Source organism: Metabacillus indicus LMG 22858, assembly GCF_000708755.2.
Taxonomy (GTDB): domain Bacteria; phylum Bacillota; class Bacilli; order Bacillales; family Bacillaceae; genus Bacillus_P; species Bacillus_P indicus.
On the sequence record NZ_JGVU02000002.1, the window covers coordinates 1 to 57,671 of the forward strand.

General features: G+C 42.7%; 59 protein-coding genes (1 of these 59 running past the window's edge). 45 read left to right on the forward strand and 14 right to left on the reverse strand.

Features of this window, described 5'->3' with window-relative positions; all coding sequences use genetic code 11:
• Positions 1-158 precede the first annotated feature (158 nt).
• From AZ46_RS03185 to AZ46_RS03205, 5 genes are all read left to right on the forward strand, one after another.
• On the forward strand, positions 159-2,054 hold the full coding sequence (locus AZ46_RS03185) for a PrkA family serine protein kinase (protein WP_029285448.1): 1,896 nt from the start codon (positions 159-161) through the stop codon (positions 2,052-2,054).
• A 120-nt stretch (positions 2,055-2,174) separates the two neighbouring features.
• On the forward strand, positions 2,175-2,336 hold the full coding sequence (locus tag AZ46_RS21845) for a hypothetical protein (protein ID WP_158001677.1): 162 nt from the start codon (positions 2,175-2,177) through the stop codon (positions 2,334-2,336).
• A 344-nt stretch (positions 2,337-2,680) separates the two neighbouring features.
• Positions 2,681-3,853, forward strand: a complete 1,173-nt coding sequence (yhbH, locus tag AZ46_RS03195; protein ID WP_029285444.1) for a sporulation protein YhbH — start codon at positions 2,681-2,683, stop codon at positions 3,851-3,853.
• 130 nt (positions 3,854-3,983) lie between these two features.
• Positions 3,984-4,481, forward strand: coding sequence for a fasciclin domain-containing protein (locus tag AZ46_RS03200; protein ID WP_081870181.1), 498 nt, complete (start codon positions 3,984-3,986; stop codon positions 4,479-4,481).
• Positions 4,482-4,618: 137 nt separating this feature from the next.
• Positions 4,619-6,007, forward strand: a complete 1,389-nt coding sequence (locus tag AZ46_RS03205; RefSeq protein WP_029285440.1) for a M48 family metallopeptidase — start codon at positions 4,619-4,621, stop codon at positions 6,005-6,007.
• Positions 6,008-6,487: 480 nt separating this feature from the next.
• On the opposite strand, the gene AZ46_RS03210 is transcribed toward AZ46_RS03205, so the two are convergent.
• From AZ46_RS03210 to AZ46_RS21850, 4 genes are all read right to left on the reverse strand, one after another.
• Entirely contained in the window at positions 6,488-7,051 is a 564-nt protein-coding gene (locus AZ46_RS03210; protein ID WP_029285438.1) for a DUF4256 domain-containing protein, read from the reverse strand.
• A gap of 120 nt (positions 7,052-7,171) precedes the next feature.
• Positions 7,172-8,932, reverse strand: coding sequence for a sensor histidine kinase (locus AZ46_RS03215; protein WP_029285436.1), 1,761 nt, complete (start codon positions 8,930-8,932; stop codon positions 7,172-7,174).
• On the reverse strand, positions 8,929-9,645 hold the full coding sequence (locus AZ46_RS03220) for a response regulator transcription factor (RefSeq protein ID WP_029285434.1): 717 nt from the start codon (positions 9,643-9,645) through the stop codon (positions 8,929-8,931). The genes AZ46_RS03215 and AZ46_RS03220 overlap by 4 nt, the downstream gene beginning before the upstream one ends.
• Before the next feature lie 62 nt (positions 9,646-9,707).
• The gene (locus AZ46_RS21850; RefSeq protein ID WP_158001679.1) at positions 9,708-9,884 is read right to left on the reverse strand and encodes a hypothetical protein; all 177 of its coding nucleotides are present in this window, start codon (positions 9,882-9,884) and stop codon (positions 9,708-9,710) included.
• Between the two features lie 157 nt (positions 9,885-10,041).
• Between AZ46_RS21850 and AZ46_RS03230 the strand changes: the two genes are divergently transcribed.
• The 5 genes from AZ46_RS03230 to AZ46_RS03250 all read left to right on the forward strand — a co-directional run bounded on the left by AZ46_RS03230 (position 10,042) and on the right by AZ46_RS03250 (position 14,456).
• Entirely contained in the window at positions 10,042-11,448 is a 1,407-nt protein-coding gene (locus AZ46_RS03230; RefSeq protein WP_051827408.1) for a spore germination protein, read from the forward strand.
• Complete coding sequence (locus AZ46_RS03235) at positions 11,445-12,626, forward strand: Ger(x)C family spore germination protein (RefSeq protein ID WP_029285427.1); 1,182 nt, start codon at positions 11,445-11,447, stop codon at positions 12,624-12,626. The genes AZ46_RS03230 and AZ46_RS03235 overlap by 4 nt, the downstream gene beginning before the upstream one ends.
• A gap of 12 nt (positions 12,627-12,638) precedes the next feature.
• Positions 12,639-13,760 (forward strand): GerAB/ArcD/ProY family transporter, encoded by a 1,122-nt coding sequence (locus tag AZ46_RS03240; RefSeq protein WP_051865190.1) that lies wholly within the window; start codon positions 12,639-12,641, stop codon positions 13,758-13,760.
• The gene (locus AZ46_RS03245; protein ID WP_029285423.1) at positions 13,753-13,965 is read left to right on the forward strand and encodes a hypothetical protein; all 213 of its coding nucleotides are present in this window, start codon (positions 13,753-13,755) and stop codon (positions 13,963-13,965) included. Before AZ46_RS03240 ends, AZ46_RS03245 begins: the two co-directional genes overlap by 8 nt.
• A 65-nt stretch (positions 13,966-14,030) precedes the next feature.
• Positions 14,031-14,456: a ferritin-like domain-containing protein gene (locus AZ46_RS03250; RefSeq protein WP_029285421.1), complete on the forward strand. Its 426-nt coding sequence runs from the start codon at positions 14,031-14,033 to the stop codon at positions 14,454-14,456.
• A 113-nt stretch (positions 14,457-14,569) separates the two neighbouring features.
• Here the strand turns inward: AZ46_RS03250 and AZ46_RS03255 are convergent, their stop codons facing one another.
• Positions 14,570-15,337, reverse strand: coding sequence for a carotenoid biosynthesis protein (locus AZ46_RS03255; protein WP_235728198.1), 768 nt, complete (start codon positions 15,335-15,337; stop codon positions 14,570-14,572).
• 226 nt (positions 15,338-15,563) lie between these two features.
• Here AZ46_RS03255 and AZ46_RS03260 point away from each other — a divergent pair, with 226 nt between their 5' ends.
• From AZ46_RS03260 to speE, 4 genes are read left to right on the forward strand one after another with little or no spacing between them, the layout of a single operon-like run.
• Positions 15,564-16,127, forward strand: a complete 564-nt coding sequence (locus AZ46_RS03260; protein ID WP_029285416.1) for a TetR/AcrR family transcriptional regulator — start codon at positions 15,564-15,566, stop codon at positions 16,125-16,127.
• A gap of 18 nt (positions 16,128-16,145) precedes the next feature.
• Complete coding sequence (locus AZ46_RS03265) at positions 16,146-16,490, forward strand: DMT family transporter (protein ID WP_029285414.1); 345 nt, start codon at positions 16,146-16,148, stop codon at positions 16,488-16,490.
• Positions 16,490-16,804 carry a DMT family transporter gene (locus AZ46_RS03270; protein WP_029285412.1) on the forward strand — a complete coding sequence of 105 codons (315 nt, stop codon included), beginning with the start codon at positions 16,490-16,492 and terminating at the stop codon, positions 16,802-16,804. Before AZ46_RS03265 ends, AZ46_RS03270 begins: the two co-directional genes overlap by 1 nt.
• Before the next feature lie 16 nt (positions 16,805-16,820).
• Positions 16,821-17,654 carry a polyamine aminopropyltransferase gene (gene speE / locus AZ46_RS03275; RefSeq protein WP_029285410.1) on the forward strand — a complete coding sequence of 278 codons (834 nt, stop codon included), beginning with the start codon at positions 16,821-16,823 and terminating at the stop codon, positions 17,652-17,654.
• Positions 17,655-18,144: 490 nt separating this feature from the next.
• Here speE and AZ46_RS03280 read toward each other — a convergent pair whose 3' ends face one another.
• Positions 18,145-18,594: a hypothetical protein gene (locus AZ46_RS03280; protein ID WP_029285408.1), complete on the reverse strand. Its 450-nt coding sequence runs from the start codon at positions 18,592-18,594 to the stop codon at positions 18,145-18,147.
• 159 nt (positions 18,595-18,753) lie between these two features.
• On the opposite strand from AZ46_RS03280, the gene AZ46_RS03285 reads away from it, so the two are divergent.
• From AZ46_RS03285 to AZ46_RS03380, 19 genes are all read left to right on the forward strand, one after another.
• Complete coding sequence (locus AZ46_RS03285; protein ID WP_029285406.1) at positions 18,754-19,581, forward strand: alpha/beta fold hydrolase; 828 nt, start codon at positions 18,754-18,756, stop codon at positions 19,579-19,581.
• A gap of 124 nt (positions 19,582-19,705) precedes the next feature.
• Positions 19,706-20,716 (forward strand): LacI family DNA-binding transcriptional regulator, encoded by a 1,011-nt coding sequence (locus tag AZ46_RS03290; RefSeq protein WP_029285404.1) that lies wholly within the window; start codon positions 19,706-19,708, stop codon positions 20,714-20,716.
• A 102-nt stretch (positions 20,717-20,818) separates the two neighbouring features.
• Positions 20,819-22,051: an ABC transporter substrate-binding protein gene (locus AZ46_RS03295; RefSeq protein ID WP_029285402.1), complete on the forward strand. Its 1,233-nt coding sequence runs from the start codon at positions 20,819-20,821 to the stop codon at positions 22,049-22,051.
• A gap of 42 nt (positions 22,052-22,093) precedes the next feature.
• A complete protein-coding gene (locus tag AZ46_RS03300; RefSeq protein ID WP_029285400.1) occupies positions 22,094-22,960 on the forward strand; it encodes a carbohydrate ABC transporter permease in 867 nt (288 codons plus the stop codon).
• A complete protein-coding gene (locus AZ46_RS03305) occupies positions 22,957-23,778 on the forward strand; it encodes a carbohydrate ABC transporter permease (protein ID WP_029285398.1) in 822 nt (273 codons plus the stop codon). The genes AZ46_RS03300 and AZ46_RS03305 overlap by 4 nt, the downstream gene beginning before the upstream one ends.
• A gap of 82 nt (positions 23,779-23,860) precedes the next feature.
• Positions 23,861-24,583 (forward strand): ThuA domain-containing protein, encoded by a 723-nt coding sequence (locus AZ46_RS03310; RefSeq protein WP_029285396.1) that lies wholly within the window; start codon positions 23,861-23,863, stop codon positions 24,581-24,583.
• A gap of 489 nt (positions 24,584-25,072) precedes the next feature.
• Complete coding sequence (locus AZ46_RS03315) at positions 25,073-25,588, forward strand: AAA family ATPase (RefSeq protein WP_029285394.1); 516 nt, start codon at positions 25,073-25,075, stop codon at positions 25,586-25,588.
• Between the two features lie 180 nt (positions 25,589-25,768).
• Positions 25,769-26,215: a hypothetical protein gene (locus AZ46_RS20930; RefSeq protein ID WP_051865192.1), complete on the forward strand. Its 447-nt coding sequence runs from the start codon at positions 25,769-25,771 to the stop codon at positions 26,213-26,215.
• A gap of 89 nt (positions 26,216-26,304) precedes the next feature.
• Positions 26,305-26,595, forward strand: coding sequence for a hypothetical protein (locus AZ46_RS03325; RefSeq protein ID WP_029285390.1), 291 nt, complete (start codon positions 26,305-26,307; stop codon positions 26,593-26,595).
• Between the two features lie 439 nt (positions 26,596-27,034).
• Positions 27,035-27,451 (forward strand): YxiG family protein, encoded by a 417-nt coding sequence (locus tag AZ46_RS03330; RefSeq protein ID WP_051865195.1) that lies wholly within the window; start codon positions 27,035-27,037, stop codon positions 27,449-27,451.
• A gap of 429 nt (positions 27,452-27,880) precedes the next feature.
• Positions 27,881-28,285, forward strand: a complete 405-nt coding sequence (locus AZ46_RS03335) for a DUF4279 domain-containing protein (protein ID WP_029285386.1) — start codon at positions 27,881-27,883, stop codon at positions 28,283-28,285.
• 168 nt (positions 28,286-28,453) lie between these two features.
• The gene (locus AZ46_RS03340) at positions 28,454-29,038 is read left to right on the forward strand and encodes an AAA family ATPase (protein WP_152554714.1); all 585 of its coding nucleotides are present in this window, start codon (positions 28,454-28,456) and stop codon (positions 29,036-29,038) included.
• 85 nt (positions 29,039-29,123) lie between these two features.
• Entirely contained in the window at positions 29,124-29,612 is a 489-nt protein-coding gene (locus AZ46_RS03345) for an NUDIX hydrolase (RefSeq protein ID WP_029285382.1), read from the forward strand.
• Positions 29,613-29,714: 102 nt separating this feature from the next.
• On the forward strand, positions 29,715-29,912 hold the full coding sequence (locus tag AZ46_RS03350) for a hypothetical protein (RefSeq protein ID WP_029285380.1): 198 nt from the start codon (positions 29,715-29,717) through the stop codon (positions 29,910-29,912).
• A gap of 513 nt (positions 29,913-30,425) precedes the next feature.
• The gene (locus AZ46_RS03360; RefSeq protein WP_029285376.1) at positions 30,426-30,869 is read left to right on the forward strand and encodes an SRPBCC family protein; all 444 of its coding nucleotides are present in this window, start codon (positions 30,426-30,428) and stop codon (positions 30,867-30,869) included.
• Positions 30,870-31,134: 265 nt separating this feature from the next.
• Entirely contained in the window at positions 31,135-31,500 is a 366-nt protein-coding gene (locus AZ46_RS03365) for a membrane lipoprotein lipid attachment site-containing protein (RefSeq protein ID WP_029285374.1), read from the forward strand.
• 183 nt (positions 31,501-31,683) lie between these two features.
• On the forward strand, positions 31,684-32,196 hold the full coding sequence (locus AZ46_RS03370) for a DUF6843 domain-containing protein (protein ID WP_029285372.1): 513 nt from the start codon (positions 31,684-31,686) through the stop codon (positions 32,194-32,196).
• Between the two features lie 191 nt (positions 32,197-32,387).
• Positions 32,388-32,732, forward strand: a complete 345-nt coding sequence (locus AZ46_RS03375) for a MerR family DNA-binding transcriptional regulator (protein WP_029285370.1) — start codon at positions 32,388-32,390, stop codon at positions 32,730-32,732.
• The gene (locus tag AZ46_RS03380; RefSeq protein WP_029285368.1) at positions 32,729-33,187 is read left to right on the forward strand and encodes an SRPBCC family protein; all 459 of its coding nucleotides are present in this window, start codon (positions 32,729-32,731) and stop codon (positions 33,185-33,187) included. The genes AZ46_RS03375 and AZ46_RS03380 overlap by 4 nt, the downstream gene beginning before the upstream one ends.
• Before the next feature lie 101 nt (positions 33,188-33,288).
• Here the strand turns inward: AZ46_RS03380 and AZ46_RS03385 are convergent, their stop codons facing one another.
• A complete protein-coding gene (locus AZ46_RS03385; RefSeq protein WP_268870706.1) occupies positions 33,289-33,975 on the reverse strand; it encodes a response regulator in 687 nt (228 codons plus the stop codon).
• Positions 33,976-35,553 (reverse strand): ATP-binding protein, encoded by a 1,578-nt coding sequence (locus tag AZ46_RS03390; RefSeq protein ID WP_029285364.1) that lies wholly within the window; start codon positions 35,551-35,553, stop codon positions 33,976-33,978.
• A 102-nt stretch (positions 35,554-35,655) separates the two neighbouring features.
• On the opposite strand from AZ46_RS03390, the gene AZ46_RS03395 reads away from it, so the two are divergent.
• From AZ46_RS03395 to AZ46_RS03410, 4 genes are all read left to right on the forward strand, one after another.
• Positions 35,656-36,687 (forward strand): DctP family TRAP transporter solute-binding subunit, encoded by a 1,032-nt coding sequence (locus AZ46_RS03395; RefSeq protein ID WP_035319225.1) that lies wholly within the window; start codon positions 35,656-35,658, stop codon positions 36,685-36,687.
• An 859-nt stretch (positions 36,688-37,546) separates the two neighbouring features.
• Complete coding sequence (locus AZ46_RS03400; protein ID WP_029285360.1) at positions 37,547-38,809, forward strand: dicarboxylate/amino acid:cation symporter; 1,263 nt, start codon at positions 37,547-37,549, stop codon at positions 38,807-38,809.
• Between the two features lie 203 nt (positions 38,810-39,012).
• A complete protein-coding gene (locus AZ46_RS03405) occupies positions 39,013-39,633 on the forward strand; it encodes a DUF47 domain-containing protein (protein WP_029285358.1) in 621 nt (206 codons plus the stop codon).
• 11 nt (positions 39,634-39,644) lie between these two features.
• A complete protein-coding gene (locus AZ46_RS03410) occupies positions 39,645-40,643 on the forward strand; it encodes an inorganic phosphate transporter (RefSeq protein WP_029285356.1) in 999 nt (332 codons plus the stop codon).
• A 74-nt stretch (positions 40,644-40,717) separates the two neighbouring features.
• On the opposite strand, the gene AZ46_RS03415 is transcribed toward AZ46_RS03410, so the two are convergent.
• Together AZ46_RS03415 and AZ46_RS03420 are read right to left on the reverse strand one after the other, a co-directional pair.
• The gene (locus AZ46_RS03415; protein WP_029285354.1) at positions 40,718-41,497 is read right to left on the reverse strand and encodes an alpha/beta hydrolase; all 780 of its coding nucleotides are present in this window, start codon (positions 41,495-41,497) and stop codon (positions 40,718-40,720) included.
• Positions 41,497-42,735: a M14 family metallopeptidase gene (locus tag AZ46_RS03420; protein WP_029285352.1), complete on the reverse strand. Its 1,239-nt coding sequence runs from the start codon at positions 42,733-42,735 to the stop codon at positions 41,497-41,499. The genes AZ46_RS03415 and AZ46_RS03420 overlap by 1 nt, the downstream gene beginning before the upstream one ends.
• 121 nt (positions 42,736-42,856) lie before the next feature.
• On the opposite strand from AZ46_RS03420, the gene AZ46_RS22490 reads away from it, so the two are divergent.
• From AZ46_RS22490 to AZ46_RS03435, 3 genes are all read left to right on the forward strand, one after another.
• Positions 42,857-44,365, forward strand: coding sequence for a methyl-accepting chemotaxis protein (locus AZ46_RS22490; protein WP_029285350.1), 1,509 nt, complete (start codon positions 42,857-42,859; stop codon positions 44,363-44,365).
• 59 nt (positions 44,366-44,424) lie between these two features.
• The gene (locus AZ46_RS03430; protein WP_029285348.1) at positions 44,425-45,015 is read left to right on the forward strand and encodes an NAD(P)H-dependent oxidoreductase; all 591 of its coding nucleotides are present in this window, start codon (positions 44,425-44,427) and stop codon (positions 45,013-45,015) included.
• A 367-nt stretch (positions 45,016-45,382) separates the two neighbouring features.
• Positions 45,383-47,287 carry a S8 family serine peptidase gene (locus AZ46_RS03435; RefSeq protein ID WP_152554715.1) on the forward strand — a complete coding sequence of 635 codons (1,905 nt, stop codon included), beginning with the start codon at positions 45,383-45,385 and terminating at the stop codon, positions 47,285-47,287.
• Positions 47,288-47,938: 651 nt separating this feature from the next.
• On the opposite strand, the gene AZ46_RS03440 is transcribed toward AZ46_RS03435, so the two are convergent.
• Entirely contained in the window at positions 47,939-49,705 is a 1,767-nt protein-coding gene (locus AZ46_RS03440; protein WP_029285344.1) for a glycoside hydrolase family 66 protein, read from the reverse strand.
• Positions 49,706-49,765: 60 nt separating this feature from the next.
• Positions 49,766-52,300: a glycoside hydrolase family 31 protein gene (locus tag AZ46_RS03445; RefSeq protein WP_029285342.1), complete on the reverse strand. Its 2,535-nt coding sequence runs from the start codon at positions 52,298-52,300 to the stop codon at positions 49,766-49,768.
• 472 nt (positions 52,301-52,772) lie between these two features.
• Between AZ46_RS03445 and AZ46_RS03450 the strand changes: the two genes are divergently transcribed.
• Entirely contained in the window at positions 52,773-53,171 is a 399-nt protein-coding gene (locus AZ46_RS03450; RefSeq protein ID WP_029285340.1) for a DoxX family protein, read from the forward strand.
• A 20-nt stretch (positions 53,172-53,191) separates the two neighbouring features.
• On the opposite strand, the gene AZ46_RS03455 is transcribed toward AZ46_RS03450, so the two are convergent.
• Positions 53,192-54,031: an EcsC family protein gene (locus tag AZ46_RS03455; RefSeq protein WP_029285338.1), complete on the reverse strand. Its 840-nt coding sequence runs from the start codon at positions 54,029-54,031 to the stop codon at positions 53,192-53,194.
• A gap of 143 nt (positions 54,032-54,174) precedes the next feature.
• Here AZ46_RS03455 and AZ46_RS03460 point away from each other — a divergent pair, with 143 nt between their 5' ends.
• The 3 genes from AZ46_RS03460 (at position 54,175) to AZ46_RS03470 (ending at position 56,177) form a co-directional block, all read left to right on the forward strand.
• Positions 54,175-55,005 carry an aldo/keto reductase gene (locus AZ46_RS03460; protein WP_029285336.1) on the forward strand — a complete coding sequence of 277 codons (831 nt, stop codon included), beginning with the start codon at positions 54,175-54,177 and terminating at the stop codon, positions 55,003-55,005.
• Positions 55,006-55,149: 144 nt separating this feature from the next.
• A complete protein-coding gene (locus AZ46_RS03465; RefSeq protein WP_029285333.1) occupies positions 55,150-55,737 on the forward strand; it encodes a class D sortase in 588 nt (195 codons plus the stop codon).
• A 20-nt stretch (positions 55,738-55,757) separates the two neighbouring features.
• Positions 55,758-56,177 (forward strand): GNAT family N-acetyltransferase, encoded by a 420-nt coding sequence (locus AZ46_RS03470; protein WP_235728199.1) that lies wholly within the window; start codon positions 55,758-55,760, stop codon positions 56,175-56,177.
• Positions 56,178-56,219: 42 nt separating this feature from the next.
• Here the strand turns inward: AZ46_RS03470 and AZ46_RS03475 are convergent, their stop codons facing one another.
• Positions 56,220-57,131, reverse strand: coding sequence for an RluA family pseudouridine synthase (locus tag AZ46_RS03475; protein ID WP_029285328.1), 912 nt, complete (start codon positions 57,129-57,131; stop codon positions 56,220-56,222).
• Positions 57,132-57,296: 165 nt separating this feature from the next.
• Here AZ46_RS03475 and AZ46_RS03480 point away from each other — a divergent pair, with 165 nt between their 5' ends.
• Positions 57,297-57,671, forward strand: the 5' portion of a protein-coding gene (locus tag AZ46_RS03480; protein WP_234703469.1) for a DUF5365 family protein. 18 nt of this gene lie beyond the right edge of the window; the window shows 375 of its 393 coding nt (coding positions 1-375); the start codon lies at positions 57,297-57,299; the stop codon falls past the right edge of the window.

Here is a 57,671-nt window from a genome sequence, read left to right on the forward strand (position 1 = left end):
AAAAAGTCAAACCCGGACTTTTCCGGTGATTTCTTATCTGACTGCCAGGCCTGAACAGTCGTCTCCGCTTTTCTAATTAATTTTAGAATGTTAAAGGACATCCTCGCATAAAGTGTATTAATCGCGCTCAAGTATCACCAATGATGGAGGAGGTCCTTATGGATATCTTAAAAAAAGTTGAAAAGTACAGAGAAGATGAACAGCGACTGAAGTGGGAAGGAACCTTCGTTGAGTATTTAGAGATGCTGAAAGAACAGCCATGGGTTGCACAATCGGCTCATTCACGAGTTTACAATATGATCAAAGATGCCGGTATAGAGGAAGAAAACGGGTCAAAGCGCTATAAGTTCTTTGATCATAAACTGTTTGGGCTTGAAGATTCTCTTGAACGCCTTGTGGAGGAGTACTTCCATCCGGCTGCCAAACGGCTGGATGTCCGCAAGCGGATCCTGCTGCTGATGGGGCCGGTCAGCGGCGGTAAGTCCACGCTTGTGACGATGCTGAAGAGAGGTCTTGAATCGTATTCCCTTACTGACCGCGGTGCTGTTTATGCCATTAAAGGCTGCCCGATGCACGAGGATCCTCTGCATTTAATTCCCCATCATCTGAGAGAAGACTTCTTTGACGAATACGGCATACGGATCGAAGGAAATCTTTCGCCTTTGAACCTGATGAGGCTTGAGCAGGAGTACGGCGGACGGATTGAAGATGTGATGATTGAGCGGATCTTTTTCTCGGAAGATAAACGGACTGGAATTGGAACGTTCAGCCCATCTGATCCTAAATCCCAGGATATAGCTGATTTAACAGGGAGCATTGACTTTTCGACGATTGCGGAGTTCGGGTCAGAGTCTGATCCGCGTGCGTACCGTTTTGACGGGGAGCTGAACAAGGCAAACCGCGGAATGATGGAATTCCAGGAGATGCTGAAGTGTGACGAGAAATTCCTCTGGCATCTGCTTTCATTGACACAGGAAGGCAATTTTAAAGCGGGAAGATTTGCCCTCATTTCTGCAGATGAGCTGATTGTTGCGCACACGAATGAAACAGAGTACCGCTCCTTCATTTCCAACAAGAAGAATGAGGCGCTGCATTCACGGATCATCGTGATGCCTGTGCCGTATAACCTGAGGGTTTCTGAAGAAGAGCGAATCTATGAAAAAATGATTATGGAAAGCGATGTTTCAAATGTTCATATTGCACCGCATACGATGCGGGTTGCGGCAATGTTTACTATATTAACAAGATTAAAAGATCCAAAGCGCGGTGACATTGATCTTGTGAAGAAGATGCGCCTGTACGACGGCGAGAATGTGGAAGGCTACAACACGGTCGATGTGGAAGAGCTGCAGAAGGAGCATGTGGATGAAGGGATGAGCGGAATCGATCCGCGGTATGTCATCAACCGGATTTCCTCTACCATTATCCGTAAGGAAATTCCGTCGATTAATGCGCTCGATGTCCTAAGATCGCTGAAAGAGGGGCTGGATCAGCACGCATCCATCTCTAATGAAGACCGCGAGCGGTACTTGAACTTCATCTCTGTTGCGAGAAAAGAGTACGATGATCTTGCGAAAAAAGAAGTGCAAAAAGCATTCGTCTACTCGTACGAAGAGTCTGCAAAAACATTGATGGATAACTACCTCGACAACGTGGAAGCTTACTGCAATAAAAATAAGATTCGCGATCCGCTGACTGGCGAGGAAATGAATCCGGACGACAAGCTCATGCGCTCAATTGAAGAGCAGATCGGCATTTCCGAAAATGCGAAAAAGGCGTTCCGTGAAGAGATTCTTATCCGGATTTCAGCTTATGCCCGCAAAGGAAAACGATTTGATTACAACTCGCATGAACGCCTCCGTGAAGCGATCCAGAAAAAGCTGTTTGCCGATCTGAAGGATGTAGTGAAGATTACAACATCTTCGAAAACGCCGGATGAGCAGCAGCTGAAGAAAATCAATGAAGTCGTTAAGAGGCTGATTGATGAGCATGGCTACAATTCTACGTCTGCAAATGATCTGCTGCGGTATGTGGGAAGTCTCTTAAACAGATAACGGGAAAAGCCGGGCATGGGAGTCCGGCTTTTCAGCTTTGTAGTAGAGAAAAGAGGATACAGCCATCATGTTTCAACTTTTCCTCTTGCGGGAAAACTAGAAGCATCGGAGGTGGTTTTCATGACAAAGAAGACTGAGACGGAAACAGAAAACGGCACAATGGTGCGCGACATGAAGGATCTGGTCGAGCACTCCAAAATTATGGAACATATGAAAACAAACAAAGAACTTGAGAAGGAAGGCAAAAGACCTGATCCGGTTCAGCACAAAGAAGACAAATAGAACTCTCTGACACATTTGTGCCAGAGAGTTTTTTTCTGTCTTTTATCTTGTTCATTCCGATCAGTTTACAAAAATATGCAGAAAGATTTATGAGGAATACCGGAAACATGCGACCGTTCTGAATAGTGACAAGGTGTATGTAAATAATTATGCATCATGAGACTTGTCTATTTTTAATAGGGTCAAGCCTAATTTTCTAAATTATTTGTCAATTATCTCTTTTTTCAGCATAGGATAGAGTAATCTAAACAACACCGGAAATCGACCCAAAGCTATTGTATGTATATAGGTGCAGTTTGGTGAAGAATCATTCCAAAATAATTTTTGGAGGGGGAGAGTAGAAGATGAGTATAGGAAATGGGCGCAACTTTGTCATTTCGAATGAAGATTGGTCCCTCCACCGCAAAGGCCATGATGATCAGAAACGTCACCAGGAGAAGGTTCAGGAAGCGATTAAGAGCAATTTGCCTGACTTGATTACAGAAGAAAATATCGTGATGTCAAACGGCAAAGATGTAGTGAAAATTCCGATCAGGTCACTGGATGAATATAAAATCAGATACAATTATGATAAAAACAAACATGTCGGCCAGGGGGACGGGGAAAGCAAAGTCGGTGATGTCGTTGCACGCGACGGTTCCCCGCAAAACGCGAACGGTCCGGGCAAAGGCCAGGGAGCTGGAGACCAGGCAGGCGAAGATTACTACGAAGCTGAGGTCAGCATGCTGGAGCTTGAAGAAGCTCTTTTCAGCGAACTTGCGCTGCCTAATTTGAAGAGAAAAGAAATGGATCAGATTATTGTAGAAAATATCGAGTTCAATGATATTCGAAGAACAGGATTAATGGGGAATATCGATAAGAAACGAACCATGCTTTCTGCGTATAAACGGAACGCAATGTCCGGCGCACCTAAGTTTCATCCGATTTACCCGGAGGATCTGAAGTTTAAAACATGGAATGAAGTATCAAAGCCCGAATCCCGTGCCGTTGTCATCGCGATGATGGATACGAGCGGTTCGATGGGAATCTGGGAGAAATATATGGCCAGGAGCTTTTTCTTCTGGATGACAAGATTTCTCCGCTCGAAGTATGAGAAGGTGGACATTGAATTTATCGCCCATCATACAGAAGCTAAGGTTGTTTCAGAGGATGATTTCTTTTCTAAAGGGGAAAGCGGAGGGACCATTTGTTCATCTGCCTACCGGAAAGCACTTGAGATCATTGAAGAGAAGTATCAGCCAAGCCGCTATAATATTTATCCTTTCCACTTTTCAGACGGTGATAACCTGACTTCCGACAACGCCCGCTGCGTAAAGCTTGTGGGTGAGCTGATGAAGGTTTCCAATATGTTCGGCTACGGGGAAGTCAATCAGTACAACCGCCACTCTACTCTCATGTCCGCTTATAAAAATATCTCTGATGAACGTTTCCGCCACTATATCCTCAAGCAAAAAGCCGATGTGTTTCACGCGATGAAAGGCTTCTTCAGAAAAGAAGAAGAACAGATGTATGCCTAAAAAAGAGGACGAATTCCGTCTTCTTTTTTTGTTCCAATTTTTGTATAAATTCCTGCCGTTGAAAAATAATACTCATGGCGGCACTTACATAAGTAAGCTGGCAGATGTATTTATTAAAGGAGGAATGGTTATGAAAAAGAAGTGGCTTGGGGTATTGATGATTCTCACTATGGCTCTGTCGTTTTCGACAGGTGCGTTTGCTGCTGAAACCGGCGGCGGTGGCGGCCAGAAGGATATCGTGGATACAGCGGCAGCGGCAGGAGATTTTAAAATCCTTGCGGCAGCACTGGAGAAAGCGGGCTTGGTCAGCACACTTAAGGAAGCAGGGCCATACACAGTTTTTGCCCCTACGGATCAGGCATTCGAAAAGCTTCTGAAGGATTTGAACATTACCGCGGAGGAGTTATTGAACAGAGAAGATTTAAAAGATATTCTTCTGTACCATGTTCTCTCCGGAAAAGTCCTTTCAAGTGATCTGAAAGACGGCATGAAAGCGAAAACTCTTGCAGGGAAAGAAGTGACTATTACTCTTGATCCTGTGAAGGTGAACAATTCCACTGTTGTAAAACCGGATATTGAGGCTTCTAACGGAGTTATTCATGTTATTGATACGGTATTGATTCCTTAGATACAAGCTTTCAGTAAAAGCATTTCTTCTTATGGGAGAAGTGCTTTTTATTTTGAACGGGCACCAAAAACCTCTTCCCATATTCTTGAAATCTAGGTAAAATAGGATAGTCCATAACACATATAACGGAGGAGAAAATGTCAGTCTACGTTCATAGAAAAGAAGAAATTTATTTTATATTGCTGCTTTTAGTTACAATCCCAATGTACTTATTGTTTATTTTCACAGGAGTAGGACTCCTGATTCTGCTTCCTTTTATCCTTATTCCTCTGATTGCCCACTGGATCAACACAGGTTTAATTCGTGGAAACGGCGTAAAAGTTACGGAAAAGCAGTTTCCTGAAATCCATGCAAGGGTGAAGGAAATTGCTGAAGTTATGCAGGTGAAAAAGCTTCCGGATGTTTTTATTGTGCAGTCAGACGGTATGCTGAATGCATTTGCTACCCGTTTTTTCGGTAAAAACATGGTGACTCTCTACTCTGGAATAGCCGATTTGCATGTAAAGGGCGCACAAAAGGAGCTTGATTTTGTCATTGCGCATGAGCTTGCCCATATTAAAAGAAATCATATTTTGAAAAATTTCCTTGTGTTATTCGGGAATTGGATTCCGTTTCTCGGAAGTGCCTATTCAAGAGCCTGCGAGTATACATGTGATGCGATGGCACATGCATGTACAGAGGATCTGGAAGCTTCAAAGCGCGCACTCACGATTCTTGCTGCGGGACCTGAGCTGTACAAACATGTGAATGAAGAAGCCTATCTGGAAGACAGCAGCAGGGAGAAACATTTTTTCGTCTGGTTCAGTGAAAAAATTTCAACGCATCCAGCTCTGCCAAAGAGAATCTTCCGTCTGAATCAGGTTTTCGGCGGGACGAATCCTGCTGTATCGTTTAAAACGACCGCACTTTTTAAAGCAGGTCTGGCTGGTGCCGTTGCCCTTGTTGTCCTTCTTGGAGCGGGCGGGGCCGTTCTATTCAGTTTTCTTTCCACTACGGGTCTTTACAGCGACTTCGTTCTTGACAGCGAGGGAACAACCGAGCTGATGGCAGCTGCTTCTGAAAATGACTACGACCGTGCCCGCGAACTGATTGAGCAGGGAGAGGACGTCAATGTTCAGGACGAGTCCGGCATGACGGCTCTCATGTATGCCGTTTATGCGAACTACGACCTTGAATTCGAAGAAGAGGCCGAAAGCTATGATGACATGATTGCCCTGCTTCTTGAAAACGGGGCGGATCCGGACTTGGTGTCAGAGGAAGGAGATATTGCCACTGTGGATATTATCTCACTTGGTAACCTTGATCTCGCCAACCTGCTGATTGAAAAAGGGGCAGACATCAATCAGGAAGACGGCTACGGCCAAACACCCCTGACCACGGCAGTATACCAGGAAGATGCAGACATGGTTGAGCTACTGATTAAAGCCGGAGCCGATCCTTTTTATGTCACGAGTGAAGACGAATCTGCCCAGTCCATTGCGGAGGATGCCGAGCTGAATGAAATTACGGCTCTTTTATATCAGTAGACTGTCAGTTTCATAGAAAATGATTGGAGCGCAAATCATAGCTGATTTGCGCTCTTTATTATGGGAAATGCGCGGGTAATAATAGGTATACAGAGCAATCATACCCTGCTAAACTGTAAAACGATTTGGGAGGGTATGGAAACGCTTGAATCGTACCCTGCGAAACTGTAAAACGATCTGGGACGTTATTATGGAACACTTACTCTCACCCCACCACCCTTGAAAGTGCTCCAAAGCCCGGAATAGAACACTTACTCTCACCACTCCACCCTTGAAAGTGCTCCAAAGCTTCGAATAGAACACTTACTCCTCACACTCCACACCGGAAAGTGTTCCAAAACCCCGAATAGAACACTTACATCTCACCTTCCAATCTAAAAACTGCTCCAAAGCTCGTTAACGAATCTCCACATTATTAAAGCCCAAACCCCAAAAAAGACCATCTTCACGCAGATGGCCTTAATCATGTATTCTTTAATCTCAAACCTTCAATAACCCTCGAAACCCTCTAGCCGCATAGTAGGAGTCTGCCCCGTTATGGTACACAAAAACATGGCCGTACCGGTAATCGCAGAATAAGGCGCCTCCGAGATCGCGAATAGCAGCCGGTGTCTGGATCCAGCTTGATGTTTTTCTGTCGAAAGGACCAAATTCCTGCAGGCGGCGGTACTGCTCTTCGTTCAATACTTCTATGCCCATGGAAGCCGCAAGGTCCATGATGCTGTTTTCAGGTTTGTTCTTTTTACGTGCATCAAGGGCTTTACGGTCATAGCAAAGACTTCTTCGGCCAGATGGACTTTCAGCTGAGCAGTCACAGAAGTGGTACTCATCATCCTCAAAACCAATTACATCCGGCTCTCCGCCTGTTCGTTCCATTTCATGCAGCGACCACATTTTATCAGGGTTTGCAGAAAGCTTTGCCTGAACGGCTGCCCACTCCACACCGGGATGCCTGTTCATGTTTTGCTCAAAACGTTCATTCAGAACGTCAAGCAGAGTGCTCTCTTCCTCTTGCGACAATTCCTTTTTCACTGTTTCTGTCATACGGATTCCTCCTTATTTTAGTTCCTGTTTTCAGCTTACAGCAAATGTCCGGGTGAAGTAAATTTTAATTCAAAAAAAAACACACCGTCTCGATAACGGCGTGTTCCAAAGATGTTCCGTTTAAAAGTCTTGCTCCTCTTTTTTCTTATCAGGAGACAGAGGGAATTCTAGGTGAATCACGGTACCTTTGCCGGTTTCGCTCCGGACGCTGATTGTGCCGTTGTGTGCGTGGACGAGCTGTTTGGCAATGGCTAGACCGAGACCTGTGCCTTTCGTGGATTCTTCTGTATTGGTTCCCCTGAAATAGCGGTCAAACAAATTGTTCCGGGTGGCCTCATCCATCCCGACTCCTGTATCTTTTATCAAGATGGAGAAGGAATCCTCTCCTTTTTTCAGTGAGATTTCCACTTCTGTTGAAGGGGGATTATGTTTAAAGGCATTGGCGGCAAGGTTTTCAATGATGCGGTGAAACCACCGTTTGTCGATTGGGTAAAAAATCTCTTCTTCTGAAGCCCGGTAATCGATTTCGCGGTCCTGATACATCGGATCGTTCAGGAAATGCACGATGGATCTTCTGATCGTCTCATTCATTTCCTGTTCTTCAATTTCAAGCGGCAGGGCATTGTTTTTCAGCCTGTACGTTAGATTGAAATCTTCGATCAGGGACGTCATGTAGCTTGCTTTGTCTTTCATAATGCCGGCAAACTCCCGCACTTCCTCTTTTGACCAGTCGTACTGCTGTGATTCCAGCATATAGGCATACCCGTACAGCGAGCTCAGCGGTGTTTTTAAATCATGGGAAAGGCCCGTGATCCAGTCTTCTCTTTTTTCATCCATCAGCGCTCTGTCCTTGTCTTTTTGAATGAGATTAGAGGTCAGGACGTTAAGCGAAAATATAATATCATGATAGATCTTAAATGATTTCCTCAGCTTTCCGTTTTGCTTGGAGCTTGCCCGGATGCCCTGTTTGGTCAGAGGCTCGGCGTATTTGCCGGTCGCCAGATTTTCAAGCCAGAGTATTATATGGAGCAGCGGTTTGCCGAGTTTATTCGAGTACCAGATGGAAATCAGGATAAACAGAACGGCAGTAAAAAGAATAAAAATGATCATCCACTTTAACAGTGCTGTCATCAGTGAATTGTCATACTGCTCATCCGGGAAGTATTCCTTATTCGGAGAACCGATAATGTATTTGAATCCGGTTGAAGGGTCGGCATACGTTGAATAAGACGTTTTGTGGTTCCACGGTTCTTTTTTGTATGCCATCACTTCAAAATAGCTTGGAAGCTTTTTGCCTTTGTCATTATAGGAATAGATCAGATTGGATGATGAATCATAGACGGCGAGCCATGCTTTTTTGCCTGAAAAAAGGCTGCGGACTTCCTCGGCAAGATCTGGTTTTCCATCTGCAGGGATCCCGCCTTCCACAAGCTTTGTCATCAGGTGTGCATTTGCGGAGTGCTTGCCGTAAAGCACAATATACGATTCCTTCTCCTGGTTAAGCACCCAGTAGGTCTGGTCATAATGGAATGCTTTATCAATATCGTCAAAGAAGTTTTTTAGAGAATACGATGCCGGCACGTTGTCAGGTGTTAAATACGAGTAGACAACCTTGCCTTTTTCATTAATGACCTGCAGCCATCCGTTCTGATTTTTTATGGCGTTTTTGGCAGAGTCGTCAAGAGCGATTTTATCATCTGACATTTCAAAGATATCTCCGATATAGAGGGGGTCCATCCGCTTAACTTCTTTTTCGAGCATGTTGTTAAAATCCTGCGTGATCAAAACGGCAAGCGAAATGCCGACAAGTGTCATAAAGAGGAGAAACCAGACAATCATATGAAAAATAAAAAAACGGGTAAGCTTTCCTTTTAAATTCATTGTCTTCGCCCATCATCAACAAATTTATAGCCAAGTCCCCGGATGGTTTTTATGTAGGAGGGCTGGCTTGGATTTTTTTCGATTTTTTCACGAAGCTTGCGAATATGCACCATGACGGTATTGTCATCGACCATATAATGCTCGTTCCAGACATTTTCATAGAGCTGATGTTTTGTAAAAACCCGGTTGGGGTGCTTGCAGAAAAAGATCAGCAGCTGAAACAGCTGGGCTGAACAGTCGACAGGCTTTTGGTCAACGAATAGCTCGGCTGATGACACATTGACGGTGAAGCGGTCATATTCATAGATTTCCTCAATTGCCGTTTTCTTAGCGGTCTGCGGCATCGTCCGTTTTAAAAGAGCTTTTGCGCGGGCTGCAACCTCAAGAGGATTGAACGGTTTTGTAATGTAATCATCTGCGCCGTAGGCGAAGCCGGAAAGTTTATCAAGGTCACTGCTCTTGGCGCTCAGAAACACGATCGGCGTATTCGTTTTCTGTTTGATCAGCGGACACAGATCAAATCCGCTGATATCAGGCAGCATGATATCAAGGACAATCAGATCATATTCCTTCGTTTCAACAGCCTGCAGAGCAGCTGCGCCTGACAGGCATTCATCTATATGTGTAAATCCTTCTTTTTGCATAACGGTCCGGACGAGCTTTAGTATTGCTTCTTCATCGTCGACCAATAATACTTTGCAGTTCTGAAACAATGAATGTCCCCCTTTCTTTCTCTCATTACCATAATGCATTACCGGGTGTTTGTTAAGAAAAATTATTTGGCAGGCGCTTTTCTTTTTTCAGCAGCCCAGAAGAGGAACTGGCCGAGGAGTGCCGCGATAAAGACAGAGGCGATCCACCAGTAATACTCGTTTACAACTGACAATCCAACATGTCTTGAAAGCAGCAGCAGACACGCTGCAGTCGATACGTACCACAAAAAATTCTTCAAAAGATCCAGCTCCTCATCCATTTTCATACAGTCTATCACTCCAAGCTTTCTCTCCTGTTATGAAAACCTTAAAGTTCTCTTAATTGTTAAAAACAGGGTATCTGTACATAACTTAGCAGGAAAAACACATACTAACAAAAAAAAATGCGGTGGTTACATGGCCATAAAAGAAGGATCCATCTCGAGCGTTTTAAAAGAAAATATGGATTATATCGAGTCATTTGCCAAAATCAACGCTGACTTGATCATCCATAGAATTCAATCGTTTCAGCATTCCGGCATAAGCGGGGTCATGCTCAGGATTGAAGGCATTTCTGATGACCTTAAAGTGTATGAATTTATGCTGAAGCCGCTGATTGATTCGCTTGCTGCCAAACAAAAGTACGCATCAGCTGAATTTGTGAAAGAACTGAAGGAATCCATTCTTGCCATTGATTCCATTAATATCGAAACAAAGTGGGAGAACATCATGCAGGAGCTTCTTGGCGGAAACACAATCCTGCTGTTTGATCAAATTGCTCTCGGCTTAACTGCAGCGACTGCAGGAGGGGATAAGCGGGAAATCTCCGAACCTACCTCCCAAACGGTTATCCGGGGGCCGAAAGACAGTTTTATAGAAGAAATCCGGGTAAATACGTCCCTGATCAGAAAGCGGCTGAAAAGTGCAGAGCTGTGCCTTGAAAAGCTTGAAGAAGGAAAGTACTCCCATACAAATGTGGAGCTGATGTACATACATGACAAAGTGGATCAAAAAGCGCTGAAGTCCCTAAAAGAAAAACTTGAGGCGAAAGATCCCAATATTATTATCGAGTCTGCTTATATTGAAAAGATGATTCAGAACAAACAGATGACCCCTTTTCCCGTCATCAGCCACACAGAGAGGCCGGATGAAATTGTCACTAATCTTCTGGAAGGAAGAATTGCGATTTTTGTTGACGGGACGCCGTTTGTTTTATACTGTCCAGTCGAATTCAGAAGTTTTTTTCAAACGACTGAAGATTACTTTCAGCAGTTCAATATCGATAAAATCATGCAGGGCCTTCGTTATTTCGCTTTTTTCCTGTCCCTGTTTGCACCATCCATTTATATTGGTCTCGTTACCCATCACCAGGCACTGATCCCAAACAGCCTGCTGCTCAGCCTTTATGCACAGAGAGAGGGCATTCCTTTCCCATCTTTGATTGAAGCGCTATTCATGGAAACCACCTTTGAAATCTTGCGGGAGGCAGGGATCCGGATGCCAAGAGCCATCGGCCAGGCCGTATCAATTGTCGGCGCGCTTGTTATCGGCCAGACAGCTGTTGAAGCGGGTCTTGTGTCGACTGCGGTCGTCATCGTTGTATCCATTACGGCGATTTCAAGCTTTACAACGCCAAATTACAGCCTGGCTACTACTGCAAGGCTGCTGCGTTTTATCTTTATGTTCGTTTCATATTTTCTCGGATTCTACGGCCTGCTTCTTGCCATGATGGTCCTGTTTGGACACTTAATGAGCTTGAAATCACTCGATAAGCCGTATTTTACCTACCAATCATCAAAAAAAGTCGGGAAGAATGTTCTATGAAAAAGGTGTTGATCATGTTCTGCAGTCTCCTGATGCTTACAAGCTGCGGAACGCAGAGAGAATTGAATGAGCTTGCCCTGATTCTTTCTTTGGGAGTGGACGTTTATGAGGACACAGGATATCAGGTGACCATGCAGATTGCTGATCCAAGTGAAATCATTACAATAACCGGTGCTACAAGCGGCACTTCATCCATTCCGATTGTTAACTACACAGGTGTCGGGCCAACCTTTGTAGAAGCACTCGAAAATGCAGCAAGACAAGTGTCCCGGACAGCGTTTTACACGCATATAGCCCTGATTGTTGTCGGGCAGGATCTTGCAGAAAGAGGGATTTTTCCTCTGCTTGATACCCTTGAACGGGAAACGGAAATCCGAGAAAACGTTCCGATTGTAATCGCAAAAAAAGAATCTGCTTTTCATATTCTGAATTCACTCACGATGATTAACAAGCTTCCTGCTTATTCTATTAAAGGGAAGCTTAAAATGAACGAAGAAGGCTTTGGAACGACGATGACGGTCACTATCAAAGATTTTCTCGTGAAAAAAGACAGCGAAGCTACGTTCCCTATCATCAGCGGTGTCATCTCTCCTCACTATACAGAAAAAACATCAACAAAAGAAAATCTGGAGCAGGCAGCTCCTAAATCAAGTCTTGTGTCAGGTCTTGCTGTTTTTGACCAAGGCGGAAAATTACTGTACTGGATGAAGGATGAGCATAAGCGCAGTGTCCTGTTTCTTGAAAACCGGATTAAGCAGGCTCTTGTCATGCTTCCATGTGATGAAGAAAATCAGACAGCCATCAAGATCATGTATGCAAAAACCAAAAAAGAAACTTCAGTTGAAAAAGGCAAGGCAAAACTGAGCATCTCCATAAAAGCTGAGGGAGAGATTGACGGTCTGGGCTGCCCGAACAAAGAGATGACTAAAAAACAAATCATATCGGGCTATGAAAAAGAATTGGAAAAAAAGATAAAGGAAGAAGTCGAGGCTGCGGTAAAAGAGGCTCAGGAGCAGGAGACAGACATATACGGGTTCAACGATGTGCTGTACAGAAACAAACCGGATCAATGGAAGCGTGTTAAGGATTCTTGGGCAGAGCTTTTCTCCGGGGCGGAAGTCCGTGTAAAAGCAGAGGCGGAAATTAAGCGTACAGGCAACATTACAAATTCAAACTAAAGGATCGATATTATGCAAAGGCCTTCGATTACAGCTAATCAGCTGCTCGTCACCATTTTTATATTTGAAATCGGAAGCGCCATCTTGCTTGATGCGGCGAAAGGAGCCAAGCAGGATGCGTGGATTGCCATTCTTCTTGGCTTTACTTTGTCCATACCGGTCATTATCCTTTACCTGGTCCTTATGAAAAAAAATCCCGAATTGACACTGTCAAACCAGCTGAAAAAGGGCTTTGGAAAATATGCGGGCATGGTCATCAGTTTTGCTTATATGCTTTATTTTCTGTACATATCTGCAAGGGTTCTCAGAGATTTCGGTGAGCTCCTGATCATTTCCGCCTACGACGATACATCCATGATCGTCATCAACAGTTTTATGATCCTGTGCGTCATCTACTTCTCCTTAAAATCGTTTCAAGTTGTGGCTAAGCTGAACATCATTCTATTTGTTCTCATTTGGGCGCCGTTTGTTGTGATTATTCTCTTCGAGGTTCTTTCAAACCTGGTGCATCTCGAGTATGTAAAGCCTGTGCTTGGAAACGGATGGATGCCAGTTTGGCATGCAGCGTTTCCGACTGTTTTAACATTTCCTTACGGAGAAATGGTTGTTTTTCTAATGATTTATCCTCTTCTCGACAAAAAACAGAAGGCGGTAAAACTGACATTTGTATCCCTGCTCCTTGTAACATTCGTTTTAACAACGACTGCTTTTCTGCATGTAGCCGTTCTTGGGCCGGCGATGGTTGAAAGATCAATGTTTCCAATTCTTACAACCGTATCGCTTGTCAGCATTTCCGATTTCATTGAGAGACTGGATTCGTTCGTCGTCATCCTGATGATTGTCACAGGATTTATGAAGGTATTTATCTTCTTTTACGGAGCAACGAGAATTGCCGAGGAGACGATGCCGACATTAACGATGAAGCAAATATCGCTGACATTCGGGATTTTCGTCATCCTCCTTTCCGTGCTGATTGCGCCAGATTATATCGAGCATATGGAGGAGGGAATCAAGGTCGTGCCTTATTACCTTCATCTTCCGTTTCAGATTGGACTTCCGGTTTTACTGCTTGCTTCTCTCATGATAAAAGATTTTGTTGCAAAGCGGCAGGCGGCAGGTGGCAAAAGTGGTTAAAAAAATCATGTTTGGCGTGCTCAGCTTCTGCGGATTATTCGGAATGGCCATTGGGCTGGACCTGCTTCAGGGGATAGACCTGGCTGATTTTTTAAAAGAGGCCAAATTTTACTTTGGAACCTTGAAGCTTGATGATTATTTTTCACTCTCCCTATGGGCAGCAATCATCGGCATCTACCTATACAAAGTCCCGAACGATCTTTGACAGGCATAATCCCCCATTTGAAAAATATATTATGAACAGTGACCTTCTAAGGGGGAGAGGGAGTTATGTATTACTACGATTATTACAGGCAGAATCAGGATGAAATCAAGAATATCGCTAAAGCGCTGGAAGGCGAATACAATGCCATCCAGTGTTATGAAAAGCTTGCCATCCAGGCAAAAACACCTGAAGAGAAAAAGACCATTCAGGAAATCAGGCAGGATGAGGCAAAGCACTATCAAACCTTTGCAGGCATCTATCAAAGTCTGACCGGACAGCCATACAGTCCGAAACAGACGGAAGAATGCCCGGCAGATTACATTTCCGGACTGACCGCTGCTATTAAAGATGAGCAGGAAACGGTTGACTTCTATATGACAATCTCAGACAGCGGCAGCACGCAATATATTAAAGAAGCATTTAAACGGGCGGCAGTGGATGAACAAAACCATGCGGTCTGGTTTCTCTTTTATCTTGTGAAGAATAAATAAAAAGGGCAGCAGGGTAATGTTTACACCTGCTATTTTTTTTGCTGTTAAAAGACTTAAATGATTGGATGACCAAGCTTTACCAATAAAATCAGTCTAAAGAGAAGCGAGGAGCATTACCTCCGTAAGCTTAAATGGGGTTTTCTTAAGAATAGATAGCAAATGCTTGACGACAGGCCAACAGCCAAAACGCCGTACAGACCGGAATTAAACGCTGTAAAACTAAAAAGGATGTGCAGCATTAGGAACAAGTACTGATTATTCCTCTCTAATTCTGCGATAGTAGCTTTCTGCTCAAATTTGGATATGACCACTGCAAATAAAAGTGCAGTCAAATACCATCCCAGGAAATTTTGGGAGGGAATATTATAATACAATCCATCTTCAGCCCAGATCCAATAAGACTTAACGTTGGCAGCGACGGGATCGATGGCTAAGTCCAGCCATACCGCAAACAGAGGAACCAAAATTATGGTCCGGTGAGGAAACGAAAATAATCTGGAAAATGCCAGACTGGCCCCAATAACTGACAGCCACGCGGGGCCCATCGTGATGGGAACACCCATAAACATCAGTCCAAAATCCGCCTCATACGTGTATTCACCGAAAATAAGACCTGTATGAGTACCCAGTGATTCAATGGCTATGGATCCAAAGAAAATAAACGGAATAATGAACCGCCCTTTTGGCAGCACGGTCCATAAATAGCAGGAGGCGTACAAACCAGAAGCAAATAAAAATACCGTGTTTGCCCATTCAAGCCAAGGCGGTAAAATCGAAAAGCCGACTAGAATCAGCCCGATGAAAAACCAAACGCTAAAGAAAACCCACAAATATTTCTGAAATATGAACATCCCATTCTTCCTCCACTGGTGGTCTTCCATCCTTCAACTCCCCAATCATTTCCTTTTCTATTTTTCTTCCTACTCAGCATGTCAAATACATTGTCAAACTGTCAAATTTATCACCGGCCAAATGTGTTCTCTGTCCGCGTAATCGTGCATAACCGACTTTGTGTTTACCTTTATTGAGGAGAGAATGCGTAAGTTTGACAATCATGAAAAGACTGGCTAAAATAAACTTACGAACGGTCGTAAGGGAGATGTTTGAATGAAATCTGAACAATTAAAAGAAATCGCTCTGGAGCAATTTGCCCTTCATGGTTATCAAGGGGCGTCTCTTGCTGCCATATCAGAAAATGCCGGTATTAAGAAACAATCTATCTATTCGCATTTTAAAAGCAAGGAAGATCTTTTCATCCAAACATTTAACGATTCCGTCCAAAATGAATTGGACTTTATTGAAAAATATTTGATGGATAATGAAAGCTCAATCAGGGACATGCTAGATCAATTCCTTTCAAATTATCTTAATCGTTATGGGGAAAATTCAAATATGAAGTTCTTTTTGAGGACATCGTTTTTTCCGCCTATTGAGCTGGAAGAGTCAGTAAAAGAGGGCACTGAGAGATATATCACGGGATTAGAGTCTCTTTTTTATCAGCTTTTTGAAAAGTATGGACCCTTTCAAGGAGAGATAACATGTGAAAAAGCTGCGGTTACTTATCTGACAATCCTGGACGGGCTCCTGGTTGAATTGCTGTACGGACGCTCTGACCGTCTTGAAAAACGTTTGGAGCATTCGCTGGAAGTATTTTGGCGAGGTATTTATTAATGAAAAGGAGTGGTAATCATGAACAAAGCATGGACATTCGTTTTGCTCGGTTCCCTTTTCGAGGTAGGCTGGGTTATCGGATTGAAACATTCATCAGATGTTATGACATGGACTGCAACAATCGCAGCAATCGTCCTGTCATTCGGGTTTTTGATTAAGGCGACACAAATGTCCCTCCCGGTCGGGACCGCCTACGCCGTTTTTGCCGGACTTGGGACGACAGGTACTGTCCTTGCAGAAATGGTCTTCTTCAATGTCCCTTTTCAAATGGCAAAAGTCCTTTTGATACTTGTTCTCCTAATCGGCGTTGTAGGCCTTAAGCTTGTGACAGGGAATAGTCAGGAACAGGGAGGCGAATCGTAATGGGATGGATCTTTCTTATTATTGCGGGGATTTTTGAAGTCATCGGTGTTACAGGATTAAATTTAATCAATAAGAAAAAAAGTGTATTTTCTTATCTTGTCTTTGTTATCGGACTGGCATGCAGCTTCATGTTTTTAAGTTTATCGATGCAGACTCTTCCTATGGGTACTGCCTACGCCATCTGGACCGGAATCGGGACAGTTGGGTCGGGAATGGTCGGCATACTATTCTACGGAGAATCAAAGAGCGTACTAAGGATTGTTTTCATGGCCATGGTGTTGAGCGCGGCCATCGGGTTGAAGTTAATTAGTTAAATGGGAGATGGACAGAATGTCATTATGGTTTACAGAGAAACAAACGAAGCCTTTTGGAATTACAGGAAAAGTACGCCGGACGCTTGAGAGTGAGCAAACGGATTTTCAGCAGCTGGATATGCTGGAAACAGAAGAGTTCGGTAACATGCTTTTACTTGATGGAATGGTGATGACGTCAGAAAAAGACGAATTCGTCTATCATGAGATGATTGTGCATGTCCCATTGAACACCCACCCTTCTCCAAAAAAAGTGCTGGTTGTAGGAGGAGGAGATGGCGGTACAATCAGAGAGGTTCTGAAGCATCCAGGTGTTGAGAGTATCATGCAAGTAGAGATTGATGGCAAGGTCGTGGAATATTCCAAAAAACATCTTCCGTCGATTTCTTCAAGCTACGGGGATTACAGGGCGAAATTGCTGATTGGGGACGGCTTCGAGCACATCATCAAGAGTGAAAACGTCTATGACGTCATATTGGTCGATTCCACTGAGCCGGTTGGACCGGCTGCGGGCTTATTCACAAAAGGATTCTATGCAGGTATCGCCAAGGCGCTTAAACACGATGGAATGTTTGTGGCTCAGACAGACAACCCCTGGTTCAAATCAGACTTGATCAAAAACGTTATGAAGGATGCCGGTGAGGTATTTCCCATCACTCGCCTTTACACATGTAACATCCCGACATATCCAAGCGGCATGTGGACGTTTACCCTGGGATCCAAAAAATATGATCCGTTGGAAGTGACAGTGGAACATATCAGGGAAATGGATACGAAGTATTATACTCCTGAGCTTCATCATGCCAGTTTTGTGCTGCCCAAATTTGTGAAACAGCTTATTGATTCAAAATAATGTTCCACACGAGGGAAAGTTAATAATGCTAAAAATGCAGATTAAATTGTAAATGAATTTGACCTGCATTTTTATTTCATCAAAGTTTACTTTTGTTGATTTCGTATATGAGGGGAATGATGGCACTTGTTTCCTGAATAGTCGTTTAAAGTTCCAGTGGACTGAAGCGGAAGGCACTTGACTCCTTGTCCAGCTGCAGCGCTCAGGCTCCTCTGTCAGAACAGAATCCCCCAAAAAGTCAGACCCGGACTTTTCGGGTAATTTCTTATCTGACTGCCGGAGCAAAACGGGCGCTTCCGCTTTTCTATGGGATGAAGAGGGCACTGGAGACCCCGCAAGCGCAGCGAGGAGGCTCCAGGTCATCCCCGTGGATAGCAAGTGACTGGAGCGCAAGGGAACGGGCATTGAATGATTGCCTAACAAAAAAACATACAGATCCCCATGCGGAATCCGTATGTTTTTTTAATAGGCATCTTACAGCCAGGATTTTTTATTTCAGCTCATATTCAACTTTACTGTAAAGCCTTGTGCCATTATGAAGGCCAAGTTCTTTTTCCTGTTTTTCATTCAGGCCGCTGATGCTGACGACGATTTCGTCGCCGCGGAGGGAAATGGTCCCTTCGACAGGTTTTTCGAGAGCAGGAACTTCAATCGTAAACGGGCCATCGCCATTGCCGCGGATGGTCGTTTTTGTTTTGTGCTCCTTGAGAATTTTGCGGTCCTTCGATTTTAAACCGAGAGTTAGTTCAGCAAGCTGGCCCCCGTCCTCAGGGAAGTTCACAATCAGAAAATTACCTTCTTCCTTTACTTTCACTCTGTCGACCCATGTTCCATTATAAATGCTCTGCATGCTGTATTCTTCATTATTCATCTGCGGGCGGTTGCAGGCAGACAAAATCATAAAAGCCATAATCAGCAAAGCTGCAGTCCGTTTTTTCATAGCAAATACCTTCCTCTTTCAAATCTTTCTTTTATTATCGCCTAAAACAGGCGAAAGAAGCAAAAGATAGTGGTTAGCGTCAGGATGAACCTTCCAGTTTATGCGCATGCAGCCTGGGGTATATTTTAACCTTACAGCCAGGTCAAGAAAGGACTTTTTATGACTTCTAAAAAAAATATCGCTTTATTCGCAGCAGCCGCCATTCTTTTAACAATCCTGATCATTCAGGTGCTGGGCCCGGACGAGCCTACCCGGGCGAGCGACGAACAGACGCCGACTGTCTTTATACACGGATACAGAGGAACCGTGAATTCGTTCGAGGGCATGCTCGACCGCTTTCAGTCAGACTATGAATGGGGTGAAAAAACGCATATTTGCACATCCAAAAAAGGGACGGCAGCGTGTACACCTCTGAACATCACAAAAGCTGAACGCCCTATGATACAGGTGTATTTTGAGGATAATGATGCCAATTTTGAAAATACGAGCGTTGAGCTTGGAAACATCATGAAGCTGCTGAAGAAAGAATACGGCTATGACAAGGTCAACATTGTCGCTCACTCTATGGGAGGCCTTGTTTCAGTCAATTATATTCAGGAAACAAAGCAGGAAAAAGAATTTCCGAAAGTAGAGAAGCTTGTCACCATCGGAACGCCGTTCAAAGGCATTGAGAGGGAAGTGTTTGAAAAACGGTACCACGAAAAAGAACACGATCTGATTGCAGGTTCCAAAGCCCTGCAGGAGCTCTATGCAGAAGAAAATGCGTTCGATCCCCGTACCAAGGTTTATTCACTGGCAGGAAAAATCAGTGAAAAAGAAGATGGCGACGGACTTGTTTCAGTTCAAAGTGCAACAGCCTTCGGTGATTATCTTAAAAAGAGCCAGTACCGGGAGCATGTTGTCGTTTCAAAAAAGGCAACTCATAATGGTCTTCATGAAAATAAAAAGGTAGATGCGGAAGTCGGTCGTTTTCTATGGGAGCAATAAGAGTCCTTTCAAGGGCTCTTATTTTTTTTGGTTTTAAAAAAATATTGTAAATGCTTTCATTTGGTGGTACGATCATTTTACGAAAACGTTTACTCATACGCCAGAGCGGGAGAGAAGGTGGGAAATGGCTTATACCATAAAGGATGTTGCAAAGAAGGCAAATGTCTCAATTGCAACCGTATCCAGAATTCTCAACAATCAGAAGGGCTATTCAGAACAGACGAAGAAAAAAGTCCTGAAAGCCATTGAGGAGCTTGATTATCATCCAAATGCGATTGCAAGAGGGCTGATCAACAAGAAAACCTCGACCATCGGCGTTCTTTTTCCCGCGCTCTCAAGCATGCTTGCTACAGAGCTGCTGGCAGGCATTGAGAAGACGGCACACGAGCTTGGATCGAGTGTGATTGTCTGCCATACAGAATCAAACGGTCTAAAAACGATGAAATATTTGCAGCTGCTGAATGAAAAACGTGTAGACGGCATTATTTTCACAAGTGAAATTTTAAAAGAAGAATACTACGAGTTTATTCAGAAGATGAATATTCCGCTCGTGCTCCTCTCTACAGAATCGCGGGCATATCCCGTGCCTTATGTAAAAGTGGATGACAGGCGCGCGGCCTATGCGGCTGTGCAGTATTTGATTAAACAAGGCCATAAACGGATCGGAATGATCAGCGGCAATGATCAGGATCTGATCGCAGGGAAGCCGAGAATTGAAGGCTACCTGGATGCCATGAGCGATTACGGGCTTCCCGCTGATGACAGCTTTATAGCACGAATGAAAGGTTTTAAGTTCTCGGACGGAACAGAAGGGCTGAAACTGCTGAAGAAGCAGCTTCCTGATGTAACAGCTGTTTTTGCAGCAAGCGACGATATCGCTGTTGGTGCGATTTCTTCCGCCTACCGGCTTGGAATACGGGTGCCGGATGATCTTTCCATAATCGGCTATGACAATTTAAAGATTGCAGACATGACGATTCCGCCTCTTACGTCGCTAGCCCAGCCATTTTATGAAATGGGGGAAAAAGCGGCTCAAATGATTTTTGATTTGATGGATGGCGATGAACTGATTGAAAGCCGGATCATGCCGCATTCCATTGCTGAGAGAAACAGCGTTTTGAAACTGGAGAGCTAGCTCTCTTCTCTTTTTTACACCATTACGTAAACGTTTACGTTTCTTTTTTGGAGGATTGAGTAAACGTTTACTCAAATTAGTTACTACGGGGAGGCGATGGGAATGAGAAAGAAATGGACGATTTTTGCAGCTGGCATTGCGCTCAGCGCATCTATCCTTGCAGGTTGTTCATCGGGTGAAAACGAGGACGGAAAAACGACGCTCACCCTCTTTTCAAATAAGTCAGAGAACATCAATACATATAAGGGTCTGATTGAAGAATTTGAATCAGAAAATCCGGATATCAACGTTAAATTCGATTCTCCTCCTGAGGCAGAAACCGTTCTGCGCACAAAGCTGATCAAAAACGACATCCCGGATGTAATGCTGATCGCGGGAAACGCGACTTACGGGGAACTTGGGAGAGCTGGTGTGCTTGAGGATTTCAGTGATTCTGACCTGATTGATTCTGTTCAGCCTTCCTACCTTGAGATGATTGACAGGCTTGTAGGACCTGAAAAAGACGGTGTATACGGACTTCCATATGCGACCAATGCAAACACGGTCATTTACAACAAACAAAAATTCGAACAGCTTGGTCTCCAAGTTCCAAAGACATGGGATGAATTTATTTCCGTTCTTGAAAAATCAAAGGATGCAGGAGAGATTCCAATCTACTTTACGCTTAAAGATGCCTGGACCGGCATGATCTCCCTCAATTCACTTGGCGGGGTGCTTGCGGGTGAAGAGTTTGCCCAGCAAAAAAGCTCAGGGAAAACGTCCTTTGTCAAAAGCTATGACGAAGTGGCGGATAAACTGCTGACTCTTACTGAATACGGCCACGATGATAACTTCGGTACAGCTTACGGGGATGGAAACAACGCATTCGCAAATGGCGAGGGCGTCATGTACATCCAGGGCAACTGGGCGATCCCGGAGATTTTAAAAGCAAATCCGGACATGGAGCTTGGCGTATTCCCGATGCCGGTAACGAACGATCCCGAGAAAAACAAGCTGATTTCCGGTGTTGACGTCCTGCTTTCTGTGAGCAAAGACAGTGAGCACAAGAAAGAAGCAAAGAGGTTCCTGCAGTTTATGCTGGAAAAAGAAACGGCGAAGAGATACATCGACGAACAGAAGGCCTTTTCAGCCATTGAAGGTGTCTACCAGGAAGACCCTGTGTTTGAGGGAATCAAAGAAAACTTTGAGCAGGATAAAATCACGAGCTTCCAGGACCATTACTATCCTGCCGGAATGGGAGCAGAAAACATTCTTCAGGAATTTTTAATCAGCAAAAAGAAAGACGCATTCCTGAAAAAGATGGACAGAGAATGGGAGAAGGTTGAGGACCGCTAAAAGCGGGTCCCGAATCCTAAAGCATTGGAGATGAAAACCAAAATGAGCAATAAAGAAAAAGTGTTTATGATCATGACTGTACCAGCCGTTCTCCTGTTCTTTATTTTTCACACGTACCCTGCGCTCCAGGGGATCTTCTACAGCTTCACCGACTGGAGAGGCTACGGGGAATGGAATTTCGTCGGTCTGAAAAACTACTTGAACGTCTTTAAAGATGAACGGGCGCTTCACGCATACGGCTTCACGTTTCAATTTGCGATCATCTCAACAATTCTTGTCAACTTCTTCAGTCTTTTGATCGCGATGGGGCTGAATGCAAAAATTAAGTTCCGCAAAACGCTGAGAGCCGTGTATTTTATGCCTTACATTCTCAGCATTCTGATTGTCGGATTTATCTTTAATTTTATTTTTACTCACTTCCTGCCTGATATCGCAGGAGGGCTCGGAATAGAAGCACTGTCCAAAAACATTCTTGGTGATCCTAACCTTGCCTGGATTGGAATCGTCATCGTGGCGGTCTGGCAGGCAATAGCTTTTAATACGATTCTTTACCTTGCGGGACTTGTCACAATTACAGAAGATCTGTATGAAGCTGCAAGCATTGACGGTGCAGGAATCTGGACAAAGTTCTGGAAAATCACGTTTCCGCTCATTGCGCCATTTTTCACCATCAACATGATTCTATCGATGAAAGGCTTCCTGATGGTGTTTGACCAGATCATCGCGCTTACGGGCGGAGGTCCGGGTCAGTCTACGGAATCGATTTCGCTCCTGATTTACAGAGGCGGATTCCAGGGCGGGGAATTTGCGTACCAGTCGGCAAATGCCGTGATCTACTTTATCGTCATTGTCGTCTTTTCCATCTTCCAGCTTAAAATTCTTGAAAAAAGAGAGGTGGGGAACGGATGATCAGCAAGAAAACGAACTGGCCAGTGACCATCCTATTGATACTCGGTGCCGTGTTTATCCTGTTTCCGCTGTATCTGACAGTTACAATTGCCTTTAAAACCCCGCAGGAGCTTGCCGGAAATCTGCTTGCTCTGCCGCAGAACTGGTCGCTTTCAAACTTTGCCCAGGCGATTGAAATGACGAATTTCTTCAATGCATTGAAAAACAGCGTGTTTGTCACTGTGCTCGTCGTGATCTTCACGGTTCTCACAAATTCGATGGTCGCCTATGCGATTGCACGCAACATGCATAAGAAGTTTTATAAATTTACGTTTTACTATTTTGTCAGTGCGATGTTTATTCCTTTTCCGATTATCATGCTGCCGATTGTCAGGCAGACAGCGCTTTGGAATATGGATAATCTGATTGGGCTTGTCATTCTGTACATTGTCTACAATCTATCGTTTAACATCTTTATTTATGTAGGCTATATCAGGTCGATTCCAAAGGAACTTGAAGAGGCTGCGATTGTGGACGGAGCGTCAACCTGGGGCGTGTTCTGGAAAGTAATCTTCCCGCTGCTTGCTCCGATGAACGCAACGGTTGCAATCCTGACGTGCCTTGGCGCCTGGAATGACTTCCTGCTGCCGCTTGTTGTCCTGAGCGACAGCGATATGGCGACACTGCCGCTTGTACAGTATATATTCCAGTCACAGTTCAGCACAGATTACAATCTCGCATTTGCATCATACCTTCTGGCTCTTGTTCCGATGATTCTCGTTTATGTATTCGCACAAAAATGGATTATCAGCGGAGTCATGAAAGGATCGATAAAATAATTTTTCTCTATTAGGTGAAATTATTGTATATTGGAAAAAGAAAGATTTAATTAACTACTCAAAAAATAAGGAGATTACTACTATGAAAATCACAGTTTGGAACGAAAACAGACACGAACAGAAAAACCCGGTTGTAGCAGACATCTATCCGGAAGGCATTCACGGAGCCATCGCCGGATTCCTGAAAGAAAACGGCTACGACGCTTCGACGGCTACTCTTGACGAGGCTGAGCACGGATTAACAGAAGACGTATTGAACAGCACGGACGTTCTTTTCTGGTGGGGTCACCTTGCACATGACGAAGTTTCAGACGAAATCGTTGAACGCGTACAAAAGCGTGTGCTTGAAGGAATGGGACTTGTCGTTCTTCACTCAGGCCACTTCTCAAAAATCTTCAAAAAGCTTATGGGCACATCATGCGACCTGAAATGGCGCGAAGCTGATGATAAAGAGCGTCTGTGGGTCGTTGATCCATCTCATCCGATTGCAGAAGGCATCGGCGAGTACATCGAAATCGAAAAAGAAGAAATGTACGGCGAGCACTTCGACATTCCTGCACCTGACCAACTGGTATTTGTGAGCTGGTTTGAAGGCGGAGAAGTCTTCCGTTCAGGCTGCACTTACCAAAGAGGAAACGGCAAAATCTTCTACTTCCGCCCGGGACATGAAACGTACCCGACTTACCACAACAAAGAAGTACAAAAAGTGCTCGTAAACGCAGCAAAATGGGCAGCACCGGTGAAACGCGACTACCCGGTTTACGGAAATGCGAAGCCGCTTGAGAAGATTACTGTAAAAGCGTAAATAGAAAAGACTTTCTGCTCCATTTCTAAAAATAGACTTGGCAAAAGTGAGATGGAAACAAGAAAAATCCGGACTGGAATAGGTTCGGATTTTTTTGTGCAAAAAGCAATAATGGCTCCTCGAAGTGCTGCCACTTTTCGTGTGATGGATTCCCATTTGTGGCGTCATTCGCCGTAGTGCTGCCACTTTCCGAGTGATGGATCCCTCATTTTTGGCGCAACTCGCCTTAGTTGTGCCATTTTTCAGGTAATGACTCCCTACTTTGTGGCGCAATTCGCCGGAGAGCTGTCGTCTTTTACATGTACTTTGTAGAAATCTATGATGTGTTTTTTCATTTAACAAGCTGAAGCAGAACGAAGTAGGAATATGTTAAAATGGAAATATTAGTTATTACGAAAGGGCAGGATTGTGGAAGAATATAGAGGGAATTTTTTTCCGACTAGAATTATTTTTGAACGGGAATTTTAATGATAAATGGTGGTCTAAAGAATGAAAAAGAATATTCCTAGAAAAATACATATTATAGGTTCAGTTGGTAGTGGCAAGACAACGTTAGCAAGGGATTTATCCACTAAGTTAAATTTCCCATTCTATGAATTAGATAACGTTATTTGGATAAGGCATAAGTCTGGTGATATAAGAAGAACTGAAGTAGAAAGAGAGGATTATTTGAAAACTATTATCGATTCTGAAACTTGGATTATAGAAGGGGTTCATAATGAAGAATGGGTTTCTAATAGCTTTCATAAAGCTGAATTAATCATCTTCTTAGATACAAATTATTCAGTGAGAACGTATCGAATTGTAAAGAGGTTTCTCTTGCAGCAACTAAGATTAGAAAAGTCTAACTATAAACCTACATTTAAAATATTTCTAAAGATGTTTAAGTGGAATAGACATTTTGAAGAGGTGGGAAAACCAAATTTCTACAAGAAATTCGGTAAATATAGCAATAAAATATTAGTTGTAACTAATAAGAGAGATATTGAAAATTATTTGAAATAGCAGAGTGACCTATTAATAAATAATGTCATATTTAGTTATTCCATTATAGGGGGCGATTGCAGCAAAGTGAATCGCCTCCTCTTATTGAGGAATTGGTCAGTATAGTAAAAATAAGAATTGTTGAGTAAAGCATCGATTAGATGGAATAGAAAGATCGTAATTGGGGGGGGAATATTAATTATGGAACAAATAAAGGTTGGTTCTTGGTTAATTGAAATTGATTTTATAAAGACAAAAGAATTCTATCAAAAGTTTCATTTAATCACTGAAGACTGTGGCTGTGATTATTGTTCTAATTACGTATTAGCTTGTGATTCCTTCCCGAAAAATATTATGAACACCTTTTATTTGCTTGGTATTGATCCACGTAAAGAGGGCGAAATCTATGAACTTATTGATAACGATGATGGAACACATCTGTATGGAGGCTTTTATCATATTGTTGGCAGAATAATCGGTGGTCCAGATTTATGGAAACCATCTGAGGAGACTGAAGATTTCCCAACTCTAGGTCGTAATGATATGGAGATAGGGTTCAACAAAGATTTAGCATTAGTCCCAAGTTCGTTTCCCAAGCCAGTAATTCAGTTTCAATTTGAAATGAATGTTCCGTGGTTGTTAAGTTAACGGGGCAGGTTAGTTTAGGACATCTGACATAAAAAAGGCAATCACTATCATACTATAACCGGGATAATTAACTAAGTAGGAGATTTTATATGGAGATTGCTAAACAGAATAAAAATTTCAGGGTATATGTAATGCTCTTTTATGTATCTGTAATGGGGACACTTTGTTTATACAGTAGAGACTATGGTAATGATTTTTTCCTTCAACCAAGGGTTATTATATCAATACTTTCTTATTTAATTGTTTATTATTTCGGAATTCTAAAGGAAAAGAAATGGGCAAAAAATTTAGTTGAGATTTCTGTCTGGCTTCACATCATTGCACTAATTGTTTTTCTATTGGTATACATAATTATTATGGTAACGGGGGCGTTTATCTAAGAAGGATTGACGCTTTTTGTGGCGAAATTTAGTGGATTAGCTTATTAAAGGATCAATGAATAAATAATGAAAAAACAATTAGCCGCGGCACTACTATTACTAGGTTGTTTAGTATATTTGATTTTTGCCCTATTCCAAAGCGAACTATACCTTTCCCACTTCTCTGTAGAGGCAGTCAACCCCATTAGTTTGGACTGGAATAGCATTAACATTGATACTAGGTTTCAAGATGGAGAGCCTGAATCAGTCTACCGTATTTGGTTAACGCCCATATACGGAGTTGTATGTTTGTCTTTAGTATTAATTGCTTTGTCATTTAGAAGGAAGAACACATAGTTTTCAATCTTCCGCAATCGCGGACAATTGTTGCACAAGTTAATGGTCTCTCTAATAGAAATTTTGTAGGTATTTTAACAAAGATAGATAGAAGGTGATGAGTTTGAACCTCTTAAAAGAGTACTTAGATGAATTTTGGGCGAATGTTATTGATGAGATGAAAATAAATATTTTTGACCGCACGATTGTATTTACAACCAGAGCAATCGATGGTGGTATGGTTACAAATCACAAAATAATCTTCGAACAAGTATCATCGTTTTACTTTCTTGAAAACACCGGTGATGATAGATACAAACTTTTTGAACGAGGTGAGGAGAGTTATTTAGAATTAACATCTATTGATTTTCATCCGAAAGGCATAGGGCTAATTTCAATTGATTCAAAAACAGACGATTGGGTAAAACAATATATTTCGAATGCTAACTTTACCATAGAAATTTGGAACTCAATGTTATTTGTTGAAACTAAGAGAGTAGTAATAAACAACAGATCTTTTGATGTAGGCTTTCCGCAATAAGATTACAATCCTTATTCAACAATCGGGAGCGATTGCAGCAAAGTGGATCGCCTTTTCTGATTGGAAAATGAGCAATTTAATGAGTAAGGTCAAACACTGATTATCGGAGTGATAGCATTGAAGAATTTACCCATTTTATGTAGTGTGCTTTCCATCAGTTTAGGTGTATTTATATGGTATCTAATATTAGTTGCCATAAAATTAGAGATAATAGTGGGAATCATAATGGTCCAACTTATAATATCAGTCATAGGTCTCTTTAGAAAAAGTTAAAATAAAATTCTTATTTCTATCGGAATTATTCTAAGTATTTCACCAGTAATAGCTTTCTTTTATTTGTCCGATTAAGTTAACATTAATTTTTCTGGAGTGTGTGTTTGGGAATTAAGAATATCTAAATCGGATTTATTAATTTACACAAGGAGTATTATGAATAAAACAACAACAGTTAGAGCTGAGTTTATAGTATCTAAGGAAGCCATATTCCCCCTCTCAGAGTTTACTGATAGGTTAGAAATAAAACCGATACGATCCTATAATTTAGGTGATAGAATAAAGGATTTGGATTTGTACAGAAAGATTTCTTGCTGGTGTGTAGGGACACTAGACGAGGAGTCTTTTGATATTAACAATCAACTCTCACAGCTTATAGTTATCTTAGGTGCTAAACAACAGGTGCTTATTGATTTGAAAAAGGAATTTGAGGTCGATTATGTTATTTCGATAACTATTGATATAGAACAAAAGCGGAAGCCGGCAATATACTTAGAACCTAAGACAATAGAGTTTCTTTATAATATCAAAGCAGAAATAGACATAGACGTATCAGGTTAATCACGCAACACTTGCAATACTAGGGTCATTCATTCTTCAACAATCGGGGGCGATTGCTGCAAAAAATGGATTACCTTTCATTTTGTGTAAATGGCAGTCGCTTTTTTATAATAATTTATCAGCTAACTATGGAAATTTGTGCGTATGATACACAGGGAAGGTGAAAATTTGAAAAAGATTTTATCAATTCAGGGTGGTATGGCTGGAGGGAAAACAACTCTAGCGAAAAGATTAGAGAAATCAATGCAGGATGTGTTTTTCTCATATGAAAATCCCTATCCAAATCTAGAAAAAAGAAATGGTATGAACCTCGACATAAGTACAAGAGAAGGATTCATTGAAAACCAAAGAATATTTATTGTTTCAGAAATTAATCGATTTCATAATTTACCTGATGGAAAGATAATACTTGATAGAGGGCCAGAAGATATCGAGTTTTATACACTTCATTATTCTCTAGCAAATGAATACGGATGGGATGTAGAAAACGAACTTCAAAATGAACTTCAAGAATTACGAAAATGTCGATCTGACTATATTTTATACTTGGATGCGAATGAAGAGACCCTGCGAAGGCGAAAACAGAATGACAAAACAAGAGGAAGAAGCTCGTTTGAGCAGAACTTGAAAATATTTAGTTTTGAAAAAGAGTGGTTTAAACAATTTAATACGAGAGTGGTAGATGTAAATCATTTAACTCCACATCAGTTAGAAAAATCTACAATGAAATTCTTAGAAGAAATTCATTTTTGAATCTCCTTAATCTTTAACAATCGAAGGCCATTTTGTAATATCAGTTGTCACCCTTTGGCGTTCAGAATATAGCGAGGTGAAAATAATGATTACTGATAAAAAGATTCACCGAGCTTTTGGAGTTTACGGCATATACACTGACGGCAATAAAATACTAGTAATCAATAAGAACAGAGGACCTTACATAAATCGTTATGATCTTCCAGGAGGAAGTTTAGAAGATGGTGAAAGTCTGACAGTAGCATTAAAAAGAGAATTTCTTGAAGAGACTGGTTTTGAAGTGAAAGTAGACATAAACTTGGGTATAGCAGACTTTATGTTACCTTGGGCTTGGAATGAGTGTGAATTTGTCCATCATATTGCAGCCTATTATTTAGTTGAAGTAATCAGAGGCGATATAAAGAAACCTCATCAGTTTGAAGGTCAAGACTCTCTGGGTGCGTTGTGGTTGTCAGAAGAAGAAGCAAATATTAATAATGCATCTCCACTAGTTCTTAAAGCATTTAGGTGGTTAAAGGAAAGTGTATTTGATCCGGATGTTGAGGTTTATAATGATTGGGAAATTAGAATGTAAGATGTTCAGCAATCTGGGGGCGATTATCCAAGAAGGGATAATTGCTTCTTTTATTGAACTATTTAAGAAGTAAGCAAAGATTTAAAAGTAGGAGGATGACCGTTGGATAAAACAGTTACCTTTTCTTTCGCTAGTTCAAATTATGTAGGTATAGAAGCGACAGAAACATTTAGTCTTAAAGAATTAGGAATTGACGGGGAATTAAATGATGAAAATTTGAAAATAGAAATAGATAAATTATTTCAGGCTTGGGTTTGGGATAAGATTAATATTTCATACAGTATTGTAATAAGTGACTAGTTAAAGGTTCTATGTGCTATTTTGAATGCTGGACAAAGTGGGGCGGTTATCTAAAAATGAATAAGAAGCTAGGGTATGCAAGTATATTAGCAGGCTTAGTGCTTATGGGCCTGTCGGTAATTAATTTCACTACACCTATTGGTGAAAGGCAAATGTCAATTGGTCATACATATCTAGGTATTTCTGAACCAGTTCCCACTCTGTTAGGATTATTTATTGGATCAGTTTTAATTTGCTGGTCTCTTAACCTTATTTGGAACATATCAGCGAAAAAAGTAATTAAAATAGCGATATTATCCTTAATTGTCATTTCTCTATTTCCAATAGTCATACTATTCTTTTATGCTGGCTCCATTTAAATTTCTGTTAGGTGATTTATTAAGCAATCGGGGGCGATTGCAGCAAAGTGGATCGCCTTTTCTTATTGAGGAATTAGGCAGGATTGTTGAATAAAAAAAGACAATAGAAGTTTTGAATAAAGAAAAATCACTAGGGATATGGAGGATAGTGAAAATGCCAGATATAAACCATAAAACCTACATTAAAGTGCCTTTAGAAGAAGTGTATAAAACAGTTTCAACATCTCAAGGTTGGAATGCTTGGTTTACAGATGACACATCTTTAGAGATAAACTCAGATGGAACTGGAGAAATACGATTGAGGTGGACAAATTTCGGTAGTGATAATGTAAATATTGAAGATGGTGGAAAAATAATTGAGGCAACTCCAAACAAAAAATTTGTTTTTCAGTGGTCACCAGGAGAACAAAATTCAACAGTGACTTTTAAACTTGAGTCTTATAAAGACGGTACATTAGTAGTTCTTAATGAGACGGGCTATACAAATTCAGAAAAAGACTTAAGAGCCTGTATTGGATGTGCAGTAGGTTGGGGAGAAGCATTAACACTTTTAAAGATTTACTTAGAGTATGGAATTGTGTATAAACAGGATTTATGATTCCTTAGTTATTGGGATATGGAGTCTTTGAAAAGTAATTTACATAAAGGTGATTGTGATAACTCAACTCTTAATCAACAATTGGGGGCGATTGCAGCAAAGTGGATCGCCTTTTCTTATTGAGGAATTAGACAGGATTGTTGTATAAAGATATCTAAGGGAAATTGATATTCCTGAAACTTACAGATGATTCATACGTTATATATTAAAAGAACAAACTGCTTTTAAGCTATAGAAAATCTAATTAAAGAAGGGACGATTTGATGTGAAAAGATTTATGCTTTTTATTATATTGCTATTTGTTTTATCTGCCTGCCAGAGTGAGCCTCCCAAAACAAAATTTATAGGAGAAACAGAAAATGGGAAGGCAATTGCGGAAGTTAAAACTGAAGAAAAAAAGAATAAGTTCAATCTTCAATACAAAGGAAATGAAATAAATTCTATTGGAGAGTTCGAATTTAAACTTAGCAGTTCTAACGGGCAATGGGGGATGGGAGCAATCGAATTAAACTCTGACGGAACATTTAAAGAAGAAAATAAAAATGCAGATACTTTGTCAATATTTAAAGCTAGCGAAAAGAACGTAACAATAAAGTGGAACGATAAAGAAGAAACATTTTCTTTAAATTAGTTCCTACAGGATTCGTAATTAGGGATGCAGAATAAATTTATGTTTACTTAACAATCGGGGGCGATTGTGGAATAGCAAAAGAATTTTTTGGTTTTAAAAGTGATTGTTTTAACTAACGAGTAAATTAGTTTGGTTTCACAACAATCTTAATATAATTAGAGAAAAAATGAAAAGAGTGAAAAAGTGAAACTGTTATTCGCGTTTTTATTAGTAGGAACATTAAGCGGTTGTTCAATTTTTGAAAAAGAGAAAACTTCCGATAACATTTACCTTATTCCAGAAGGCTTTGAAGGTTCTATTACGGTTTTCTATGATGTACCGAATGAACCAAAACTAAAAAAAGAGGGAAAGTACACAGTTGTTCCAGTAACTGAGTTAGCTCTAGAGGCACTAAAAGACACTGATATTTATACATATGGAGCTTCATTCACTTCAACACCAAATGTGTCCTATGGAGTTGTAACCGACAAATATTATTATGTCGATGAAAACGGAAAAAGAACGCCTATAGATAAGCAATGCGTTCATCAAAGTGGAAATGGGTCTTTTTCGGGTGCAAGCGAGATAGAAATTATATACAGTGAATTACAAATAACAAAGACACATTGTAATCAGTCATTTTGGACTGATGGTATAGAGAGATATCACTCACAACAAAGTGAAGTGTTAGGATTCTGGATGAATAAGTATGATTAGGTGAAAAATGCGGAATTTTCTTTTTCGACAATCGGGGGCGATTGCAGCAAAGTGGATCGCCTTTTCTTATTGAAGAATTGGGCAATTTTTTTTGATGAAGGATTGGATGTACCGAAAAAAGAAATAATGAAAAATAATTATTGACCGTGTGGTGTACCACACGGTTTATTATATATCCGAGGAGGATAAGGATGTATAAAATAAGTGAGTTTACCGAGATGACTGGATTAAGTAAAGAAACTTTACGATATTATGCAGAAGTTAAATTACTCGAACCTGCACTTATAGATCCGAATAATAATTATCGTTATTACGATGATGGGAGTTACTTCCTTGCAATACTATTAGTAAAACTGAGAGGATTTGGTTTTACAGTACAGGAGATGCTTTCTGTGATGGAGGATGAGTCATTCGCTCATTTAGAAGATTTATTAATCCAAAATAGAGAAAAGATAAAGATGCAGATTGAAAATCTTCGTCAACGAATCGAAGAGATTGATGAATTTCTTGTATCTGGAAAGGAGGAAAATGGATGATTCAATGGAAAGAAGAAATGACTATTAAAGCTAATATTGAAAAGGTGTGGGAACTGTTTTCAGATAAAAACATTAAGAAAATTATGCCGAAAGTCGAAGAACATAAATTAGTTGAGAAGATGGAAGGAGAAGTGGGGGCAAAACATCAGCAGAAATATCGTGAAGGAAAACGTGTGGAAACCTATATTGTCGAAACATTAGCCTATGAAGATTATGAGAGCAAGAAATTGAAGAAAATTGCCTTTGTATTAGGAAATGCATTTGAAATTACTCTTACATTTACATTAGTTAAGGTTGATGATATGCACACGAAATTTATTTATGAGGGCCAAAACAAAGGAGTTAATTTTGTTGGCAGAGCTATGTTAAAACTCAGCAGCCAGAAAAATAATAATCAGGTGGTACAAAAATTTATGGAATTGGTTGAGCAAGAAGCAATGAGATCTACTTATTAAATAGTTTTACCGAAGTTTTAACTGAAAAAAGAAAGCGGCTCAATATAATAAAAACTTACCAATCTAATTTGTAATAAAGAAGCGGGGAGCACTTTCCCCGCCTATGTCTTCCCCAAAACCACATATTTATTAACAGGCCGCCCGACTCCGCCATACTGAATATCAAGAGAAAGGACGCCCTCTTTTTCCAGATGCTCCAGATACCGTCTTGCTGTGACTCTCGCAGTTCCGACATGTGCGGCTACATCCTCTGCAGATACAGGTTCCTTTTGTCCGGATAGAAAGCCGAGTATTTTTTGAAGAGTGACTTCATGAAGCCCTTTTGGAAGGTCCTGCGACGCTTTCGGCTCATCCCGCTGAAAGCGGATGGCATCCAGTTCTTTCTGGGTCAGCTGCACTTTTTCATTGATCATCTTGCGGTACTGCAAATAACGTTCCAGCGCTTCTTTGAGCCGTTCAAATTTAAAAGGCTTCATCAGGTAGTCGGCAGCGCCGTGCTGCAGGACCTGCCGGACTGTCTCCATATCGCTTGCTGCCGTAATGGCGATGATGTCAGCTCTGTGGCCTTCCGCACGAATGGCTTTGATCGTGTCGAGCCCGTTCATCTTAGGCATGTACATATCAATCAGCACAAGGTCAGGGGAAAGCTCCCTGACAAGATCCAGTCCTTCCGCGCCATTTGAGGCCATGCCAACCACTTGAAATCCATTTATCCGGTTTAAAAATTCACGGTTCACTTCCTGCACCATTAAATCATCTTCAATCAGCAGAACGTTCACTTGATCCACTTACATCTCCTCCATCTGAAAAGTGACAGTAAAGCTTGTTCCCGCACCTTCTTCTGATTCTGCCTGAATGCTGCCGTTTGCCTGGTGAATAAGCTGCCGGACCATATATAGTCCAATGCCGCGCTCACTTCCTCCTTTTGTGGAAAAGCCCTGATCAAAAATATAAGGAAGATCCTGTTCACGAATTCCGCTTCCATTGTCCTCTACAATAAGGATCAGCTGCCCTGAAACTTGTTCCAGGCTGACAAAAATTCGCGGCTTGGAACACTCTCCGTGCTGAAAAGAGTCAAACGCATTTTCAATCAAGTTTCCGATAATAAGAACAAGATCGTGATGATCGATCCGGGGAGGAAAACGCTCGAACCTGCTGCTTCGGTCAATTTCTACCGCAATGCCAAGTTCTTTTCCCCTGCGGATTTTGCTGAGCAGGAGACCGGCAATGCTTTCATCCTTGATATGACTGCTCAGAAACTGAATCAGTTCGTCTTGTTCTTCAGTCGTTTGAAAAACAAACTGCAGCGCCTTTTCATAATTGCCGAGCTGGATTAAGCCTGCAATCGTATGAAGCTTATTGTTATATTCATGATTCTGAACACGTAAAGCGTTTACAAAAGCCCGTACGCCCGTCAGCTCTTCCGCCATTTTTTTCACCTCTGTACGGTCCTGAAAAATAGCGACTGCGCCAATGGTTTCCCCGTTGACTTTAATTGGCACGCGGTTGCTCAGAATGTTCAGGTTGTGAACCGTGAGTTCCTTGCTGTAGATCCCATGGTCAAGCTCAAGTATTTCCGGCAGTGCGGTGTCAGGTATGACATCACGGATGGACCTGCCTGTCACGTCACCTTCAATCCGCATCATGCTCCTTGCTTTCTTGTTGAAGATGGTGATGTTTTCATCCGTATCAATGGCAATGACGCCTTCATGCATCGCGTTGAAGGTTTCCGTCCGTTCTACAAGGAGTCTCGCAATCTCATGCGGCTCAAGCTTAAACATCTGCCTTTTGATTTGCCTGGCAAGAATCCATGCGCCCCAGCCTCCAAACAGAAGCGAAAGCCCTGAAGTAATCGCAATTTCAAACGCCAAGTTTTCAAGTACCTCAGCGAACGACGGTACTTTATAGCCCGCCAGTACGACGCCAATCTGTTCATGCGCATCATTCATAACAGGCACAAATGCCCTCATCACAGTTCCAATTTCGCCCTTTGCTTTTGACGTATAGGAGTGCTCGGCAAAAGCGGGTCCCTCATCAGCCCCTTCAGAAGCGGTGCCGATCATGTCATGTACTGGATGCGTCAGTCGGATGCGGTCCATATTTAAAACAACAATGTAATTTGCGTTGTTGATGACTCTCAAGCGGTCGATCACTTCATTCAAACCGCCGTCACCCTGTTCAAGAGCTTCTTTTACTTCAGGAAGCTCTGCGATTGTCTGAGCCGTAACAAACGAACGGGCCTTCAGTTCCTCTTCCTTTCCGCTGATGTAATTTCCAATCAGTACGATGCCTGCGAGAAAAAGAGAGAATCCAAGGATAAAGAAAATCAGCCCTGTAATTTTCCATAGAATTGATATGCGTTTCATAGCGGCTCCTCATTTTCAGAACAGTAAAATATCTTTTATTTTAACATGAGGAAAAAACTCGTGATACAATGAATCTACTAAATGACTGAAATGGTGAAAAAAATGAAATGGTTTATTAGTGCAAGTGTGCTTACTGTGCTGATCTTGATTGCCGTGTTCTCCCATGACTCCATGGAAGCGCTGCAGGAAGATGATGAACAGAAGGGGCTGAGCGACCAGATTGTGATCAAGTTCAGTCACGTTGTGGCTGAAAATACCCCAAAAGGACTTGCAGCGGAAAAATTTGCAGAACTCATTGCCAAACGGACGGACGGGAAAATCAAGGTAGAGATCTTTCCAAATGAAATCATGTATTCAGACGAACAGGAGTTTGCCGCGCTGAAAAGGGGAGACGTGCAGATGATTGCGCCTTCCTACTCAAAAATGACCGAGGTCATCCCTGAGTGGCAGGTGCTCGACCTTCCTTTTCTTTTCAGGAGCGAAGAGCATGTAGAAGAAGTTTACACAGGAGAAATTGGACAGCGTCTCCTCAGCAGGCTGGAAGAGGAGAACATGAAGGGCCTTGCTCTATGGGGGAACGGCTTCAAACAGATGACAAGCAGCAGCGGGACACTGATTCAGCCGGAGGATTTCGCCGGACAGCGCTTCAGAATTATGCCGAGCGATACGATTGCAAAACAGTTTGAACTTCTCGGCGGAATCCCGAAGGCAGCCTCATTTAATGACGTGTACATCGCGCTTGAAGGAAACGAATTTGACGGACAGGAAAACACAATCTCCAATATTTACTCTAAAGGCTTTTACCGCCTCCAGAAAAATATGACCCTTTCCAATCACGGGTACCTTGGCTATTCCGTTCTCATGAACAAAGAGTTCTGGAACAGCCTCGACCCCGAACTGCAGCTTCAGATTGAAAAAGCCATGAACGACACAACAAAGTGGATGCTCTCAGAATCAAAAGAAATGAATGAAACCCAGCTCCGCAGAATGAGGGAAAACTCAAAGCTCGGCATCCATGAACTCAGCCCGGATGAAAGAAAAGAGTGGGAAAAAGTGTTCGAGCCGCTCTATCAATCTTATATTGAACGGTATGGAGATGAGTGGATAGAGGATATACGGAAGGCTGGAAAATAGAGAAGATGCGGACGTCCTAATAGGGGGCGTCTTTATTTTGCGTTTGAAACTTGGTTAATAGTTCCATAAAAGGGTTGTGGATGGATGGTTGATGGTTCTAAAGCACGTTAATAGTGCCATCAAAGGGTTGGGGTTGGTAGTTTGATGGTTCTAAACCGCGTTAATAGTGCCATCAAAGGGTTGGGGTTGGAGGATTGATGGTTCTAAAGCGGGTTAATAGTGCCATCAAAGGGTTGGGGTTGGTAGTTTTTTGGTTCTAAACCGCGTTAATAGTGCCATCAAAGGGTTGGGGTTGGAGGATTGATGGTTCTAAAGAGAGTTAAAAGTGCCATCAAAGGGTTGGGGTTGGGAGCTTGATGGTTCTAAACCGCGTTAATAGTGTCATCAAAAGTGTGAGATGGCCAGCTTGATGGTCTCAATCCGGATTGAAGGGCAAGGCCGGCCTTTCTGGTCAATTTCTTATCTGACTCCCGGAGCTAAACGAGCGATTCTGCTTTTCGTATTGTCCAGCTCCGCCTCCTAGTCCTTCTGTCAGAACAAAATCCATGAAAAAGTCAAACCCGGACTTTTCCACGGATTTCTTATCTGACTGCCAGGCATAAACAGTCGGCTCCGCTTTTCTCATTGTCCAGCTCCATCAGCCAGCTCCTCCGCCAGAACAAAATCCCCCAAAAAGTCAAACCCGGACTTTTCGGGTGATTTCTTTTCTGTCTGTCGGAGCTAAACGGCTGATTCCGCTTTTCCTGTGACCACAAAGACCAAAACGAACTTTACGTTCTAAAGCTTTTGTTGTGGAAATGTTCAGTTATTATAAGGGTTATATTGTAAGCGCTAACAAAAAGTGAAGGGGTGGGTGCAGGTGAAGGTTAATTTCAGGAATTTGACGGTTCAGGTTGTGATTGGGATTATACTGGGGATTACGGTTGGGTTTTTGTTTCCGGCTTTTGGGATTGAGCTGAAGGTTCTGGCTGATGTGTTTATAAAGATGATCAAAATGGTGATTGCGCCGATTATTTTCTTTACAGTGGTTATTGGAATCGGCAGCATGGGGGATTTGAAAAAGGTCGGACGGATTGGCGGAAAGGCTCTCTTGTATTTTGAAATTGTGACGACCTTTGCGCTTGCAATCGGGATTATCGTCGTCGGGATTGTGAAACCGGGGGAAGGCTTTAATACGGACGCGGTTGAAGGCGGGGATGTTTCCCAGTATACGGAGCAGGCGGAAGAGACGAGTCACGGTTTTGTGGATTTTGTGGTTGGCATTATTCCTGAGAACGTAGTAGGCGCCATGGCGGAGGGGGAGCTTCTTCCTATTTTATTCTTCGCTGTTCTGTTCGGGGTATCGATGGCAGCTGTTGGTGAAAAGGCAAAGCCGGTTGTGCAGCTTTTTGAGAGACTGACAGACATTTTCTTCGGAGTCGTCAATATGATCATGAAGGTTTCGCCGTTTGCGGCTTTCGGTGCGATGGCGTATACGATCGGACAGTTTGGGATCGGCTCGCTTGTTGCTCTCGGCAAGCTGATGGGGTCGGTATATATCACGATGTTCCTGTTTATCATTCTTGTACTCGGAGCCATTGCAAAATATTACGGCTTCAGCATATTTAAATTTATCGCTTTTATTAAGGAAGAAATTCTTCTTGTTCTCGGTACATCTTCATCAGAATCAGCACTTCCGAAAATGATGGAGAAGATGGAAAAGTACGGCTGTTCAAAATCAGTTGTCGGTCTTGTCATCCCTACAGGATACTCCTTCAACCTTGACGGAACATCCATCTACCTCTCAATGGCAGCGATGTTCATTGCCCAGGCATATGGCATCGACTTGAGCATCTGGCAGCAGCTGACTCTTCTGGGAATTTTGATGCTTACATCAAAAGGAGCCGCAGGAGTAACAGGTTCAGGGTTTATCACACTCGCAGCAACTCTCGCAGCCTTCCCGATGATTCCTGTTGAAGGAATGGCACTCCTCCTTGGTGTAGACCGCTTTATGTCTGAAGCGCGTGCGATTACGAACCTGATCGGAAACGGAGTAGCTACAGTAGCTGTTTCAAAAATGGAGAATGAGTTCCATCCTCCAAAAGATCAATCAGGTTCAGCTCCGATTTCTATTGCAAAGTAAAAAAAAGCGGACATGTTCCGCTTTTTTTTTGCATATCAGAAAAACATAACATATGAATACTTTACCAATATTAATCCTTTGTAAAGAAATTGTTAAAATTAACGACAAAGTCTTTTCTGATTCGACATAAAGTTATATACTTTCTAAGTTGCAAATAGAGAGATAGAGAAAACAACCAATTTGGCTCCTTGGAGGAAAAAGAAATGGCTATTAAGAGAAAAAAAGATAAGTTCTCTGAAATGTTAAGTCAAATATCTGAGAACTTAAAAGAAACAGGTCAATACTTTTATGATTACAAAATCAAAAACGGAAACGACCTGAAAGTGTTCTCGGAAACAATCAAAGAATATGAATCAAAAGGTGATTCATATGTTCACACCATTATTATGGAGCTTAACAAAGCTTTCATCACACCAATTGAGCGCGAAGACATTCTTCAGCTTGCGATGATAATGGACGATGTTTTGGATGGCATCGAACATTCAGCTGCGCTTTTTGAAATGTATTCTGTCACACAGCCTACTGAGTATATGGTTAAGTTTGTTGACACAATCAATGAGTGTACAATTGAAATTGCAAAAGCGATTGATCTGCTTTCAAATAAAAAGCTGATTGATATCCGCACACATGCTATTAAATTGAAAGAACTTGAATCAAACTGTGATAACTACCTGCGCACAGCTGTTAAAAACTTATTTGCAACAGAAAAAGATCCGATTAAAATTATTCAGCATAAAGAGATTTATGAAACGTTAGAAGAGATTGCTGATAGCTGCCAGGGTGTAGCCAACACACTTGAAACTATCATCATGAAAAACGCGTAAGAGGCGATTATATGGATACAATTCTGATTCTTACCATACTTATCGTTATTTTTGCCCTGGCGTTTGACTTTATTAACGGATTCCATGATACGGCGAATGCAATCGCGACTTCCGTTTCGACGAAAGCTCTGAAACCAAGACAGGCGATCATTCTGGCATCAGTCATGAACTTCGTAGGTGCGATGACTTTTACAGGTGTTGCGAAAACAATTACGAAAGACATCGTTGATCCATTTACCCTTCAAAATGGTTCGGTCGTTATTCTTGCAGCATTGATTGCGGCCATCACTTGGAACTTGATCACATGGTATTACGGAATTCCAAGCAGTTCGTCCCATGCGATTATCGGTTCAATTGCCGGTGCTGCTATTGCAGCTGCGGGTTTCAGCTCCCTGAACTATACCGGTTTCCTGAAAATTCTTCAGGCCCTGATTCTGTCTCCGATCCTTGCTTTTGTTGTAGGTTATATCGTTTACAGCATTTTTAAAGTCGTTTTTAAAAACAACAACCTGACAAAAACAAACCGAAACTTCCGTGCGATCCAAGTGGCAACAGCAGCGCTGCAGTCCTATACTCACGGAACAAATGATGCTCAGAAGGCAATGGGTATCATTACAATGGCTCTCATTGCGGGAAATCTTCAGAGCACTACGGATATCCAGTGGTGGGTTCAATTCTCATGTGCACTTGCCATGGGTCTTGGAACAAGCGTCGGCGGCTGGAAAATTATTAAAACCGTTGGCGGTAAAATTATGAAAATTCGTCCAGTCAACGGAGTTGCAGCTGACGTTACAGGAGCTGCCGTTATCTTTGGCGCTTCTCTTATACATTTGCCTGTAAGTACAACACACGTTATCTCATCTTCCATCCTGGGTGTAGGTTCTGCACACAGACTGAAAGGCGTTAAATGGGGAACGGCTAAAACAATGGTGATTACATGGTTTATTACTTTGCCGATTTCAGCCACACTTGCAGCAATTTCTTACTTCATTCTGAATTTATTCTTTTAATAGATGATGCCCTCCAGCGTTCTGGAGGGCTTTTTATGTACAGTCAAAAATGAAAAAAGCATGAATCCGCAGATTCACGCTTTTTTATCAGAGTATAGGTAATCCAATATCTCCGGCACCCGTTTTCTCCACGCCGCTTCATTATGCTCAGCGTCCTGTACGATGTCGTACCGGCAATTTTCAATCCGTTCTTTCAGCAGGGCGTAAACGCTGTTGCTTGAATCTATGTAATCCTGCCAGCGGACAGAAGCTGTGCCCTCTTTCGTGCCCACGTCCATATAAAAACGTTCAATAGAAGAGAGGTCACTTTCTTTAATCAGCTCTTCAAGCTCGGTCTGGTTAAACCAATAGGCAGAAGAGACCGAGGCGATTCTTTTGAAAATGCGAGGATATTTGCAGGCGGCATATGTTGAAATGAGACCGCCCATTGAGCTTCCAGCCATCGCTGTTTCATCCGGCCGTGTCCGGTATTTCCCGTCTATGAGAGGCTTCAGCTCATTTACGATGAAATCAATATAGGCTTCTCCTTTTCCTCCAAGCTCACCCGGTTCCCCGATGAGATCCTTTGCAAGGGTATGATTCACCCATGGTCCGTACTCATCAAAACGTCCATATCCTTCATGATTGCAGTCAATGCCCACAACAATCAGGTTCATGCCACTCTCTTCAAGGTGCTCTTTCAAGCCCCAGCTTACCCCAAAGCTTGCTTTGCTGTCTTCAAACAGGTTCTGTCCGTCGTGCATGTAGAGGACTGGGTAGGAATCGCTGCCTTGACGATAGGATTCAGGCAGAAAAACAGTGACTTGTCTCTCTAAATCAAAGGCGGAAATGGATACTTTAAATGTCTCGATCATTATTCTATCTCCTCTTCACGCAAAATTTTCTTATAAGCTAAAACGCCATTAACAGCATCTTTGAAATCGGCAGCTGCTTTTTTCCTCCACTTTTCTTCAGACGGATAAAACAGTTCCAGGTAACGATTATGTATAATATCTTCTGACTTTTTGCTGCCGGATTGATTAAAATAAAGCTGATTTTCTTCAATTGTCCGTTTAAGAGACTGAATGGAAGCAACGGTCCCATCTCCAAGTGTACCAAATTCAAAAGTAGTGGAGTAGAGCTCTTTTTCTGGGGAAAGGTCTTCTTTTAATCTGTAAAAATATTCCGTCATATCACCGTTTGTCACATAGTAATCTTTCGAATCCGGGGTGAAAACGAGTGGATAATTGAATGCTTTCTCCGCTTCTTTTTCTGTCATTGTTTCTTTTGATGAGCTGAAAATGCTCATTTGATAGCGGGGACCGTAACCTGTATGAAGATCAATGTGAACAATTTTTTTATAGCCGCTTTCCAAAATATCTTTAAATAAACCTTTCATATAGGCTGTAGAAGGTTCGTCTTTCGTTCCGCCGTAATAGACACCTTTAGGATATGCATACTGGCCTGTAAGAAGGGCCTGTTCAATCGCAGATGTTCCGCTCGTCACAGCCCGCGCTGCAACCCTGGAATAAAACCCTGCATCATGAAGCAGCATGTGCCCAACCCTTTTTTCACGTTCAAAAAACTCATTCAGCTCCTCATAGTTTCTATTATGGCTGAGGTCAAAGCTGTTCCAGTCATAGACAAAATTTCTGTTCAAATCAACGTTGTGTTCATTATAGCGGCGTTCATTTTTCATTCCCCATGGGTTTACGGCATGGACGATATGCAGGCCGGTTGTCTTTTCATTCAGCTGTCCTGCAAGCTCTCTGACAAAAATGGATTGCATCGCGCTCCCTGCGTACCCTTCGATGCCGTGCACGCCTCCGGTGAGCATAATAAGGTTTTCTTTTTCTTCTGTTGCATCAGCCTTGATTGAATCTATCGTATCTTTTTCATTCAGGCTGAAGGAATCGTGCCGGACATTCGTCCATTTAGGCCTCAGGACGTTCTCATATGATAAAAAAGTCTGTCTGGATTCATCATACGACTTTGGAAAAACGTCTTCCATAGAGTGGGTGTCCCGCTGATTAAGTGATTGAATCGCGAACGGATAAATGAAAACGAGTAAAACGGCTGCTCCTGTTAGAATCATTATTCCTTTTTTTATCATAGTACCTATTCCTCTTCCTTTTTTTCTGACTCTATCATTATATTGGAAAATTTTCTGAAAGAGTAGAAGTTTGGAAAAATATGACGAAATATAAGGGAGAGAGGTCAGAAGGAGGAAAAAGATGAAGAATTCATCCTTAAAGAAGAGCAATGAAGAAAATGTAAATGCAACTCTGGTAAAGGTGTTTGTGGCTGCGGCCATTGTACTTGCAATAAACAATATCTTGCAGATTGTTATGTACGGATTGCCAGATCTGACGGTTATTAATATAGCTTACCAGCTGTTCTTTTCATTATTTTTAATACCTGTCATTTATTACAGGGTTTCTGAAAAGAAAGAACGATTCAAAGACCTGTCAATCGGCAGTATGATCATATTTGCCTTTGTCCTGCATACTGATTCGTGGGTAAACGTGCCGTTTGTCTGGCTTATACCGCTTGGAGTTGCCGGTCTGTATGCGGATTTTCAGCTTATGAAAAGAACATTTATCGTTCTGATTCCGCTTTTGCTTGGTGCCCAGTTTTCTCATCTTTGGCTGGCTGACAAACTTGTCATTGAAACAAGTTTAAACCGGTCTGTGCTGACAGCTGTTTACTATGGCATTCAATTTATCCTTATCGGGATATTATTTTTAAATAGTACAAAAAGGTTTTCAGTGATGCTGGATGAAAGTGAAGCTTTAAAGGGTCAGCTTAATGGACTGCTTGATTCCGTTCAGGAGTCTGCATGGCAGCTTTCAGAGCATGTTTCCCACTTAAATCACACCGTTTCAGATTCCAACAGCGGTGTCATCGAAGTCAACCAGTCCATCCAATCCATTCATCAGGATTCACAGCATTTGTATAAAACAATGGATGGTGCGGTGTCTGAAGTCAGCAGCATGTATGAGCAGCTTGAAAATTCGCTGACGTTTACACAGCAGCTTGACAGCAATGTAGACCTTGCGATGGAAATGATTGAATCCAATAAAGTTAATTTGAATAAAACGGTGGAATCAATTGATAAAATCAAAGATTCATCTGCTTCATCGATGGATAATGTCCAGCTCCTTGCCCGGAAGACAAACGAAGTAGAATCTGTGATGGAACACATTCAGGCAATCGCGGATCAGACAAATCTGCTTGCATTGAACGCAGCGATAGAAGCTGCGCGCGCAGGCGATCATGGCAAGGGATTTGCAGTAGTGGCAAATGAGGTCCGCAAGCTTGCCGAACAGTCATCTGAATCCTCCGTCATGATTCAAAGCATTCTACAGGAAATCCTTGCTGCAAAAGATAAAGTAATTGGAGGGCTTCATCATACAGATTCCATCGTTAAAAGCAGCGTAATTTCTATTTCAAATGCAGCAGATGACTTTGACCGGCTGATTTTAATTCAGGAAGGAAACAATCAGCATCTCCATGAACTGGTAAGAATTATTGAGAAGCTTCAGCATAATGGCAACAGTGTGAGAATTGGCATAAATCAGCTCAGATCACAGTACAGCGGAAATGAGGACAGAATTTCTGAAGTGGCATCTGTCATGGAACAAATGAGTGCATCTCTTCAGGAAATCGCCTCATTTGCTGAAGGAGTTGATGAAAAAGCGGCAATGCTGCATGCCGCAGCAGAAGAAAAAACCGCAGGTTAAAATTCATACTTTTTTATTCTCTAGTAAATACTAGTAAAAAAGCTATTCAGGAGAAGAAAATGAATGTATTGATTATTCTTGCGCATCCAAATCCGGAAAGCTACAATGCGGCTATTTGCGACGCTGCTGAACAGGAATTCAAAGACAAGCAGTATAATGTGCGCAAACGGGATTTGTACCGGATGAATTTTAATCCCATCTTAACTGAAAACAGCTATTCGCACTTTTATCAGGATAAAATTCCTGGAGACGTACAGGCTGAACAGAAAGATATTACCTGGGCGGATTTTCTTGTTTTTGTTTATCCTACATGGTGGTCTGGAATGCCGGCAATCATGAAAGGCTATTTTGACAGAGTGTTTACGAACGGATTTGCATTCAGATATTCAGATGAAGGGCCGGTTGGATTGCTTAAGGGCAAACAGGCCCTCATTTTTCAGACGACCGGACTGCCTGAAAAAGTGCTGAAGCCGCCTCAGATTACCATGGCCATGCAGGCGGCATTTGATATCGGGATTATGAATTTCTGCGGTGTGGAGGTTCTGGCACATAAGTTCTTGTACAGTGTCGAATACATCGATGAAGAAACGAGAAAAGTCATGCTGAATGAAGTGAAGGAAGTTGTTGAAATGGTGGGACAGCAGCAATAGGGAAGGCCTCTCATATGGGAGGTCTTTTTTGCTCTGCTCAGAAAAAATTTCTTCCCTGCGGAAGTTTTCCTCCTAAAAACTCAAAATCAGTCATGAGGTTAAACCTTTCGTCCAGTATAACAGCGTAAAGAGAACCTCTTTTTCTATCTAAAGTATCAGTCTTGTCTCCCGCAACAGGTTCTGCAGTAGGATTTTTATGTTGTGAAAACCTTTGCAATATACTTCTATTATTTTTAAATATAGAGGTCTATTTCCCAATAAACAGTTCTGCTTTCATGTGATAGATTAGTAGAGAATAGAAGAGTAAGAAAATTCTTCTAGAATAGGATTGTTGAGGAGCTGAGTGAGTTTGGGGAAGAGTGTTAAAATGACGGCTTTGGCAGTATCGGTTTGTTTGGCGGGAAGTCTTGTATTTTTGCCTGACGGAAATGCGTCTGCTGCACAAATGAACGGGCAGCTGCAGGAATTAAAAGCAAGTCAGGTATCATCTTACAGCAGTGAGTACCGGACAGGCGGCAAAGCGATGTTCAAGATGGACGGCTATGCAGACAAGCTTCCAAAGAACGTTTTGAAGAAGCTCGAGGCGGCAGGTGCAAAGAGTTCGCTGTATGTGGTTCAGCTTAATGGACCTGTGACAGAGGCAGACCGTGCGGCTATTACGGATGCGGGCGCCGAAATCATGGAATATGTACCGGATTTTGCATTTGTTGTGAAAGCAGAGAAGAGCGCAGTAAAAGCTTTAAAGAAAAAGCAGGGGATTTCATCGGTTACAGCCTATCTCCCATTATATAAATTGGATCCTGCACTCGTTGAAGAGGGATTTGGAAAGCTCCTTGACGTTGAGCTGAAGGATACAGCTAAAAATAAGAAGAAGTTTGCAAAAAGAACGCTGAATGAAATCATTGAACTGGCCAGCCGCGAGGATACCCTGTTTGTCGGCAAGTCAAATACATTTCAGCTTCACAATGATGTTGCAGCAGGAATTATGAAAACAACAACTGCAAGCAGCACATACGGTTTGTCAGGTGCGGGCCAGACAGTGGCCGTTGCGGATACAGGTCTTGATACAGGACGAAATGATGCATCGATGCACGAAGCGTTCCAAGGCGGGAAAATCAAAGCTCTGTATGCCCTAGGCAGAACGAACAATTCAAGTGATCCGGACGGTCACGGAACACACGTAGCAGGATCTGTTCTTGGAGATGCGCAGTTTAAAGGGATGGCACCAAAGGCAAGTCTGGTCTTTCAATCTATTATGGATGCAAGCGGCGGGCTTGGAGGGCTTCCGAGCAACCTGAACACGCTGTTTTCACAGGCCTACAGTGCAGGTGCGCGCATTCATACAAATTCATGGGGAGCTCCCGTAAACGGGGCGTATACGCTTGAATCAAAGCAGGTGGATGAATATGTCTACAATAATGACGATATGACCGTGCTTTTTGCTGCAGGCAATGAAGGTCCCAATGCGAAAACGCTGAGTACGCCGGGAACAGCTAAAAATGCGATTACGGTCGGTGCTTCAGAAAATAACCGTCCTTCGTTCGGAACGTATGCGGACAACATTAACCACATTGCCGCGTTCTCATCTAGAGGCCTGACTTCTGACGGACGTGTAAAGCCGGACATCGTGGCCCCTGGAACGTTCATTCTTTCTACTCGTTCATCACTGGCGCCGGATGCTAACTTCTGGGCGACATATAACAGCAAGTATGCCTACATGGGCGGAACGTCTATGGCGACACCGCTTGTTGCGGGAAATGCAGCTCTTCTCCGCGAGCATTTCATTAAAAACAAAGGCATCACCCCGAAGCCATCTTTAATTAAGGCTGCCCTTATCGCGGGTGCACAGGACACCGGTCTTGGCTATCCTAACGGCAATCAAGGCTGGGGCCGGGTAACGATGGACAAGTCTGCACAGGCTGCCTTTGTTAATGAAACAAAAGCACTGAGAACAAGTGAGAAAGCCGCATACAGCTTTACCGCAGTCAGCGGAAAACCGCTCAGAATCGCGCTTGCGTGGACGGATTACCCAGGTAACCCCTCTGCTTCGGTTTCCCTCGTAAATGATTTGGATCTTGTCATCAAATCTCCGAGCGGAAAAACATATACAGGAAACGATTTTACATCTCCGTATAACAGCGAGTGGGATGGAAGAAACAACGTGGAAACAGTAATTCTTCCAAGTGCTGAAGCCGGGACGTATACCATTGAAGTACAGGCATACAATGTGCCGACGGGAACACAGGATTTCTCTTTTGCTGTTGTTCAATAAGAATTAAATACAAGGCTGGGACATAAAAAGGGTGAATTTGAGCACTACACAAATTCACCCTTTTTTATTTTGTTAGTTGAGGTTAAACGTTTTATAATCTGCTGGCAGGCCTGGCTTCTGCAGCGAGCGTTTCCCGCCATTGCGTATGGTACAAACAGCTGCCGGGGTCCCCGCTGAAAGTGTTCCAAACATGAGTTAGCAGCATAAACTCGGTGCGGGATTCCGCCGAAAGTGTTCCAAACATGAGTTAGCAGCATAAACTCGGTGCGGGTCCGGGGCGAAAGTGTTCCAAACATGAGTTAGCAGCATAAACTCGGTGCTTGTCCCCGGCGAAAGTGTTCCAAACATGAGTTAGCAGCATAAACTCGGTGCGGGACCCCGGCGAAAGTGTTCCAAATATGAGTTAGCAGCATAAACTCGGTGCGGGTCCGTGGCGAAAGTGTTCCAAATATGAGTTAGCAGCATAAACTCGGTGCTTGTCCCCGGCGAAAGTGTTCCAAACATGAGTTAGCAGCACAAACTCAGTGCGGGTCCGGGGCGAAAGTGTTTCAAATATGAGTTAGCAGCATAAACTCGGTGCGGGGCCGGGTTCAGATAACATAAGAAACGCGCCTGTTCGTACGGTATAACAAGATGAGGCAGCCATTTATATTACATGCTCTTATCATATTCAATCACAGCCATGCTCCAATATTTCAGAGAAGGCAAAGTTATGATGACATTGTTGCCTTTCTGAGTAAAAGAAACAGTCTGGGACATGCCTTCTTTCGCGTCAGGACTTGCCATCCAGATGCTTTTTATTTTCCTGGGTTCAGATAAGCGGATGGACACGTTTTTGCGAAGCGCAGGCTCCGGCTGCGTGCCTGATGTATCCCGCCATTCCAAGGAATCCGCTTCCGTAAAATTAATAAAATGGAGCATCTTCTGATGGCGGTTTTGTTTGGCAAACGACCAGACCGCTCCTTTTTCCGGAACAGAGGTAATCTTTACATCCGAACGGCTCTCAATCTCATTTTCCGTTTCTTTTAAATCCCGGCTGCGGAGAAGAGTCTGATAAGCTGTGAGAAAATCATAATAACGAATTAAGCCTTCTGAGAGCTCATGATCACTTTTCAGCTGATGATGGGGGAAATATTCTTTTGACAGCATATGCTCGCCAAGCTCCAGATGGGCTCCGCCGCTTGCGAAAATGACGCTGTTTGTTAAAAAGATGCCTGGCGGGTTGAATGTGCCTTTATTATCCGAAAGGTCATAGTTCATGTAGGCCGCAAGGACGGTGTTCATTCTGCTGTCTGACATTGTTCTGTTGTCGTCAATGATTTTCTTCAGATCACCATAGTACTTATAAGGATCCCAGACTTCTGTGTATAAAAAATCTGCTGGAGCAGACGATATATTCTCCTGGCCGAACTGATTGACCGCATTCATCACAATTCGTTTATCAGGGGATTGTGATTTTGCGTAATGCAGAAATTCATCAAAGCCGTCTGCAAGATTAACAGATTTCCCTTGAGAATCATACACTGCTCCGCGGTCCCCGAGCTGGTCGATGTGCCAGCCGTCAAAATCAAGAGCCTGATAGACTTGCTTCTGCCTGCCGATCACATAATCCTGCCAGCTGCGGTCATTGGAGTTTGCGAGGATGACATCACTTTTCCAGTCATCAGGGAGAGGGTGAAAGTCAGGTTCTTTTTGATGCGGATCCTTAAACAGCATCCATTCCTTTTTGACACCGTCTTCTTCTGCTCCTCTGAATGCTCCGTACAGCAAATTATAGGCCATGGCATTCATTCCGTATTCATGAGAAATTTCAATGTAATTTTTAACCGTCCCGAGCTGAACGTTTCTTCCTGCAATGTCCTGCCATTCAGGCGAAGGTCCGTTTTCTGTCATCTTCAGCGGCTGATGATGTTCATAATGCCAGTCGTAAAACTGAATGCCGTTTATATGATGCCGGTTCAGCTTTTTCAGCACAGAAGCTGCTTCTTTTTCACTGACATTGCCGAATTCGGATAGAAATCCGTAGCGGGGAAAAACAGACCAGCTGCTTGAAACGTCAACTGCGATGGTTTTAGCCTCTTTTTCGGACTGCACCTTTACAAGGTAGCCTGTAAAATCATCCTCGGGAGGCTGCCAGGACCAGACGGCTTTTCCGTTTTCAGCATTTACGGTTTGGGTTTGGATTTTCTCATTCAGTTTCATATAGGTAATGGTAAGGCTGCTGCCGGAGCGTTCTGCAAGTGATGCCTCAAATTTGACAGGCTCTCCGGGTTTGTATCTTGCTTTGTCTGTGTGAATATCAGTGATGTCCGCTGTTTCCTTCTTTTCCGGAACCGGAGTGCTCTGGTTATTCTTATAGAGGAAAATAGCCAAAAGACAGCACAGGAGAGACAGCAGCAAAAGAATCTTTTTTCTCATGTTTTCACCCTTAATAGAAAAGGAGACCGGCTAATGATCAGCCAGTCCCCCTTTTTTAATTTATTGCTTGATTCTTACATCCCTTTTTTCTTCAACCGGGATATTTACATAGAGCTTTTTGGCTTTTGCATCATAGAAGTATGAACGGGACGTTTTTGTCATTTCATCCATGCTCGCAGCTGCTTTGTATTTTGCAGAGCCTGCTTTTACTTCTTTAGGTTTAGCCGTGTTATTCAGCTTCAGTGTGTATTTCTCAAGCTTAGAGTCATAGTTTTCAACAAGTTTCTTCTGCTTGAAGAGGATGTCTTTTCCGCGTTTTTCCACTTTCAGGCTTGTTTCGTTGTACTCGCCGTTTTCGTGGTCAAGTGTTTTGCCGTCATCCTCATAGAAACTGTACTCTGCTTCATCAGTCAGGTACGTATCAAGAATCAGGTCCGTAAGCGGCTTTTCGTCTGTGTACTGCTGTACATCGCGGTTTGGAACGATCGAGTTTTTCTTCACAAAGATCGGAAGGTGCTCAAGCGGAGCAGAAACGCTGATCGTTTGGCCGCCTTTGTATTCTTTTCCAGTCCAGTAATCAACCCATGTTTCATTGTCAGGAAGGTAAACGTCACGGCTTGTCTGTCCTTGTTTTACAACAGGTGCAAGCATCAGGGAGTTTCCGAACATGAACTGGTCGCTGATGTCATATGTGTTTTCATCTTCCTGGAACTGATAAACAAGAGGCTGCTGAACAGGTGATCCTGATTCTGCAGAATCTTGGAATGCGTTGTACAGGTAAGGAAGGAGCTTATAGCGCATTTCAATGTATTTCTTGCTGATGCCTTCAACTTCAGGTCCGAAAGCCCAAGGTTCCTGCCCTTGCTTCACTTCTGCTTTTGCATCACTATCGTAATGAATGCGTGAGAATGGAAGGAATGCTCCAACCTCAATCCAGCGTGCGAAGAGCTCTGCATCAGGACGCTGCGCAAATCCGCCGATGTCATTTCCTACAAAAGAAATACCGGACATACCGATGTTCATGTTCATAGGAAGAGACATTTCAAGATGTTCCCAGTTACTTACGTTATCGCCTGTCCATAGAGCAGCATAGCGCTGTGATCCTGCAAACATGTCACGAGTTAAAACGAATGGACGGGTGTTTGGCTTGTGTTTTTCCCAAGCGCGGTACGTAGCGTCTGCTTCGTCGTGTCCATAAAGGTTATGGTATTCAGTATGAAGAATTTTGCTGTCATCATAGCCGAAGTATGTGTCAAGCGGCATTGTATGGTTGTGTCTTTCATCATCAAGGAATACGGCAGGTTCATTCATGTCGTTCCAGATGCCGTCAATTCCCTCGTCAAACAGAATGTTGTGCTTGCCTGCCCACCACTCGCGCACTTCTTCTTTAGAGAAGTCAGGGAAAGCTGAGTCACCAGGCCATACAGGTCCGATGAACGGAGTGCCGTCAGCATTTTTTGCCCAGAAATCATTTTTTGTGCCTTCCTGGTACATTTGATAGTTTTCGTCTTGCTTCACTGCCGGGTCGTTGATGGCGATTGCTTTGAATCCAGGCATTGTTTTTAATGTTTTAAGAGCGTTTTTGTACTCTTCACTCCAAGTGAAGACACGGTATCCGTCCATATAGTCGATGTCAAAATGCATCGTATCAAGCGGAATTTCTTTCTCGCGGTATGTTTTTGCTACATTCAGAATTTCGTCAGCTGTGTAGCCCCATTTACTTTGGTGAAGGCCGAGGGACCATTCTGCAGGAACGTCCATTTTTCCTGTCAGTTCTGTGTAGCGGTCAAGAACGTCAGAAATTTCCGGGCCGTTCATGAAGTAATAGCTCAAGTTTCCGCCGTTAGCGTAGAAGTAGTAGTAGTCATCAGATTCAGAGGCCATTTCAAAATAAGAACGGTGGGAGTTGTCAAAAAGAATTCCGTAGGCACGTTCATTTTTCAAGCCGATAAAGAAAGGAATCGTTGTGTATAAGTATTTTGTATCTTTGGTATAGGCGTAGGCATCTGTGTTCCACATTCCGATGCTTTTGCCGCGTTTGTTGACTTCAAGGCCTGACTGTTCGCCGAATCCGTAGAAGTTCTCGTCAGGATTTGTTTTCTTCATCACGTACGGCTTTCCGTTTTCATAGCCGGCCGAACCGTTGTTCATGTAGTCTTCATTGATGACATTGCCTTTTTCATCCATGAATTTAACGCCGAATTGAGATTTTTTAATATGAATAATAAGTTCTTTTGTTCGAAGTTCGTAGTGATCTTTCTTGTCTTTTACAGAGAATCTTGGAGTTTTCCAGTCTTTTTTGGAGATGGCCGGAGTTTCCTTTTCTTTTTCGCCTTTTTCAAGGACGGTTACCTTTGCGAGATCTTCATCAAGGATACGTATGTATGCATCGTTTGTGCCAAGATCAAGCTTTACGCCGTTGTTCAGGCGCTTCATGCTTTTAACAGCAAGCTTTTGAAGGTTTTCTTTGTTCAGCGGCGTGTCAGCTTCCGGCTGAGTTACGGCTGATGCGCTTGGTGCAAGGCCTGAAACTGCCATGACTACTGCAAGTGCAGAAGCAAATACAGTACGCTTCATATTTTTCGAATGTTGCATCATGTCACCTCTTTGAAATTTTTGTGTGTAAGCACATGAAAACTATAGAGAAAACATGTATAGACAGGCAACCCCCATAAAATTTGGAATCTGAGAGTGTCCATGTGCCCAGACATGCTGCTGTTGCAGGAATGTAAGCGATCATGAAACTTTGTGAAAAGGGTAACAGAAAAAATGAAAATGAATCCATCCGTCTAGGCCGATTTCAAATGTTACAGAAAGCAGGACATTACACTCATGATATGTAACAAAAGTTACATAGAGCGTTTACACGTCTGTTTTTCAAAAAAATAAACCTCACGAAATTTACAAAACGGATTGACAGTTTTACAAATCGGTCATATAATTACTTTGAATTCAAGATATTTTAATTAAAAGTATTATTCGTCTCTGAGCCGCATATATGGTAAAGAAGGCAAATTTTTTTAGCTATATATCTCGAATTAAAAATAATTTGTGAAGGATGATTAGCATGTTAGATTTAGGACTTTTACTGATTCGTCTTGTTGTCGGTTTATCATTTATGGCTCACGGAGCACAAAAATTGTTCGGTTCTTTCGGGGGACACGGACTGAAGGGGACAGGGGGATTTTTTGAATCGATCGGAATTAAGCCCGGAGTTGCGATGGCGCTGCTTGCGGGACTTGCTGAATTTGCAGGTGGTGCTCTTTTTGCAGCCGGACTGTTTACACCTCTTGCAGGTGCTGCGCTCGCGGGAACGATGCTTGTTGCAATCTTCAAAGTTCATGCGCCTAATGGCTTCTGGGCTGCAAACAACGGCTATGAGCTGAACCTGACACTGCTTGCCGTGGCTGTGGGAGTTGCTCTTACAGGTGCAGGTGCATATTCTCTTGATGCATACTTCTTTTAATACGGCATGAAAAAAGGAACTCAAATGTGAGTTCCTTTTTCATTTTCTATAACGAATGGAGATTCTGTTTCCAGTCTTTCAAGAATTCTTCTTTTCTGATAGAGCATAATGCCTGCTTCAGCAATGTCTTTTATCATTGAGCGGTTTGTATAGGCGCCGAAAAGCATGCCGGCAACAGGGACCATCTGCAGAAGTTTTTTGAGGCCGAAGTGGTCACGGTACGTGTAGACAACCTCCCGCCAGCCCTGCAGTTTTGAAAGCATGTCCGCGGGCTTTGCGCTGCGTCCGTAATAGCCTGAAAGTTCGTTTAGAATCGCTTCTTTTCCAACCACGTCGGCAGAGGCGAACTGCAGGCATTTCACAATGAAAATGCGCTCCTCTTTTTCATCAGGATCATAGCCGTAGATGACCGCGATTTCCTGCAGGGTTTTCAGCGACAGACCAAGGATGACAGGGATGTCCACTGCAAGAGTGAAAACTCCGCCAAACCCGGTCGTTGCTCCCTGAACCGTCGCCACATTTCCCCTGTTTGTTTTCAGATCGCCGCTTACAATGTTCATGACATTCAGGGGGACGGTTTTCAGGTCACCGATCGTTTCAATCGTTTTATCAGGAACGAGCTGCTGCACCTTTTTCAGCATGCCGTTTTTCTGTGTTAAGTATTTTCCGCCTCCCTGGATGAAGCTTCCGAGCTCATCAAGTAGAACGCCGATTTTTTTTTGAATAAATGCAGGCGTCAATTTATCAAGAATCTTAAAAGGAATCCGGCCGATTTTCTCCCAGAAAAACAGGCCTTTCTGATCGTCTTCCCATTCCTCAATTTCTTTTAAACGTGCAAGAAGCTGTTCCTTTGTTTCCACCGTTCACCGCGCCCTTTCCCTGGCTTTTTCTTCATTTTAGCAAAAGGGAACAGGAAAAAGAAAAAATGAAGCATATTTTTTGGATTTTGCCGAAGTTTATCAGATAATAGGTTTATTCTGAGTTTCAGAAAGGAGATACAATAATGGCAAAAAATCTGCAGGATACAACAGCTTTACATAATGGAGTGAATATGCCCTGGTTTGGCCTTGGCGTCTTTAAAGTGGAAGACGGAAATGAGGTTGTAAACTCTGTTAAATGGGCAATCGAAGCAGGCTATAAAAGCATCGATACCGCTGCAATTTACGGAAATGAAGAGGGCGTGGGACAAGCCATCAAAGAAAGCGGCGTCTCGCGCGAAGAGCTTTTCATTACGACTAAAGTATGGAATGCTGATCAGGGCTATGATTCTACCCTTAAAGCATTTGACGAAAGCATGAAAAAACTTGGTCTTGAGTATCTTGATCTTTACCTCGTTCACTGGCCGGTTAAAGGCAAGTACAAAGAAACATGGAAAGCTCTTGAAACACTTTACAAAGAAGGAAAAGTAAAAGCAATCGGCGTAAGCAACTTCCAGGTTCACCATCTGAAAGATGTCATGGAAGACGCTGAAATCGTTCCTATGGTAAACCAGGTGGAATACCATCCGCGCCTGACTCAAAAAGAGCTTCATGCTTTCTGCAAAGAAAACAGCATTCAGCTTGAAGCATGGTCACCGCTTATGCAGGGCAAACTGCTAGACGACGCGACACTGACAGAAATTGCAGAAAAACACGGCAAGTCTGTCGCTCAGGTCATCTTGCGCTGGGATCTTCAAAATGGCGTAGTCACCATTCCAAAATCAGTGAAAGAGCACCGCATTTACGACAATGCAGCCATCTTTGATTTCGAATTGACACAAGAAGACATGGAACGCATCGACGGCTTAAACCGCGATGAGCGTGTAGGTCCGGATCCGGATAATTTTGATTTTTAATTGTATGCTGAATGAGGCTGTTCTTAATGAACAGTCTTTTTTTTGTTGGGCTCTTGTAAAAAATTGAGAAAAATACATGTCCGAATTTTTCAAATTTGATATAATCAAAATGGATGAAACAGTAAAAGGAGACGTGCCGGCTATATGAAAAAATTATCATTTTTTCCAATACTATTAATTGCTGCCGGACTTTGTTTGACAGGCTACGGGGGCTTTCAGATTGCAGAAACCCACCTTAAAACGAATCAGTCTCTTGCGGATGCGGAAGCGATCATCAAAGCCTCAGCAAGCTCCAAAACTGAAATGCCGACTCAGGAAAACCGGTACGAGGCTGAAACAGGCGATGCTGTCGGCATTCTGAAAATTGACCGGCTTGACGCCGAGCTGCCAATCGTCGAAGGGACAGACCCGGATGACTTGGCCAAAGGAGTCGGACACTACAAAGGCAGCTATTACCCGAATGAAAACGGACAGATTGTTCTATCCGGCCACAGAGACACGGTCTTCAGAAAAGCAGGGGAGCTGAAAATAGGCGACTCGCTTGTCGTCGCCCTGCCATACGGAGAATTTGAATACCGAATCAAATCGACGAAAATCGTCGATGCCGATGACCTCAGCGTGATCACTCTTCAAAATGAAAAAGAAGAATTGGTCCTGACAACGTGCTATCCATTCAGTTTCGTCGGAAGCGCACCGGAGAGGTATATTATTTATGCTGAAAAAGCGGAATGAGATTGGAGAGAGGCAACTTGATGATTAGAGAATTGAAAACAAATGCAGAATGTAAAGAAGCCTATCCTGTCATGTCCCAGCTGAGGGTGAATCTGAGTGAAGAGGATTACCTGGGGCTGCTTGAGCCTATGAAGAAGCAGGGCTACAGGCTGCTTGCCCTTTATGATGAAAATCAGATAAAAGGACTTGCAGGCATTATTGAACTGACGAACTTCTATAACGAAAAACACATTTATGTTTATGACCTTGTGACGGACGGAGCTTCAAGGTCCAAGGGATACGGGGAAAAACTCCTGCACCATGTAGAAGAGCTTGCGAAAGAATCAGGCTGCGGCATGGTTTCACTGAGTTCAGGCAATCAGCGGAAGGACGCACACCGGTTTTATGAAGAAAAGATGGGTTTTGACAGAGTAAGTCACGTTTTTAATAAGAAGCTGTAAAAAAATGCTCCGGACAAGATATCCGGAGCATTTTTCATGTTTTTAAAGAAACTCCAGCCGCACAAGCAGATCTCTCATATCCTCAGGAAACGGAGCAGAAACCTCAATTTCTTCACCTGTGAATGGGTGCACGACGGATATTTCCGATGCATGCAGCGCCTGTCTGCGAATAAGATTTTGATTGCCGCCGTACAGGACATCTCCAGTAATCGGAAAGCCGATGTGGCTGACATGGACACGAATTTGGTGTGTTCTGCCTGTATCAAGCTGCAGCTTCAATAGAGATACATCAAATTTACGGGTATATCCTTCGCGCTTAAAATGCGTAATAGCTGGTTGTCCGCCCGGTGAAACTCTCCTGCGGGACGGGTGGTGCCGGTCTTTTCCGATTGGATGATCGATTCTGCCTTTTTTCTGCTTCACTTCGCCTTGGACAACGGCCGTATAGGTTCTCTTTACTTTTCGTTCTTCAAGCAGCCGGTCAAGTACCGCATGCGACAAGGCATGTTTCGCAAAAACGACGGCACCTGATGTATCCCGGTCGAGTCTGTGAATATGCCTGATTTTCCGCGATAAGCCGTTCATCTGAAAATGGGAAGCGATCCCGTTTGCAAGAGTCCCCGTTTGAGACGGCTCATTCGGATGAGTGTCCATCCCTGCCGGCTTGTTCACAATAAGGAAATGATCATCCTCGTATAAAAAATCAAGCTCCATATATTCAGCAGCGGTGCCGCAATCCTCTTCTTGATATACCCGTATCATAACGGAATCCGATTCTTTCAGCGGCTGCGTCCAGTCCGGGTCTTTCTCATTCACTTTGACATCTTTGTTGATTCTGAAACTATGGGCAAGTCCTTTCGGAACATGAAGTTTTTCTTTTACCATTTGCTGAAGTGACAATCCCGCCCACTCTTTCTTGACAGGTAATATCAGCCATTCGCCTTTGCGTTTCATTCTTTGTCCCCCAACTGTGAGTAGTTCTTCAAGTATACTAAACCATCTATTTGGATGTCCAAGCTATAAACGGAAACACTTACCTCTGCTTAGCGGTTTGGAGCTATGTTAAAGTTGTAGTAAGACAAAGAGTGAGCAGCAAAGAGGTGAATAGATTTGAGGATTGTGTTTGCATCAACTGAGGAACAGGAGCATTACATTGAAGAGCTGATTCAAACGATGTACGAAGACATTTTTCCGAGGTATTTTTCAGATGAAACGATTGATCAGCTTGATGAGCTTTCTGTACTGAAACCCCATTCAGAAGACCTTCAATATAATGGAACTCTGAAAGAAGCCTTTCAGATCATGTCGAGTCTTCAGGCGCTGACGGCGCTGCTGGATCATTTGGATGATCAGCAGGGGGAAGAACAAAGGAATCTGTATAACCGCAATATCAGCATTTTAAAAAAGTACGGCTACAAACTTCCGCTGACATTTGATCATTTTCTGGCTTCAAGGGAAAAGGCCGAGGAAGTGAGCAAGTACGGAAAACCGGCG

Coding starts and splice junctions, on each gene's coding strand:
- AZ46_RS03185 (WP_029285448.1), top strand. CDS start 159: ATGGATATCTTAAAAAAAGTTGAAAAGTACAGAGAAGATGAACAGCGA.
- AZ46_RS21845 (WP_158001677.1), top strand. CDS start 2,175: ATGACAAAGAAGACTGAGACGGAAACAGAAAACGGCACAATGGTGCGC.
- yhbH (WP_029285444.1), top strand. CDS start 2,681: ATGAGTATAGGAAATGGGCGCAACTTTGTCATTTCGAATGAAGATTGG.
- AZ46_RS03200 (WP_081870181.1), top strand. CDS start 3,984: ATGAAAAAGAAGTGGCTTGGGGTATTGATGATTCTCACTATGGCTCTG.
- AZ46_RS03205 (WP_029285440.1), top strand. CDS start 4,619: ATGTCAGTCTACGTTCATAGAAAAGAAGAAATTTATTTTATATTGCTG.
- AZ46_RS03210 (WP_029285438.1), bottom strand. CDS start 7,051: ATGACAGAAACAGTGAAAAAGGAATTGTCGCAAGAGGAAGAGAGCACT.
- AZ46_RS03215 (WP_029285436.1), bottom strand. CDS start 8,932: ATGAATTTAAAAGGAAAGCTTACCCGTTTTTTTATTTTTCATATGATT.
- AZ46_RS03230 (WP_051827408.1), top strand. CDS start 10,042: ATGGCCATAAAAGAAGGATCCATCTCGAGCGTTTTAAAAGAAAATATG.
- AZ46_RS03235 (WP_029285427.1), top strand. CDS start 11,445: ATGAAAAAGGTGTTGATCATGTTCTGCAGTCTCCTGATGCTTACAAGC.
- AZ46_RS03240 (WP_051865190.1), top strand. CDS start 12,639: ATGCAAAGGCCTTCGATTACAGCTAATCAGCTGCTCGTCACCATTTTT.
- AZ46_RS03250 (WP_029285421.1), top strand. CDS start 14,031: ATGTATTACTACGATTATTACAGGCAGAATCAGGATGAAATCAAGAAT.
- AZ46_RS03255 (WP_235728198.1), bottom strand. CDS start 15,337: ATGGAAGACCACCAGTGGAGGAAGAATGGGATGTTCATATTTCAGAAA.
- AZ46_RS03260 (WP_029285416.1), top strand. CDS start 15,564: ATGAAATCTGAACAATTAAAAGAAATCGCTCTGGAGCAATTTGCCCTT.
- AZ46_RS03265 (WP_029285414.1), top strand. CDS start 16,146: ATGAACAAAGCATGGACATTCGTTTTGCTCGGTTCCCTTTTCGAGGTA.
- AZ46_RS03270 (WP_029285412.1), top strand. CDS start 16,490: ATGGGATGGATCTTTCTTATTATTGCGGGGATTTTTGAAGTCATCGGT.
- speE (WP_029285410.1), top strand. CDS start 16,821: ATGTCATTATGGTTTACAGAGAAACAAACGAAGCCTTTTGGAATTACA.
- AZ46_RS03280 (WP_029285408.1), bottom strand. CDS start 18,594: ATGAAAAAACGGACTGCAGCTTTGCTGATTATGGCTTTTATGATTTTG.
- AZ46_RS03285 (WP_029285406.1), top strand. CDS start 18,754: ATGACTTCTAAAAAAAATATCGCTTTATTCGCAGCAGCCGCCATTCTT.
- AZ46_RS03290 (WP_029285404.1), top strand. CDS start 19,706: ATGGCTTATACCATAAAGGATGTTGCAAAGAAGGCAAATGTCTCAATT.
- AZ46_RS03295 (WP_029285402.1), top strand. CDS start 20,819: ATGAGAAAGAAATGGACGATTTTTGCAGCTGGCATTGCGCTCAGCGCA.
- AZ46_RS03300 (WP_029285400.1), top strand. CDS start 22,094: ATGAGCAATAAAGAAAAAGTGTTTATGATCATGACTGTACCAGCCGTT.
- AZ46_RS03305 (WP_029285398.1), top strand. CDS start 22,957: ATGATCAGCAAGAAAACGAACTGGCCAGTGACCATCCTATTGATACTC.
- AZ46_RS03310 (WP_029285396.1), top strand. CDS start 23,861: ATGAAAATCACAGTTTGGAACGAAAACAGACACGAACAGAAAAACCCG.
- AZ46_RS03315 (WP_029285394.1), top strand. CDS start 25,073: ATGAAAAAGAATATTCCTAGAAAAATACATATTATAGGTTCAGTTGGT.
- AZ46_RS20930 (WP_051865192.1), top strand. CDS start 25,769: ATGGAACAAATAAAGGTTGGTTCTTGGTTAATTGAAATTGATTTTATA.
- AZ46_RS03325 (WP_029285390.1), top strand. CDS start 26,305: ATGGAGATTGCTAAACAGAATAAAAATTTCAGGGTATATGTAATGCTC.
- AZ46_RS03335 (WP_029285386.1), top strand. CDS start 27,881: ATGAATAAAACAACAACAGTTAGAGCTGAGTTTATAGTATCTAAGGAA.
- AZ46_RS03345 (WP_029285382.1), top strand. CDS start 29,124: ATGATTACTGATAAAAAGATTCACCGAGCTTTTGGAGTTTACGGCATA.
- AZ46_RS03360 (WP_029285376.1), top strand. CDS start 30,426: ATGCCAGATATAAACCATAAAACCTACATTAAAGTGCCTTTAGAAGAA.
- AZ46_RS03375 (WP_029285370.1), top strand. CDS start 32,388: ATGTATAAAATAAGTGAGTTTACCGAGATGACTGGATTAAGTAAAGAA.
- AZ46_RS03380 (WP_029285368.1), top strand. CDS start 32,729: ATGATTCAATGGAAAGAAGAAATGACTATTAAAGCTAATATTGAAAAG.
- AZ46_RS03390 (WP_029285364.1), bottom strand. CDS start 35,553: ATGAAACGCATATCAATTCTATGGAAAATTACAGGGCTGATTTTCTTT.
- AZ46_RS03395 (WP_035319225.1), top strand. CDS start 35,656: ATGAAATGGTTTATTAGTGCAAGTGTGCTTACTGTGCTGATCTTGATT.
- AZ46_RS03405 (WP_029285358.1), top strand. CDS start 39,013: ATGGCTATTAAGAGAAAAAAAGATAAGTTCTCTGAAATGTTAAGTCAA.
- AZ46_RS03410 (WP_029285356.1), top strand. CDS start 39,645: ATGGATACAATTCTGATTCTTACCATACTTATCGTTATTTTTGCCCTG.
- AZ46_RS03415 (WP_029285354.1), bottom strand. CDS start 41,497: ATGATCGAGACATTTAAAGTATCCATTTCCGCCTTTGATTTAGAGAGA.
- AZ46_RS03420 (WP_029285352.1), bottom strand. CDS start 42,735: ATGATAAAAAAAGGAATAATGATTCTAACAGGAGCAGCCGTTTTACTC.
- AZ46_RS22490 (WP_029285350.1), top strand. CDS start 42,857: ATGAAGAATTCATCCTTAAAGAAGAGCAATGAAGAAAATGTAAATGCA.
- AZ46_RS03430 (WP_029285348.1), top strand. CDS start 44,425: ATGAATGTATTGATTATTCTTGCGCATCCAAATCCGGAAAGCTACAAT.
- AZ46_RS03435 (WP_152554715.1), top strand. CDS start 45,383: ATGACGGCTTTGGCAGTATCGGTTTGTTTGGCGGGAAGTCTTGTATTT.
- AZ46_RS03440 (WP_029285344.1), bottom strand. CDS start 49,705: ATGAGAAAAAAGATTCTTTTGCTGCTGTCTCTCCTGTGCTGTCTTTTG.
- AZ46_RS03445 (WP_029285342.1), bottom strand. CDS start 52,300: ATGCAACATTCGAAAAATATGAAGCGTACTGTATTTGCTTCTGCACTT.
- AZ46_RS03450 (WP_029285340.1), top strand. CDS start 52,773: ATGTTAGATTTAGGACTTTTACTGATTCGTCTTGTTGTCGGTTTATCA.
- AZ46_RS03460 (WP_029285336.1), top strand. CDS start 54,175: ATGGCAAAAAATCTGCAGGATACAACAGCTTTACATAATGGAGTGAAT.
- AZ46_RS03465 (WP_029285333.1), top strand. CDS start 55,150: ATGAAAAAATTATCATTTTTTCCAATACTATTAATTGCTGCCGGACTT.
- AZ46_RS03470 (WP_235728199.1), top strand. CDS start 55,758: ATGATTAGAGAATTGAAAACAAATGCAGAATGTAAAGAAGCCTATCCT.
- AZ46_RS03475 (WP_029285328.1), bottom strand. CDS start 57,131: ATGAAACGCAAAGGCGAATGGCTGATATTACCTGTCAAGAAAGAGTGG.